Origin of the sequence: Salinivibrio sp. ML323 (genome assembly GCF_001995745.1) — a bacterium.
In the GTDB taxonomy this organism is placed as follows: domain Bacteria; phylum Pseudomonadota; class Gammaproteobacteria; order Enterobacterales; family Vibrionaceae; genus Salinivibrio; species Salinivibrio kushneri.
The window spans coordinates 1-56,621 of the sequence record NZ_MUES01000016.1; the positions used below are offsets into that span (position 1 = coordinate 1).

Annotated in this window: 45 protein-coding genes and 1 pseudogene; 28 read left to right on the forward strand and 18 right to left on the reverse strand. The window is 48.1% G+C overall.

From position 1 onward, the window contains the following. Positions 1-11: 11 nt before the first annotated feature. Entirely contained in the window at positions 12-167 is a 156-nt protein-coding gene (locus tag BZG13_RS15645; protein ID WP_443216357.1) for an alpha amylase C-terminal domain-containing protein, read from the forward strand. Positions 168-296: 129 nt separating this feature from the next. Here the strand turns inward: BZG13_RS15645 and malK are convergent, their stop codons facing one another. After that, the gene (malK, locus tag BZG13_RS10245) at positions 297-1,436 is read right to left on the reverse strand and encodes a maltose/maltodextrin ABC transporter ATP-binding protein MalK (RefSeq protein ID WP_077486547.1); all 1,140 of its coding nucleotides are present in this window, start codon (positions 1,434-1,436) and stop codon (positions 297-299) included. Positions 1,437-1,936: 500 nt separating this feature from the next. On the opposite strand from malK, the gene malE reads away from it, so the two are divergent. The 3 genes from malE (at position 1,937) to malG (ending at position 5,658) form a co-directional block, all read left to right on the forward strand. Continuing rightward, a complete protein-coding gene (gene malE / locus BZG13_RS10255; RefSeq protein WP_069362930.1) occupies positions 1,937-3,118 on the forward strand; it encodes a maltose/maltodextrin ABC transporter substrate-binding protein MalE in 1,182 nt (393 codons plus the stop codon). A gap of 63 nt (positions 3,119-3,181) precedes the next feature. Continuing rightward, positions 3,182-4,756 carry a maltose ABC transporter permease MalF gene (gene malF, locus BZG13_RS10260; protein WP_069362931.1) on the forward strand — a complete coding sequence of 525 codons (1,575 nt, stop codon included), beginning with the start codon at positions 3,182-3,184 and terminating at the stop codon, positions 4,754-4,756. 11 nt (positions 4,757-4,767) lie between these two features. Further along, positions 4,768-5,658 carry a maltose ABC transporter permease MalG gene (gene malG, locus BZG13_RS10265; protein ID WP_069362932.1) on the forward strand — a complete coding sequence of 297 codons (891 nt, stop codon included), beginning with the start codon at positions 4,768-4,770 and terminating at the stop codon, positions 5,656-5,658. 83 nt (positions 5,659-5,741) lie between these two features. Here the strand turns inward: malG and BZG13_RS10270 are convergent, their stop codons facing one another. Then, a complete protein-coding gene (locus tag BZG13_RS10270; protein ID WP_158074882.1) occupies positions 5,742-7,706 on the reverse strand; it encodes a glycogen debranching protein in 1,965 nt (654 codons plus the stop codon). Positions 7,707-8,202: 496 nt separating this feature from the next. On the opposite strand from BZG13_RS10270, the gene BZG13_RS10275 reads away from it, so the two are divergent. The 3 genes from BZG13_RS10275 (at position 8,203) to BZG13_RS10285 (ending at position 15,564) form a co-directional block, all read left to right on the forward strand. Continuing rightward, positions 8,203-9,534 carry a carbohydrate porin gene (locus BZG13_RS10275; protein ID WP_338013145.1) on the forward strand — a complete coding sequence of 444 codons (1,332 nt, stop codon included), beginning with the start codon at positions 8,203-8,205 and terminating at the stop codon, positions 9,532-9,534. 63 nt (positions 9,535-9,597) lie between these two features. Further along, complete coding sequence (locus tag BZG13_RS10280; RefSeq protein ID WP_077486551.1) at positions 9,598-10,425, forward strand: MalM family protein; 828 nt, start codon at positions 9,598-9,600, stop codon at positions 10,423-10,425. A 369-nt stretch (positions 10,426-10,794) separates the two neighbouring features. Then, positions 10,795-15,564 carry an alpha-1,6-glucosidase domain-containing protein gene (locus tag BZG13_RS10285; protein ID WP_158074883.1) on the forward strand — a complete coding sequence of 1,590 codons (4,770 nt, stop codon included), beginning with the start codon at positions 10,795-10,797 and terminating at the stop codon, positions 15,562-15,564. A 274-nt stretch (positions 15,565-15,838) separates the two neighbouring features. On the opposite strand, the gene BZG13_RS10290 is transcribed toward BZG13_RS10285, so the two are convergent. The 3 genes from BZG13_RS10290 to BZG13_RS10300 all read right to left on the reverse strand — a co-directional run bounded on the left by BZG13_RS10290 (position 15,839) and on the right by BZG13_RS10300 (position 20,537). Then, positions 15,839-17,926 (reverse strand): methyl-accepting chemotaxis protein, encoded by a 2,088-nt coding sequence (locus tag BZG13_RS10290; protein ID WP_077486553.1) that lies wholly within the window; start codon positions 17,924-17,926, stop codon positions 15,839-15,841. A gap of 469 nt (positions 17,927-18,395) precedes the next feature. After that, positions 18,396-18,959 (reverse strand): PhnA domain-containing protein, encoded by a 564-nt coding sequence (locus tag BZG13_RS10295; protein WP_069362937.1) that lies wholly within the window; start codon positions 18,957-18,959, stop codon positions 18,396-18,398. A gap of 186 nt (positions 18,960-19,145) precedes the next feature. After that, positions 19,146-20,537 carry an L-cystine transporter gene (locus BZG13_RS10300; protein WP_077486554.1) on the reverse strand — a complete coding sequence of 464 codons (1,392 nt, stop codon included), beginning with the start codon at positions 20,535-20,537 and terminating at the stop codon, positions 19,146-19,148. A 406-nt stretch (positions 20,538-20,943) separates the two neighbouring features. Between BZG13_RS10300 and BZG13_RS10305 the strand changes: the two genes are divergently transcribed. Beyond that, the gene (locus BZG13_RS10305) at positions 20,944-21,576 is read left to right on the forward strand and encodes a TetR/AcrR family transcriptional regulator (RefSeq protein ID WP_077458870.1); all 633 of its coding nucleotides are present in this window, start codon (positions 20,944-20,946) and stop codon (positions 21,574-21,576) included. Positions 21,577-21,660: 84 nt separating this feature from the next. After that, positions 21,661-22,566, forward strand: coding sequence for an alpha/beta hydrolase (locus BZG13_RS10310; protein WP_077486579.1), 906 nt, complete (start codon positions 21,661-21,663; stop codon positions 22,564-22,566). A gap of 25 nt (positions 22,567-22,591) precedes the next feature. Here the strand turns inward: BZG13_RS10310 and BZG13_RS10315 are convergent, their stop codons facing one another. Both BZG13_RS10315 and BZG13_RS10320 read right to left on the reverse strand, forming a co-directional pair. Then, the gene (locus BZG13_RS10315; protein ID WP_077486555.1) at positions 22,592-23,944 is read right to left on the reverse strand and encodes a TldD/PmbA family protein; all 1,353 of its coding nucleotides are present in this window, start codon (positions 23,942-23,944) and stop codon (positions 22,592-22,594) included. After that, positions 23,941-25,329 carry a TldD/PmbA family protein gene (locus BZG13_RS10320; RefSeq protein ID WP_069362941.1) on the reverse strand — a complete coding sequence of 463 codons (1,389 nt, stop codon included), beginning with the start codon at positions 25,327-25,329 and terminating at the stop codon, positions 23,941-23,943. The genes BZG13_RS10315 and BZG13_RS10320 overlap by 4 nt, the downstream gene beginning before the upstream one ends. 212 nt (positions 25,330-25,541) lie before the next feature. Here BZG13_RS10320 and BZG13_RS10325 point away from each other — a divergent pair, with 212 nt between their 5' ends. After that, positions 25,542-26,516, forward strand: coding sequence for a CobW family GTP-binding protein (locus tag BZG13_RS10325; protein WP_077486556.1), 975 nt, complete (start codon positions 25,542-25,544; stop codon positions 26,514-26,516). Between the two features lie 95 nt (positions 26,517-26,611). On the opposite strand, the gene BZG13_RS10330 is transcribed toward BZG13_RS10325, so the two are convergent. Next, on the reverse strand, positions 26,612-27,760 hold the full coding sequence (locus tag BZG13_RS10330) for a fatty acid desaturase (protein WP_077486557.1): 1,149 nt from the start codon (positions 27,758-27,760) through the stop codon (positions 26,612-26,614). A gap of 292 nt (positions 27,761-28,052) precedes the next feature. Here BZG13_RS10330 and BZG13_RS10335 point away from each other — a divergent pair, with 292 nt between their 5' ends. The 3 genes from BZG13_RS10335 (at position 28,053) to BZG13_RS10345 (ending at position 31,216) form a co-directional block, all read left to right on the forward strand. After that, positions 28,053-29,612, forward strand: coding sequence for a hypothetical protein (locus BZG13_RS10335; protein WP_077458875.1), 1,560 nt, complete (start codon positions 28,053-28,055; stop codon positions 29,610-29,612). 130 nt (positions 29,613-29,742) lie between these two features. Beyond that, positions 29,743-30,744, forward strand: a complete 1,002-nt coding sequence (locus BZG13_RS10340; RefSeq protein WP_077486558.1) for a response regulator — start codon at positions 29,743-29,745, stop codon at positions 30,742-30,744. 4 nt (positions 30,745-30,748) lie between these two features. Then, positions 30,749-31,216, forward strand: a complete 468-nt coding sequence (locus tag BZG13_RS10345) for a PAS domain-containing protein (protein ID WP_069362946.1) — start codon at positions 30,749-30,751, stop codon at positions 31,214-31,216. Between the two features lie 28 nt (positions 31,217-31,244). Here the strand turns inward: BZG13_RS10345 and BZG13_RS10350 are convergent, their stop codons facing one another. Then, positions 31,245-32,795 (reverse strand): sensor domain-containing diguanylate cyclase, encoded by a 1,551-nt coding sequence (locus BZG13_RS10350; RefSeq protein WP_158074884.1) that lies wholly within the window; start codon positions 32,793-32,795, stop codon positions 31,245-31,247. Between the two features lie 158 nt (positions 32,796-32,953). Next, positions 32,954-33,757 carry a M48 family metallopeptidase gene (locus BZG13_RS10355; protein ID WP_241824797.1) on the reverse strand — a complete coding sequence of 268 codons (804 nt, stop codon included), beginning with the start codon at positions 33,755-33,757 and terminating at the stop codon, positions 32,954-32,956. Between the two features lie 190 nt (positions 33,758-33,947). Here BZG13_RS10355 and BZG13_RS10360 point away from each other — a divergent pair, with 190 nt between their 5' ends. Together BZG13_RS10360 and BZG13_RS10365 are read left to right on the forward strand one after the other, a co-directional pair. Further along, positions 33,948-34,400 carry a hotdog fold thioesterase gene (locus tag BZG13_RS10360; protein ID WP_077486580.1) on the forward strand — a complete coding sequence of 151 codons (453 nt, stop codon included), beginning with the start codon at positions 33,948-33,950 and terminating at the stop codon, positions 34,398-34,400. Continuing rightward, a complete protein-coding gene (locus tag BZG13_RS10365; RefSeq protein ID WP_069362948.1) occupies positions 34,400-34,624 on the forward strand; it encodes a DUF3389 family protein in 225 nt (74 codons plus the stop codon). The genes BZG13_RS10360 and BZG13_RS10365 overlap by 1 nt, the downstream gene beginning before the upstream one ends. A 70-nt stretch (positions 34,625-34,694) precedes the next feature. Here the strand turns inward: BZG13_RS10365 and BZG13_RS10370 are convergent, their stop codons facing one another. The 4 genes from BZG13_RS10370 to BZG13_RS10380 form a co-directional block, all read right to left on the reverse strand. Then, on the reverse strand, positions 34,695-35,522 hold the full coding sequence (locus tag BZG13_RS10370; RefSeq protein ID WP_077486562.1) for a DUF2797 domain-containing protein: 828 nt from the start codon (positions 35,520-35,522) through the stop codon (positions 34,695-34,697). Between the two features lie 100 nt (positions 35,523-35,622). Then, positions 35,623-35,940 carry a hypothetical protein gene (locus tag BZG13_RS10375; protein WP_077486563.1) on the reverse strand — a complete coding sequence of 106 codons (318 nt, stop codon included), beginning with the start codon at positions 35,938-35,940 and terminating at the stop codon, positions 35,623-35,625. 92 nt (positions 35,941-36,032) lie between these two features. After that, the gene (locus tag BZG13_RS15295) at positions 36,033-36,176 is read right to left on the reverse strand and encodes a hypothetical protein (RefSeq protein ID WP_155522534.1); all 144 of its coding nucleotides are present in this window, start codon (positions 36,174-36,176) and stop codon (positions 36,033-36,035) included. Between the two features lie 114 nt (positions 36,177-36,290). Further along, complete coding sequence (locus BZG13_RS10380; protein WP_158074885.1) at positions 36,291-37,142, reverse strand: endonuclease/exonuclease/phosphatase family protein; 852 nt, start codon at positions 37,140-37,142, stop codon at positions 36,291-36,293. Between the two features lie 351 nt (positions 37,143-37,493). On the opposite strand from BZG13_RS10380, the gene nrdD reads away from it, so the two are divergent. The 4 genes from nrdD to BZG13_RS10400 all read left to right on the forward strand — a co-directional run bounded on the left by nrdD (position 37,494) and on the right by BZG13_RS10400 (position 43,562). Next, the gene (gene nrdD, locus BZG13_RS10385) at positions 37,494-39,635 is read left to right on the forward strand and encodes an anaerobic ribonucleoside-triphosphate reductase (RefSeq protein WP_077486565.1); all 2,142 of its coding nucleotides are present in this window, start codon (positions 37,494-37,496) and stop codon (positions 39,633-39,635) included. 9 nt (positions 39,636-39,644) lie between these two features. After that, a complete protein-coding gene (gene nrdG, locus BZG13_RS10390) occupies positions 39,645-40,127 on the forward strand; it encodes an anaerobic ribonucleoside-triphosphate reductase-activating protein (protein WP_077486566.1) in 483 nt (160 codons plus the stop codon). Between the two features lie 89 nt (positions 40,128-40,216). Next, a complete protein-coding gene (locus tag BZG13_RS10395; protein ID WP_077486567.1) occupies positions 40,217-41,401 on the forward strand; it encodes an amino acid aminotransferase in 1,185 nt (394 codons plus the stop codon). 169 nt (positions 41,402-41,570) lie between these two features. After that, positions 41,571-43,562: a methyl-accepting chemotaxis protein gene (locus BZG13_RS10400; RefSeq protein WP_077486568.1), complete on the forward strand. Its 1,992-nt coding sequence runs from the start codon at positions 41,571-41,573 to the stop codon at positions 43,560-43,562. 110 nt (positions 43,563-43,672) lie between these two features. Here the strand turns inward: BZG13_RS10400 and BZG13_RS10405 are convergent, their stop codons facing one another. The 3 genes from BZG13_RS10405 to ylqF all read right to left on the reverse strand — a co-directional run bounded on the left by BZG13_RS10405 (position 43,673) and on the right by ylqF (position 45,237). Then, a complete protein-coding gene (locus BZG13_RS10405; RefSeq protein ID WP_077486569.1) occupies positions 43,673-43,948 on the reverse strand; it encodes a type II toxin-antitoxin system RelE/ParE family toxin in 276 nt (91 codons plus the stop codon). Beyond that, positions 43,948-44,208, reverse strand: coding sequence for a CopG family ribbon-helix-helix protein (locus tag BZG13_RS10410; protein WP_077486570.1), 261 nt, complete (start codon positions 44,206-44,208; stop codon positions 43,948-43,950). Before BZG13_RS10410 ends, BZG13_RS10405 begins: the two co-directional genes overlap by 1 nt. Positions 44,209-44,292: 84 nt before the next feature. Further along, positions 44,293-45,237, reverse strand: coding sequence for a ribosome biogenesis GTPase YlqF (ylqF, locus tag BZG13_RS10415; protein WP_077486581.1), 945 nt, complete (start codon positions 45,235-45,237; stop codon positions 44,293-44,295). Positions 45,238-45,554: 317 nt separating this feature from the next. Between ylqF and BZG13_RS10420 the strand changes: the two genes are divergently transcribed. Genes BZG13_RS10420 through BZG13_RS10435 form a run of 4 tightly spaced genes read left to right on the forward strand, consistent with a single transcriptional unit; the run spans position 45,555 to position 51,061 of the window. After that, complete coding sequence (locus BZG13_RS10420; protein ID WP_077486571.1) at positions 45,555-46,832, forward strand: hypothetical protein; 1,278 nt, start codon at positions 45,555-45,557, stop codon at positions 46,830-46,832. Then, a complete protein-coding gene (locus BZG13_RS10425; protein ID WP_077486572.1) occupies positions 46,822-47,397 on the forward strand; it encodes a condensin complex protein MksE in 576 nt (191 codons plus the stop codon). Before BZG13_RS10420 ends, BZG13_RS10425 begins: the two co-directional genes overlap by 11 nt. After that, positions 47,391-50,183: a hypothetical protein gene (locus tag BZG13_RS10430; protein WP_077486573.1), complete on the forward strand. Its 2,793-nt coding sequence runs from the start codon at positions 47,391-47,393 to the stop codon at positions 50,181-50,183. The genes BZG13_RS10425 and BZG13_RS10430 overlap by 7 nt, the downstream gene beginning before the upstream one ends. 11 nt (positions 50,184-50,194) lie before the next feature. Beyond that, positions 50,195-51,061: a DUF7281 domain-containing protein gene (locus tag BZG13_RS10435; RefSeq protein WP_241824798.1), complete on the forward strand. Its 867-nt coding sequence runs from the start codon at positions 50,195-50,197 to the stop codon at positions 51,059-51,061. Between the two features lie 99 nt (positions 51,062-51,160). Here BZG13_RS10435 and BZG13_RS15490 read toward each other — a convergent pair. Further along, positions 51,161-51,358, reverse strand: a pseudogene (locus tag BZG13_RS15490) (DDE-type integrase/transposase/recombinase); the annotation flags it as partial. Between the two features lie 369 nt (positions 51,359-51,727). Between BZG13_RS15490 and BZG13_RS10445 the strand changes: the two are divergent. The 5 genes from BZG13_RS10445 (at position 51,728) to BZG13_RS15300 (ending at position 56,335) form a co-directional block, all read left to right on the forward strand. Then, a complete protein-coding gene (locus tag BZG13_RS10445; protein ID WP_158074886.1) occupies positions 51,728-52,735 on the forward strand; it encodes an OmpA family protein in 1,008 nt (335 codons plus the stop codon). 13 nt (positions 52,736-52,748) lie between these two features. Beyond that, positions 52,749-54,071: a hypothetical protein gene (locus BZG13_RS10450; RefSeq protein WP_077486577.1), complete on the forward strand. Its 1,323-nt coding sequence runs from the start codon at positions 52,749-52,751 to the stop codon at positions 54,069-54,071. Further along, the gene (locus BZG13_RS10455) at positions 54,068-55,234 is read left to right on the forward strand and encodes a hypothetical protein (protein WP_077486578.1); all 1,167 of its coding nucleotides are present in this window, start codon (positions 54,068-54,070) and stop codon (positions 55,232-55,234) included. Before BZG13_RS10450 ends, BZG13_RS10455 begins: the two co-directional genes overlap by 4 nt. Positions 55,235-55,575: 341 nt before the next feature. Beyond that, the gene (locus tag BZG13_RS15260) at positions 55,576-55,890 is read left to right on the forward strand and encodes a hypothetical protein (protein ID WP_077608517.1); all 315 of its coding nucleotides are present in this window, start codon (positions 55,576-55,578) and stop codon (positions 55,888-55,890) included. Between the two features lie 283 nt (positions 55,891-56,173). Further along, positions 56,174-56,335 (forward strand): hypothetical protein, encoded by a 162-nt coding sequence (locus BZG13_RS15300; RefSeq protein WP_158074887.1) that lies wholly within the window; start codon positions 56,174-56,176, stop codon positions 56,333-56,335. The last annotated feature ends 286 nt before the right edge of the window (positions 56,336-56,621 follow it).

The window sequence follows — 56,621 nt, forward strand, 5'->3', positions numbered from 1 at the left end:
GTGATTACCAATTGGTATTAAATTCGGATGATGAGGCGTTTTGGGGCAGCGGGTACCCCGTTTACGTAGCGCTTAGCACTGATAAAAGCGCGGCGCACGACCAGCCCCAATCGCTGACACTGAATCTCCCCCCATTAGCCACTGTGTTTTATCGCTGGCAAGGGTGAAAGCAATGACGCCCTTTGGGCGACAAAGTGAAGATTGCGCCAAGTTAATCCTTGGCGTTTTTTCTGTCTGAGCCGATACAGTAAAAAGGCCGCGAATGCGGCCTAGTCGTTGTCTCTTACAAGGTGATATTAGGCGGCATCTTCTTCATCAACGAAGGTGACGCCATTTTCACGATGCAGGCGCTTGCACGCTCGACCGTCACTGTGGAACAGATGGCAGCGGTGAGCGGGAATACCAATGGCGTATTTGTCGCCGGGTTCAATCTCAACGGTATCGAGCTGGCGATAGATCACGTCTGCGTCTGCGCTTTCAAGGTTGAGATAAATTTGCGTCTCGTTGCCCAGCTTCTCAACAATGGTCGCTTCCCCTTCAATTTGCGCATCACCGTCTTTGGCGGCCACCAAATGCTCAGGACGAATGCCGAGAGACATACGATCGCCGCGCGTGACGGTTTTACCATCGACTGGCATCCAGAAACTGGCCCCCTCACTTAGCTGCACTTTGACACGGTTTGGCTCGACATCTTCAATAAAGACACTCATGAAGTTCATTTTGGGCGAGCCGATAAAAGAGGCGACAAAGCGGTTTTGTGGGTAATGGTATAGCTCGAGCGGCTTCCCGACCTGTGCGACTCGGCCTTCATCCAACACCACAATTTTGTCTGCCATGGTCATGGCTTCAATCTGATCGTGGGTGACATAAATCATGGTACAGCCAAGCTGACGTTGTAACTTGGTGATTTGCGCGCGCATCTGCACCCGTAACCCAGCATCAAGGTTGGAAAGTGGCTCATCGAGCAAGAAGACACGAGGCTGAGACACCAGGGTGCGTCCAATCGCAACACGTTGACGTTGTCCGCCAGACAACGACTTAGGTTGTCTGTCGAGTAAGTGACCGAGTTGTAAGATCTCCGCCGCTTGATGCACGCGCTTATCGACTTCCGCTTTGTTCGTTTTTGCTAGTTTCAAGCCAAACGACATGTTGTCGTAGAGGTTTAGGTGGGGATATAACGCGTAAGATTGGAATACCATCCCGACGCCACGCTTAGATGGCTCAATATCATTTACTCGCTGATCATCAATGTAAAGGTCGCCCGACGTAATATCTTCCAACCCGGCAACGCAGCGTAATAGGGTGGATTTGCCGCAGCCAGATGGACCGACAAAGACAACAAATTCGCCATCTTTTATCTCTAGGTCAACGTTTTTTGAAATCATTACATCGTCGTCATACGCTTTACAAACGTTTTTAAACGTGACACTTGCCATGTCGCTCGCCCTCAATCGCTTTTCATTAATTCGGCTMAATACGCATTATAGGTGGCTGTGCTATTCAATATCGGCCATTTTCGAGCGTTATCGTTTTTGTTGAACGCTGTTTGGTCACTGACTAAGCACATTGGATAAATTCCACCCGATGCTTTTTTGATGTCAGGCAGTGTCGCGTATCTTTGCAAATGGCGCATCCTCCCGTGGACAATTATTACGGGGGGAGTAGGCGGGGAGGAGGATAATCTCCTCCCCAAATTGATTTGAGGGTGTACATCACAAAAATATGAGCTAATTAGTTGAACTTGATCACGTTCGGTTTATTTTTGTGAACCGCATCATTAGCGACGAGCGATATGGATCACGAATTCGCTCGCATAGAGGCAGGGCGTAGAGGCCAGGATGATGAGGAATGCGCGGGAATTACCCATGATAGACCGTGAAATACAGCTCATCCTCCATGGAATCGTGCTACACCTCAGTAGAAGAAGGATAGAAAGATGAAAAAATCACTTAGCGCTGTTGCTCTCGGTACCCTGATTGCACTGGGTTCATTTGGCGCCAATGCCAATATCGAAGAAGGCCAACTGACGATTTGGATTAACGGAGACAAAGGTTATAACGGCCTTGCCGAAGTGGGTGATCGCTTTGAACAAGACACGGGGATCCCTGTCACCGTCGTTCACCCTGATGGTCTGCAAGACAAGTTCCCTCAGACTGCTTCAACGGGCGATGGTCCAGACATTGTATTTTGGGCGCACGATCGCTTTGGTGGCTATGCAGAATCAGGCTTGCTGGCAGAGATTCGTCCATCTGAGCGTCTTAAAGACGGCATGGTCGACTTTGCTTGGGATGCGGTGAAATACAAAGGTAAATACGTCGGTTATCCGGTGGCCGTGGAATCGCTTTCGCTTATCTACAACAAAGATTTGGTGCCTAACCCACCAGAAACGTGGCAAGACGTGGTTGAGATGGATGCCAAGCTCAAAGAGCAGGGCAAGTCAGCCATCATGTGGAACCTGAAAGAACCGTACTTCACATGGCCACTGATGGCAGCTGATGGCGGTTATGCATTTAAGCAAACGGCAAACGGCTATGATGTGAAAGACGCGGGTATCAATAACCAAGGTGTACATGACGCGCTACATTTCATGAAGCAGATGGTCAAAGATGGCGTGATTTCATCAGATATGGACTACTCGGTTTCTGAGTCTTCTTTTAACCAAGGTGATACAGCGATGACCATCAACGGCCCATGGTCGTGGGGCAATATCGAAAAGTCGGGTATCAACTATGGTGTCACCACCTTGCCAACCTTCCAAGGTGAAGCCTCTAAACCCTTTGTTGGCGTGTTAAGTGCCGGTATTAGCACCGCGTCGCCAAACAAAGCGCTGGCGGTCGAGTTTTTGGAAAACTATCTGTTGACTAATGACGGCCTATCAACGGTGAATGCTGATAAACCTCTGGGTGCGGTGGCGTTGAATAGTTATCAGGCGGAACTTGCCAAAGATCCGCGTATTGCGGCAACCATGGAAAACGCCAAACATGGCGAAGTGATGCCAAACATTCCACAAATGAATGGGTTCTGGGCAGCGGCCAAAAACGCCATTATTAATGTGGTCGATGGCCGTCAAAGCGTCGAGGAAGCACTCGACGATGCGGAAACGCAAATGGTCAAATAAGCTCTATCTGCAGGGGGGCTTGCCTCCCTGCATTTTTTAAAAACTATGTGAGTAGCGTTCCTTATGCAGTCAGTCCAAGGTTCCCAAGCTATGACAACGTCAGGCTCTTCTTTGCCCAGTAGCACAAAAGCGTTCATAAAATGGGCGTTACTGGCTACTGTGGCCATTATCAATGGCTATGCCACCGTCTTGATGTATTCGCGTGGTGAAACCGCCTTTGCCCTGTTAACTGTGGTATTAACCGCATTAGCGCTGTACATTTTTGGCAGTAAAAAAACATACGCCCATCGCTATATCTATCCAGGTATCGCGGGGATGATCCTTTTCATTATTTTTCCGTTGGTTTATACCGTTGGGCTGTCATTCACCAACTATAGCGCCAAAAATCAACTCTCTTTCGAGCGTGCCCAGTCCGTATTATTAGAGCGAACCTTTCAAAGTGGCGACAGTTATCCTTTCTCGTTATATCAAACGGATCAAGGCGTTCGCATTGTGGTGGAGGGCGAGAATACACGCTATGCCACCAAGCCATTTGAATTTGCAACCTTGGCTAATGACAGCTTGTCACTTAGCCCGATTGACAGTGTTGAGGGACAAAAAGCGTCACTACGCGATGTGATTCAAAACCGCGACGCGCTTGGGGAGTTAGACCTAGCATTGTCTGGTGACAAAACCATTCGTATGAGTGGTTTGCGCAAGTTCGCCGCCATTCAATCGCTTTATAGCTTGCAGGACGATGGCCGCACGCTGATCAACAATAAAACGGGTGAGACGCTCAAACCTAACGATGAGGTAGGTTACTACCAACCGGTTAATGCCTCCGGTGAATTTGTGGGCGATACTGTTTCACCCGGTTATGTGGTGCAAATTGGCACGGATAACTTTGAGCGCGTATGGACGGATGATGGGATTAAAGAGCCGTTTATTGGCATCTTTATCTGGACGATTGTCTTTTCCGTACTCACCGTGGTATTCACCCTGTTTATTGGCTTGATATTGGCGAGTTTAGTGCAATGGGAAGAGCTGAAAGGTAAGTCGATCTACCGTTTGTTATTGATCCTTCCTTACGCGGTACCCGCCTTTATTTCAATTTTGATTTTCCGAGGCTTGTTTAACCAGAGTTTTGGCGAAATCAATATGGTCTTGGAAGCGCTGTTTGGCATTAGCCCGAATTGGTTCTCCGACCCATTTTTGGCGAGAAGCATGGTGCTCACCGTTAATACCTGGCTGGGTTTCCCTTATATGATGATCCTCTGCATGGGCTTGCTTAAAGCGATTCCTGATGATCTCTACGAGGCATCCGCGATTGACGGCGCGAATTTCATTCAGAACTTCACCCGTATTACGCTGCCGATGATGATTAAACCACTGACTCCTCTGCTGATTGCGGCCTTTGCCTTTAACTTCAATAACTTTGTGATGATTATGTTGTTAACAGAGGGTGGACCAAACCGTATAGGCACCACGGAGCCGGCCGGTTATACCGATTTGCTGGTTAGCTATACCTATCGCATCGCCTTTGAAGGCAGTGGTGGTCAAGACTTCGGCTTGGCAAGTGCCATCGCCACACTGATCTTCTTGATAGTCGGCGCACTGGCGTTAATCAACCTTCGTATGACGCAGAAAAACGAGCACTGAGGAACCTAAATATGGCAATGGTACAAGGTAAATCCTTAAAATATCGCGTCTGGGCAACCCATATTGGCTTGTGCTTGTTCTTGGCGCTGATTTTATTCCCGCTGTTAATGATTATTGCGATTTCATTCCGCGAAGGGAACTTCGCCACTGGGAGCTTGATCCCGGACAACCCATCACTGGAGCACTGGAAATTAGCACTGGGCTTCCCGGTGACTAACTCGGATGGCACGGTCACGCCACCGCCATTTCCCGTCTTATTGTGGTTATGGAACTCGGTGAAGGTTGCAGGCATTACTTCGTTATTTATTGTAGTGCTGTCTACCACCTCGGCATACGCCTTTGCCCGTATGCGGTTTAAAGGCAAGCAGACCATCTTGAACGCGATGATGATCTTCCAGATGTTCCCAGCGGTGTTGGCATTGGTGGCTATCTACGCCTTGTTTGATAAGTTGGGGCAGTACATCCCATTTTTAGGGCTCAACACCCACGGTGGCTTGATCTTTGCGTACTTAGGCGGGATTGCATTACACGTTTGGACCATTAAAGGTTACTTCGAGAGCATTGATGGTTCATTGGAAGAAGCCGCAGCATTGGATGGCGCCACCCCGTGGCAGGCGTTTAGGCTGGTGCTGCTTCCGCTCTCCGTGCCTATCTTGGCTGTGGTCTTTATTCTGTCGTTTATCATGGCGGTAGGTGAAGTGCCAGTTGCTTCGATTCTGTTGTCGGATGTTGATTCGTATACCTTGGCGGTCGGCATGCAGCAGTACTTGTATCCGCAAAACTATCTGTGGGGCGACTTTGCGGCGGCAGCCGTACTGTCAGCGGTACCGATTACCGGGGTTTTCTTACTCGCCCAACGTTGGTTAGTGGGTGGTTTGACCGCAGGGGGCGTGAAAGGATAAAGCCTTACGTCGTCAGGCGAAGCAAGAACCCTAAAGTAAAGGCAGCTAACATTAGCTGCCTTTTTGATGCGGGTAATATTGGGCTACAGCCAGTCACCGTCGATGCAGACCAAAAAGCTCTTTGCTGCCAAGCGTTGGCATGACGCTAGTGGAGCGACGGTTGTCTCACCGGTCGCGGTGTCACAGACAATGCGCCACTGATGATTTGGTGGAAGCCGTAGGTCGTGCGCGGTGTCGCTGCTGTTGATGGCTATAAGCATTGATTGACCCGCGTCAGGGTGATGCGCGCCGAGCGTGATCTGACAGCTGAGCGCTTGCAGCTTTGACCATTGATGATCGTGAATCGGATCGCCATTCGGGTGCCGCCACGTAATCTGATTGCAATGGCGCTGTGTGCCACTTAACGCATCGATAAAGCGTGGTACGATGGCATTGCGGCGTGCAATCATAGTGGCTAGCCAGTTTGACCAAGCGTGATCCTGCGTTCGCCAGTTTAACCAACTGATAGGGTTATCTTGGCAATAGGCATTGTTATTCCCTTGTTGCGAGTGGCCTAACACATCGGCCATTAGAATGTGTGGCGTCCCCAGCGAGAAGAGGATGCTTGCCATCATATTCCGTTTTTGCCGCCTCCTTACCTCAATAATGTCAGGATTGTTTGTCGGCCCCTCGACACCATAATTGGCGGAGCGATTGTCACCATGACCATCCCGGTTATTCTCGCCATTGGCATGGTTATGCCGCTTGGCATAACTGACCACATCCTGCAGGGTAAAACCATCATGGTAGGTTACATAGTTAATCGGTAAATGATCGGGCCAATGCGCTGCGCTGAAAACGTCGCGCGAACCCATCAATCGCGTGGCGAAATCTTGCAGTATGCCTGGATCGCCTCGCCATAAACTGCGCGTGGTATCGCGGATTTTATCGTTACATTCAGCCCAGTTAATCGGAAATTGTCCTAGCTGATACCCATCGGGGCCTATATCCCAGGGTTCCGCAATCAACTTGACCTTAGAAAGGATCGGATCCTGGGCAATGGCGAGGAAAAACGCATTTTGGGGGTTAAAGGTATCGCCATTTCGTCCCATGGTTGCGGCGAGATCAAATCGAAACCCATCCACGTGATAGTCGGTGACCCACATCCGTAAGGTGTCGAGCACCTGCTTCAGTGCGGCAGGGTGGCGTATATCAAGGGTATTACCACAGCCGGTATAATTGCGCAGTTGTTGGCCATCATGTAAGTACATGGCATGATCAAACGCTTTATAATGAAGAATCGGCCCACCTTCTCCGCCTTCCGCCGTGTGATTAAATACCACATCCAAAATGACTTCGATGTCGTGGCGGTGTAGTTCGCGTATTGCCGTCTTTAGCTCTTTAACCGCATTTTTCTCCGCGTAGCGTGGATCCGGTGCCATCCAAACATATGGGTTGTAGCCCCAGTAGTTGGTTTTTTGCTGGCTGAGTAAATGCGGCTCAGGTAAGCAAGACGTAATCGGAAGCAGTTGCAGGCAATTAATCTGATGTTGTTGATAAAACGCCAACATCGTTGGTGAGACTAAACCCAAATAACGTCCTTGCTGCACTGGGGCGACATCTGGATGCTGCTGAGTTAGCCCTTTAACATGGGTTTCGAAAATCACAGTGTCTCGTATGGCGCGCTGAGGCGATGACACGCCTTGCCAATCAAAAGACGCATGATCGACGACTTGGCAGCGCGCCAGCAATGTGCTTTGCGATGGTGAATAAGGAGGCTGATAGCGTAAGGGACCAGYCACCGCTTGCGCATACGGATCGGCCAAGTACCATGTTYGACCATCCTGTAAGACCTCAAAACTGTATTCTTGCCCCGCAACCACATCAGCGACATCTCGTGTCCAGTAGCCACGCTTGTATTCGCGCATGGCGAGCCGCTGAGGCTGGTGCCCTTGATGCCACAACAGTAAATGCACGCCGTCCTGATCGGGTGCATACAGCGTAAACCGACAGCCTGATGGGTGTAGTTGCGCCCCTAATACATAAGGGAGTGGGAAGCAAACCGACATAAATAACACCATTAAATGAGATGAATCGCTATTAGAGCGTTTACCTATAAATAATTCAATCTGACGTCACATTTATGATCATTGTCCCTCATGTAATAAAGTTTCACACCTTTAAGAATAAATCTATTAATAGTGATCGTGTCGACATTTTGTAGGCCTGTTTAGCGAAAAATAATTACCAATTACGCCCTCGTTCAGTGACCCAGCTCGACAAGTTTAGATAATCAGCTCTCACTCCTCCTTTCTCCTCCTCCCCCTGAAATCGCACGGTTGGATGACGCGAATATGACCGCTCAGGGATAGGATAATTCCAGGATAACGAAGAAAGCTAAGCCTTGGACACACTGTCTTTTTCCACTACCCACTGCCGGTGTGAAGAGACACGTAAAAAAGGCGCATTATGGAGTAAGGTATGAGAAAAGTAAGTTTAATTGCGGCGGCTGTCGCAGCTGCTGTCACTGCCACCTCAGCATTTGCTGTAGATTTTAATGGCTACATGCGAGCAGGGACTGGAATTAGTGCCTCCGGTAGCGGTGATTTGGCTATTAATAAACATGGTATTGGTCGCCTCGGTAACGAAAATGACAACTACTCTGAGTTTGGGTTTTCGGAAGAGCTAAAAACCGGTGAACAAACTTGGCGAGTTGAATCAATGATTGCGTCGGGCGCGCCTGGTGAAAGTGGCTGGGAAGATGGTGACTTCAATGTCGCTCAGTTTGCCGTAAAAGCAAAAGGCGTGTTGGCCGACAAAGATGCAACACTTTGGGCGGGTAAAACTTACTATCAACGTAAAGATATCCACATCACTGATTTCTACTTTTTGAATACATCAGGTACCGGTGGTGGTATTGAGAATCTATCTGTTGGTGATCAGAAATTGTCTTTAGCACTGATTCAAGATAACGGTTCCCAGAAACTGAAATCTGAGGGTCAGAAAGCTGTTCTTGACCAGAGTAATAGTTTCGAGTTTGATGGCACAACTCAGTCACTAGAAGATCATTTAGCTGATTGTGGTGACAATGATCCAGCCTGTATAGCGAATGTAAAGAATACTGCTAAAGCTGAGGATAATCCTTATACAGATGAGACTTATCCAATTACAACATCAGAAGATGTTAATGGCTATATTGCCGATATTCGCCTAGCCGATATCGATTTATGGTCAGATGCTAAGTTAGAACTGGCAGCAGCTTATAACTTTGGCGTTGAAAAAGCCGATCAAGATCTTAAAGGAGACGATGGTCTATTAGTCACCGGCATTGTCCACCAGGGCATGGATAATGGTTTCAACCAAACTATCCTCCAGTACGGTACCAATGGATATGGCGTTCAAGCGGCTAACTTCGGGGCTGGGACTTACTACGATCGTTCTGGCGCGCAAAACGAGGCGACAGGCTATCGTCTGATTAACTGGGGGGTCATGAACCTAGGTGAGTCTTGGGAAATGGGCCATCAATTCGCACTTCTCAAAGGCAATGATATCGGCGGTAAAGATAAAGATGGTAATTATACCGGTGAGAACCTCGATATTGACCAATTCTCTGTCGTCGTCCGTCCAATGTACAAATGGAATAATACCATGCGTACTGTGTTCGAAGCTGGCTATAATGCGGGTGAGAAAATCAATGATGACGGTAACGCGGTCGAAGACTTTGGTAATTCTAAATTGACCGTTGCGCAAGCATGGGCAATGGGTGACAGCTTCTGGGCACGTCCTGAAATCCGTGTATATGGCTCGTACATCTCTGACCTTGAAAACGATGACGCTTTTGGTTCAGGTGAAGATAGTGAGCTCGTAGCTGGCGTACAGGTTGAAGCTTGGTGGTAAGCCTTTTTTAAACTTTATTTTTTCATAGCCGACAATTGTCGGCTATTTTTTTAGGTGTTTTATATGAACAAAAAAGTGTTATTTATCTCTGGGTTATTACTGCTTAATGGGTGCTCGACGATCGTTGATAACCAATATCAGATTGCACCTAAGGGAGAGGCAGTGACGCAGATTGAGAAAGCGAAACAACTACCGCTAGAGATGGATAAAGAGATCAAAGTAGCGGTCACCACACAAACACAAGTCCTCGATATCCATAGCATTGATAGCCCTGGCGTTATTTTTGAATTACCGATGGTAAAGAATGGATTAGATATCAATATAGAGGCAGAAATAAACGATAGTGTTTTTGTTCCAAGTGCCAAAGTGATTAATCAATCTGGCGATATTCGCGCTAAACTCGACGACGATGAGCTGGTCTACCTAAAACCTCGCTTAGCCGATGGCAACCGCTTGCAAGGTAATATTAAAGTCCACCCACAAGTAGGTGACAGTGCGCTCTATTTGGTTATTTTTACTGATAAAGATAAACTTGATGAAACGGTGGCGGTCAGCCACCCAGCGAAATTGGACGCAGAGGGAAGAGGGAATTACTTTCCAGAGGTAGGCGATATTCAAGTGCCGCGCGCGTTGACTGGCACGTTTTCCATCGAAGCGGCAGCATTGGGCGCACGCACCAGCGATCAGTCTATCGTCCTGCCAGCACTCTCCGCCACTGAACGTCCGCAACAAGAAAGCGTGAATTTTTACCACCAGGCTATTCGAACCGCGATTGCAGACAACGATGTCGACAAAGCAATGGGATTACTGCGTGATGCGGAGCAATTGGGTATCACTGACGCTGACCAAGTCTTTCGTGACGCGATGAAAGCACAGTTAGAACGGCAGTAATCGAGCTTAGAAGGGGTTTTTTAATCTTACATAAGAATAATATGTTGATGATTATTATAGGTAATTTATAACGTGACCTGAAAGATAAAGACTTATTAATTCACTTAATCTTTTCTGCAGCATGGAGTGGTGATGAATACAAATTTCATTGTGCCTGAAAAAATAATAAAAGTCGTTTTTGCGCTTTTTATTTCTATTCTTATATCAGGTTGTAATAGTGAAGAAACGACTCAAACTGATAAGATAAATAAAGATACAAATATCGCTTCACCAACAATAGAGGGAAACGATATCAATGAGCAGAATAATAGCCAGGAATCACAAAATAAGGAGAAAAACGAGACTAATCTACCTAACAATCACACCGCTATGGTGCACTTGTTTGAATGGCGCTGGGAAGACGTCGCTCAAGAGTGTGCCTATTTAGGACAAAAGGGCTTTAGCGCTGTACAGGTATCGCCGCCTAATGAGCATATCATTGGCGGTACCTGGTGGACGCGTTATCAACCGGTTAGCTACCGTCTTAACTCACGTAGTGGGAATCGCGATCAGTTCATTGATATGGTCAATACGTGTAAAGAGCATGGCGTTGATATTTATGCTGATTTGGTCATTAACCATACCGCTGACATCACCGATGAGCTGCACTTCCCTGATTGGGGAGAGAATGGTACTGACGTTGGATTAATTGATAAGGATGGAAGGGCGATTGGTACGGCAGGTAGTCAGTTTGAGCGTCGTGAACATCTCCAAGGCATGCTTAGACCAGACAACCCGTTTTTTGATGGTGATAGTCGTTTTTCTGCAGAGCTTGGCCATTATCACCAGTACCATATGCCTAAAAATGCCGATCGTAACTGTACGATTGATGGTAAAGATTACCACAGCGGTGAGAATCCAGATGATGGGACTTGGCGCGTTCAGCATTGTGACCTAAGTGGTTTACCGGATTTAAATACCGCTGATCCGCATGTACAGCAAGTCATCGCCGCCTATATTGATGAGTTAATTGCGCTTGGAGTGAAAGGCTTTCGGGTTGATGCAGCAAAACATATCGCCGTTGATGATTTAAGCGCTATCTTGGACCGAGTCACACAGCGGGAACAGGCCTACTTTTTTTCTGAAGTGATCGACACGCGTAATGAAGAATCTGTGCGTTCACAGCAATACACGCCTATTGCCGCCGTTGAAGAGTTTCGTTATGGCCAACAAATCGCCCGGGTTTTTACCGAGGGCAATTTACATTGGTTAAAAACATTTGGCAGTGATTGGAAAGAAATATATACACCTAGCGATAAAGCTGTGGTATTTCTTGACAACCATGATAATCAGCGTGGGCATGGCGCTGGTGGCAGTATTCTCACTCACCAAAGCAATTCTGAATATGCCAATATTTATGACCTTGCGAATGTATTTATGCTGGCGTGGGATTATGGCTACCCTCGAGTAATGTCCAGTTATGCCTTTACTAACAGTGAGTTGGGGCCACCAGAGAAAGACGTTCACCAAGCTGATGGTCGCTTAGCCTGTTTTGCTGGTGAGCCTTGGGTGTGCGAGCACCGTTGGCGAGCGATTGCGAATATGGTGGCCTTTCGACAAGATGTCCGACAAGCACCGATCAGCCACTGGTATAATGGTGCGAAAAATCAAATTGCGTTTGCGCGTGAAGGGCGCGGTTTTGTTGCGATTAATCATAGCAAGCAGCCATTTTCGCTCAGTCAACTACAAACAAGCTTACCAGCAGGACAATACTGTAATGTGATTGAGGCGGAAATAGACGATTGTGCGGATCATCAAGTGACGGTTGATAAGAAAGGTCGAATTGATAATGTTACTGTGGGTCCACAAAAGGCCTTAGCTATTCACCTAGCAAGTCGAGTTAAGTCGACTGAAAGTGATGAGGACATAGCCGAGGAACAAGACAATAATGGCCAAGATAACCATGATCAAGCAGGCAGTGATCAGACTGGCAATGATCAAGGCTCTGACAAAGAGGACGATGCGGCTGAGGATGATCAGCAAACGCAACCGGACCAAACCGATGATGATCAAGAGGCCAGTGATCAAGAGCAATCGAGTGATGATGGCCAATCTAACACTGTGGTTAACCCACTAAGTGAGACTCTCGCTCGAGGTCATTGGGTCGATAAAGAGACACTAGTGTGGCACGGTATTGACACTCATTCTATTGATCAAGTCACCCTGTATTATTCAGACAATGCGACTTTGCGTATCGAGCAAGATAAATTGCAAGGGTACGATGGTAAAATAGAGTTAACTCCAGTGTCTTATGCGGGCACGGAATGTCAACCAGTTGAAGAAGACTGTCGCTTTGGTTATCTCGACGGCCCAGCTTATCAAATAACGTTACCTGAGGAACTCTCGCTACAATCGCTATTAAAAAGGCAACATTTGTTAGCCGGTTATAAAGATGGGCAATTGGTTCACTATGATCGGGTGCAACTCGCAGGCGTTTTAGATGCGTTGTACGCGAATCGAGACGATCAGAATAGCGCTTATCATCAAACTTTGGGCGTAAGTTATCACGGCAATGAGGTGGAGTTTGCTTTGTGGGCACCTCTGGCACAGCATGTTAGTTTGGAAATTCGCCCACAGTTAACCGAAAATAGCCGTGAAATAACGCTAAAAGAAGACAAAAGCACCGGAATTTGGTCAACGCGTTTACCAAAAGATGAAGCCAATAGACATTATTATCGTTACCATATTGAGCAAGTTCGCTTTGATACTCAGCACTTACAGCAAGTGGTAGTTAGTGACCCTTACTCGGTCAACGTGTCTGCTAATGGTGAGTTTAGCCAAGCACTAGACCTCGCCGACCCACAGCTATTCCCAGATGGTTGGGACTCAGTAAAACGTCCAGTCGTTGCCAACCCGACAGATCTCAGCATCTATGAAGCCCACGTGCGTGACTTTAGTGCGCGTGATCAATCAACGCTGGAGCTTTCTCCTGGTGGGCAAGATTACCGAGGTAAATACTTAGCCTTTACGTTGCAAAATAGCGAGCCTGTTCAGCATTTACAGAGCTTAGCTGATGCGGGATTGACTACCTTACATTTGTTACCGATTAACAACCTTGGGTCAATCAATGAAGATCCTAACCAGCGCATTGATGTCCGTCAGACCCTTGGTCAATTATGTCAACTGCTAGAGGCACAACCAGAACATAATAATGCTTTTGGTCAGCAGTTATGTGCGAGCGAACCAACCAACCAGCCACTACTCGATGTATTTGCAGGTTTTGAGCCGACTAGCTCTGATGCCAATAATCTGTGGCAACTTATGCGCGGGCTGGATAGCTATAACTGGGGTTATGATCCATTCCACTTTAATGTACCAGAAGGCAGCTATGCCAGTGATGCCAATGGACCAGCGCGTGTGATTGAAACACGGCAGATGATTCAAGCCATCCATAAGATGGGACTAACAGTGGCGTTGGACGTGGCTTATAACCACACGTATGCCGCTGGCCCTGATAGTCAGCACTCCGTGTTAGATAAAGTGGTGCCGAGTTATTACCATCGTCTCAATCCATCAACGGGGGCGATAGAAAACTCAACCTGTTGCGATAACACCGCCACAGAGTGGGCAATGATGGAAAAACTGATGGTCGATTCGATCAAGGTGTGGTCCGAGTATTATCACATTGATGCGTTCCGTTTTGATCTGATGGGTCATATACCACTAAAAGCGGGATTACGCGCACGTGAAGCAGTACAAGCTATTTATCCTGAGACTTATTTTTACGGCGAAGGGTGGAATTTTGGTGAAGTAAAAAATGATGCGCGTTTTAGACAAGCCACGCAGCTCAATAAGGCGGGCACGGGAATAGGGACGTTTAACGATCGCCTTCGTGAAGCAGTACGTGAAGGTGGTATCTTCGCTACACCTTGGGAAAATGGGCATGCGTTAAATGTGGTGCGTTATGGCTTGCTCGGCAATTTGCGCAGTAATCAGTTGCCGATTGATGGTGGTATTCGTGGTGAGGATTATCTCTGGAACGGCCAGATAACCGGTTACAGTTTAGAGCCTAATGAAACCGTCAACTATGTTTCTAAACACGATAACCCCACCTTATGGGATAATTTTGCTGAAACCCTACCTAATATGGATACGGCACAGCGTGTAAAAGTGCAGCAAATTGCGATGGCTTATCCGTTATTGGCCCAAGGGATCCCATTTATTCATATGGGACAAGACTTGTTACGCTCTAAATCGATGGATCGCGACAGCTATAACTCAGGTGACTGGTTTAACTACGTTGATTTTACGCAGAAAACCAATAACTGGAATGTTGGTCTACCGTCGTGTGAGAAAAACAGCGCAAGGTGTGGTAGCGCACACGATCGCTGGGACATGATTCTTGATAGAATAGAGCAAGATCCAAATGGCCCCAGCCCTCAAGATATTACTCAAACCCATGAATGGTTGAAAACTTTATTACAAGTGCGCAGCACAACGCCGTTATTGCGTTTAGCCACCGCTCAGCAAATTAATGATCAAGTACGTTTTCATAATGTCAGTGGTCAAAATGGCCTAGTGGTAATGCAAATCACCGCCAGCACAGTGCCAACGGAAAACCAACAGGATCAGCCCCATCAAGCGGTGGTGGTACTGATCAATAACAGTGCAGCAGGGCAAGATTTTGACCTAGCCAACACGCAAGGCCAGCCTTACCGGTTACATCCAGCGCTTGCCGCGAGTCAACACGCCTCAGCGCATGCAACCTTTACCAATGGCACCTTTAGCATACCGGCGTTTAGCGCCAGTGTGTTTGTGGTTGAAAAAGGACAAGAAGTCACTGATTGCTCTCAATCGCTCTATCTACGTGGTTCAATGAATGATTGGTCAGTGGAAAATAGTGCTCAGTGTGTCGGCGTTGAGCATTATCGTACTATGCCGATCTCTGTCGCCGCTGGTGACAGCCATGAGTTCAAATTTGCTAATGATGATTGGTCTCATGAAGTTAATGCTTGGATTTATCAACCGCATCCGCAATCTTTACCTTTAGCTAAGACGAGTGATGGTAACTTCAGTGTTCACTTTGCCGAAGCTGGCGACTATGTATGGTGGTTAGATAGATCACAAGAAACACCCGTTGTTGGTGTTTTTAAGCAATAGGTCTCTGAGCAAAATACAGCATCGCGAATAGATACAAAAGCTAGCTTTATGACGAAGCTAGCTTTTTATTTATTTTTAGCAAGGACAAGACACCGAACTATGGCCAAACCTGGTGTACAGCTACCAAAGCTGTGTCCTGCTGGCTTCCCTCCGTTTCGCGAACACCATCAGAAATAAGGCTGTAGCTAAGATAACGAAATGATCGAGTTACTATGTTTGAAAAAAAGGGCACCAGTAATGGGTGCCCTTTTTGCGATCAAGAGAGTGCGCCGGATTAGACTTTGAACGTCTCGACCAGCTGACGGATGGTGGTGGCTTCTTGGTTCAGCGTCTGGTTTGCGCCCTGCGCTTGCTCACTGAGTGACAAGGTTTGTTCAATACGTTGTGAAAGGGCTTGGATATTTTCGGCCACCTGCTGAGAGACGGCACTTTGCTCCWCCGCCGCGCCTGCGGTTTGATAATTGATATCGCCTAGCTGCTGCACCAAATCAACAATCTCGGTTAAGGTCTCCTGCACGGAAACACTTGCTTGATAACCCTCCGCCGCACCACGTTCACCTTGTTGGATGACGGCTTCAATATCGGTCAGTAGTTGGTTGAAGGTCTCAAGCGTCGAGACGATTTGGTCGACAGATTTTTGTGAATGCTGGGCCAAGGCGCGCACCTCGTCAGCGACCACCGCAAATCCTCTACCAGCTTCACCGGCGCGTGCCGACTCAATCGCGGCATTGAGCGCTAATAAATTGGTTTGATCTGAAATGCCGCGAATGTCGTCGAGCAATGTGGCAATGTCGGTACCGCTGGTTTTGACTTCGCTAACAAAACTGTTGGCTTTTTGCAGATCCGTATTGGCGGTTTGGTTGCGTGCCACATTATTAGCAACATTCTCCATGCACTGATTCAGCGATGAGACGACTGCGGCGTTTTTCTCTTTGGAGGCTTCAGAGTTGGTTGCCACATCTTTTGAGGTCGCGGTCAGTTGCTCCATTGCCGTCGCGGCTTGGTGTAATGTCTCGGTATTATCAGACAGGGCTTGGTGGGCATCGGTGATGGCGTTATTGGCGGTCGTTGATGTGTCGGACAAACGTCCACCCGCTTGTTGAATTTGTCCCACCATTGATTGCAGCGCATCCAGCATCTGATTGACTGAGTGTTTAATCCGATCAATCTCGGTTTGACCGTTAACCGACAAGCGTTGAGTTAAGTCACCACCACCTTGGGCTATCGCTTGGATAGAGTGTTCTACGCTGGTCAATGGTGCTAATTGGCGTTTGATAACGACTTGAATGATCCCAAAAGCGAGAATAAGGACGAGGCCACTCACCCAATAAATGGTGTTTTGAATATCGCTTTCGGCGTTAGTCATCATCTGATTCAGTTGTGTGACGGGTGCCATCGCGGCTTGTTTGGGGGTCACAATCATCACTGACCACGTCTGAGACATATTGCCAAACTCGATCGGTTGCGACACATAAAAGTGCGAATCGGTTTGTTTGAATTGGTTTGTTGCGTTCTGGCTTAGAAGGTTAGAAAGTGGTTGGTAAGCAGGAGAGGAAAGTCCCGAGACCGCAGCGCCATGTTGAATGTGTTGATCGGTACTAGCCACAATCCGACCATCTTGACTGATAACAAATAGTTCCCCGTCATTATCGGCGCGTTTGGCTAAGAGTGATTGGATTTGCGAGGTTTTGAGCGTACTTCCCACCATAGCAACCGTTTTATCAAAGCGAAAAACGGGAGTTGTCACATCGAACACCGTTTGCGTCTTACCATTAATCTGAGTCGTTCTTGGATCAGTAATACAATCTTTTTGGGTGCTCACTGGGCATTGATACCAAGGATTGGTTTCAGAGAAATTTTGTGCAGCGGTAAGGCGCATTTCCCCGTTTTCATCCACTGACACCGACGGCACATAGCGGCCATCCGCTGCACTGGTTGGATCGCCGTAGTAAAAAGCATCGGCGCCTAAGACGTTTTTTTGCCACTCGGTATAGATGTTGTGCCATTCAGGTTGGCGTTTCAAAATCGAATACATGATCCGAGGAATATCATCTCGGTCGAGGATCCGGGCTGATTTATTCTTTTCCGCTTCTGACGTATATATCTGAGCAATAGTTCGCACCGTATCGAGCGGAGAAGCGATGTAGGCATGAATCTCTTCACTGAGTGCTGTTGCCCGGTTCTGCATTTTTATCACTTGATCACGCTTTACGTTTTCAGTGACCTGGGATGACATAGCCGACTGGCTGCTATTCAGCGTTGATAAAGAAACCGCACTCACTGCCCCAAGACCGATCAGAACGATGGACGAGGCAGCCAAACTTATCCGTTGACTTATAGAAAGGTTACGCAACTTTTTCATAATCACTATCCGCACAAAGAAAACCGCACAAAGAAATATTCTGAGTCGTCGAGTGGCGAGACAATGGCGTCGTGCGAAATGTGATGGCACAACGGGTAGCGCGCCGACGGAGACGATAATTGACACTAGTGTTACTTAAATAAGAAAAGGGCACATCCTCCTTATTTAACGGCATGAGGGAGGAATGCAATTTCTCGCTGACTTGCGAATGTCCTATGATCTGTCTCATATTTTTATGGGAACAGCGGAGAGCAAATAAGGCTGAGATCTCAATTCTTATTACTGAAGCGGGGACTATAAAGCCGTAGTTCACATTTCTTCTATGTGTTGTTTGGGGCGTAGGTAAAAGGCGTAGGTTTAAAAATAGCGATGAGGAAGGCGTGACGTTTTACAGTGTAAACTGTGCGGAGGCGTGATTAACGCGGCGCCGCTAGGACGCCGCGTTGGAGTATCAAGACAGTCCACCCTTTTATTTACGGCGGCAGAACTCCGCAATCACAAACAGGGTTTGGCCGTTGACTTTGCCCTGCACATGGGTCGGATCGTCGGTCAAGTTAATGCCGCGGATCACCGTGCCTTGTTTGATCACTTGGCTTGAGCCTTTAACGGGCAAATCTTTAATCACGGTCACGTCGTCGCCTTTTTGCAGTGCGACACCGTTAGCGTCCAGCACTTTGACTTCTTCGATATCTTGCCCCGTTTCTGCCCACTTACGGACATCGTCTTCCATGTACATCATGTCGAGATTATCTTGAGCCCAGCTTTCACTAGAAAGACGAGAAAGTTGACGATAGGCAACGACTTGAACCGCCGGCTCTTGGCTCCACATGCTCTCGCTTAGACAACGCCAGTGGTTCACATCGATATTGTCTGGATGTTGAAGCTGATCGTGACACGTGCCACAAACCAATACGCAACTGTTTGCTGTGGTGTCGGGCGAGTAAGGGACGTCATACACAGATAAGTTGTCCTGGCTGGCGCATAGTTCACATTGGCCGCCACTGCGCGCCTGAAGCGTTTGTTCAATACTCATGTTTTATCTCACAACGGGCAGGAATGTCCCTGCATTAACAATGAGGCAGAGTGTAATCGCTGACATAAATTCTTACAAGTTGTAAGGGATTAGGTCATCGCATGACGTTGCTTTATGTAGGCTCAGTACGAACACAAAAATGCCACGCATGGGCGTGGCATGGGTAACGTTTATTGTTTTCAATAATTAGGCATTTGCCGTGTCTTGCTTTACCACTTCATGGTGATCGAAGATGGTCTTATCTTGGCCACCGGTCAATCGAGAGGTGAGGGTACCGGCCGTCATTGAGCCGCTCACGTTCACAGCGGTACGACCCATATCGATTAATGGTTCGATAGAAATCAACAGACCCGCTAGCGCGACTGGCATATCTAGTGCCGAGAGTACAATCAGTGCCGCAAAGGTCGCGCCGCCGCCCACACCGGCAATCCCGAATGAACTGACAGTGACAATCGCAACCAAGGTGGCGATAAAGCCCGGATCGAGTGGGTTGATACCAATGGTGGGCGCAATCATCACCGCCAGCATGGCAGGATACAGACCGGCACAGCCATTTTGACCCATGGTGGCACCAAATGAGGCAGAGAAATTGGCGCTGGCCGGATCGTTACCCAAGTTCTTCATTTGTGAATCGATATTGAGCGGAATCGTGGCCGCGCTTGAGCGAGACGTAAAGGCGAATGTCAGCACCGGGAGCACTTTTTTCAGATATTGAATTGGGCTCATACCAACAAGGCCAATCAATACCAGATGCATCACTAGAATGGCACCTAAGCCCACATAGGAGGCGGCGACAAAATTGGCCAGCTCAAGAATTTCACTGACGTTTGAGCCAGCCACCACTTTGCTCATCAAAGCCAAAATACCGTAGGGTGTGAGGCCGATGATCATACGTACGAGCGTGCGCACTAACTCCTGAGCCACATCCATAAAGCGTTCAAAACGCTCGCCAAGTTCAGGCTGAGTGCGTGAAAGCGCCACTCCGGCTATACCCACTAGCGCAGAGAAAATCACTACAGCGATGGTTGAAGTCGGACGGCTGCCGGCCAAATCTGCAAATGGGTTTTGCGGGAAGAAAGAGATAACCATATCAGCCAGTGACAGGTTTTCAACGGTACCCAGGCGTTCTTCAAGTGCAGCCCCGCGTGCCATTTCTTGCGCACCTTGCACGATATCTTGCGCAGACAATCCAAATAGACTGCTGACGAACACGCCAATGAGCGCGGAAGCAGCGGTGGTAGCAAGTAAAATGCCGATGTTTAAGCTAGAGATTTCGCCTAAAGAGCCTGAGTCTTTCACTTTCAAAATCGCGCCAATAATCGACACGGTAATCAACGGCATGATGATCATTTTGAGTAGGCTGACATAACCGGAGCCGACGATATTGATGTAGTTGATGGTTTCGCGCGTGATAGCGCCGTCAGCACCGTATAACGCTTGCAGCGCAGCACCGAACGCAACCCCCATGCCGAGGCCGGTAAACACGCGTGTGGATAAGGATTTTTGTTGCTTGTGCAATTTGACAAGCACCGCCAGCAGCAGCGCAAAAGCAATCAGGTTTAAAAGGATAACTGTCATAATCGGCGTTCCAACCTAGAGAATTATAATGATTTGAATGCCTAACCCCGTTTAAACGTATTAAAGAGTTAGTGATTGGTTGGCATCATATGCCGGAAGGTGCATGCAATGAAGACCTATGTCACATTATTACTAGATAAAAAAAGCACTTGTTAAAACTAAAAAGAATATGGAATGTGGTTTCAGCAATTTTTGTCGATAAATTGCGCAACCTCATGAAAATGCGCTTTCTTACACACCTTACGGTGGTGGAGAAGGCAAACAGATCCACATATCGACTGGATAAAAACGAACGTTCGTACTATTAATGGATAGACGGTTGCGGTAAGGTAATAAACGTTGACTGCCAAGGTGCCCTGGCGTAGTCATTTGGTTTTTAGCAATCCGTTTTTGAAGGTTTAATGAGATGGGCGTATCTAGTGAACCGACGTACTCGCTCTCGAAACGTGAGCAAACCAGGTTGCGTATTCTCGAAGCCGCGTTTGAGTCAGCCAGCGTGTATGGATTGGAAAGCTTGACGATTGGTAGCTTGGCGCGCGACGTAAAAATGTCAAAAAGCGGGCTATTTGCCCATTTCAACTCGCGTGAAAACTTACAAATCGCGGTGGTGCATTTTGCTGGTGATCGCTTTGTCGAGCGGGTGATTAGCCCGAGTCGCGAAGCTGACCATGCGAGTATTGAGGCCAAATTGCAACATTTGCTGCGTAATTGGATGGGTTGGCATCAGCACTTTCAGGGTCAGTGCTTATTTTTAGATGCGTGGCATGAGCAGCGTGCGAGCAATGATCCCATCCATCAGGCGTTGCAGCGCGTCACCCGTCAATGGCTTGACTACCTGGCCGCACAGTTTGAAAAGGGCAAGCAAGCCGGCGAATTTCGCGCCGACCTTGATACCTGGCAAGCTGTCTATCAGTTGTATGGGCACTATTTGAGTAGCCAGTTATTTCTGCGTTTGTCACTCGAATCGCCGGAAGGGACACGCTTTTGGCATGGTGTCGAGCAGTTGCTCGCGCAAAGCCGCCGCGAATGTTCCCGATAAGAATGAACATTGTGTCGGTATCGAACCAACGATATTTTTCAGTATAAAAACGAACACTCGTTCGATTTTAAGGATTCAATGACCATGAGTAAAAAAGTGTATTTTTCAACGCCGGGCCGCTTTAGCGCCAAACGTTCTCTCGTGGGGGCGGTGAGCCGGTGTCATCACCGCTTGGCACCTCGCCATGCTAAAAAAGTCGCACGAAAACTCTTTCTCACCCCAACACGCAGTCCTATGGTGAACGCAGAGCCTGAAGGCGTGGTGCGCTCTCGAGTGCAAAGCCAAGAAGGAGAGCTACAAATGTATAGCCTTGGCGCTGGGCCAACCTGGTTGCTGACGCATGGTTGGTCGGGATCCGCCAGTCAGTTCTTTCCACTCATGGCACATATCGCGTCACTAGGCTTTCGTACGGTCGCATTTGATCATCCAGCACACGGTCAAAGTGGCGGGGAAGAAAGCCACATTCCCGGCTTTGTGCAGGCGATCAATGATGTATTAGATCAAGTCGATAATGTGTCTGGGGTGATTGCGCATAGTATGGGCGCTGCCGCGGTGTTGGAAAGCGAGCACCCTCAGGTGGATGATTTACCGCTCTTTTTGGTCGCCCCCGTGCTGAATTATCGTGAAAATTTATATGCCTCGGTCCGTAAATCGGGGTATTCACTGAAGCTGTTTGATGAAATTGTCCAAGAAGTGGGTGAGCAGCACGGTTATCCAATCGAGACCATTGAGCCGCTAGAAAAATTGTCGCGCCGCCGCCATCCGGTGGTGATTGCCCACGACAAAAATGATCGTTTTGCCTCCTTTGCCGTCACCGAAAAAGCCACTGACTACCCGCATGTGACTGTGCTAGCCACCGAAGGGTTAGGGCATGGGCGTATTCTGACTAGTGACGTCGCCATGCAGGCATTTACCGACTTAGCGGCGAAGATGAACCCCGCGGTACAAAGTGTTGAAGCACAAACTGAGAATAAAAAGGCATCGGCCTAAGCCGATACCTTTGCAGGGTTCGCCATTACTCGCCGGCGATGGATAAGCGGGCAAAGCGGATGCGTGGCGCGAAGAAGGCGCCATCATAGTTGGGTAACACGGTATTACCGATAGCATCTATCTCATTGAGCATGGTATAGAAGTTACCAGCCACTGTGATCCCGCGAACCGGACGAACGCGTTTTCCCTCTCGGCAAACAAACCCACTTGCACCGAAAGAGAAATCGCCACTGATGGCATTCGCGCCTGAATGCACACCTTGTAGTGACACCAACTCAAGGTATTCACCGGCATGCACGTCTGCATCACTGTGTTGACCTGCGGCAATCACATCATGACGAGACGTAACATCCAAACCGCCTTTGGGGCTGCGGCCTGCGTTAGCCGTATGGGGAACACCAAAATGCTGCGCCGTGGCACTGTTGTGTAAAAAGCCGACTAAGACGCCGTTTTCAATCAAAGGCGTATCGGCGGTGGCAAAGCCTTCGCTATCAAACGCTTTAATACGCATCCCGCCATCAAGCCTTGCCACATCGGTGATAGTGAGCGCCGTATCCGCAACGGGCTTGCCGACTTTTTCACGCCACGGGTTGGTTCCGCGCTTGGCGGCATCGCCGGAGAAACAGCTGCCAAAGGCGCCCAGCAATTCGCTGAGACAGTCATGCTCAAAAATCACCGGATACGAACCCGTTTTCACTGGGCCACCCTCGAGCAAGGCGTCAGCGGTTTGGTAGGCCAGTTGGGTCGCATGGGCGAGATCTAGATCAGCAAAGCGGCGTGATACTGACGCGCCCAGATGCATCGCTTGCTTACCGTCGTGATTGAGCAGTGCTGCGGTGTAGCAACTAAAGCTACGCTCACTGTGATAGCAGCGCGTGCCTAGAGTATTGGCAAGCAACTGAAATTGGGTTTGCTCACTGTACCCATTGTAGGGCGCCCCCGTTGCGCGGGGTTGACTGATTACATCTTGCTCAAGGGCAAGCGCTAACGCGATCTTGTCTTCAATCGGGGTGCTATCTGCTTGCAGTAAGCTAGGATCTTGCTGATCAATGTGCTGCCCCTCAGCGCGAATTTGCTGATCGGAATCGGCTTTGGTAAAGCTTGCGTTAGTCAGTGCGGCGTTCACCATGCTGGCCAAACTGTCGCTATCTAGCGATTCTGAGTAGCTGGTGGCAACTTGATCCCCTTTGATGACACGTACGCCAATCACTTGACCGGCGGTGACTTTGTGCTCAGAGAGATCGCCTTGGTCGGCTTTGAGTGACAAGCTTTCGCTGGCATTGGCAATCACGTCTGCTTGCGCACCTTGCTGTTTCACCAAGCTGAGGACCTGATCGACGGCATCGCTTAGGGTTGCTTTAATGGTTGGCTCACTCATGCGTTACCGCCTCCTACTAGGATGTTATCGACTTTCAATGCAGGTTGGCCCACGGTGGTGGGGACGGCGCCGCTTACCGAACCACACATGCCGGCGGCAAGAGCAAGATCTTTGCCGACCATGCTGATTTCTTTAAGCACCTTAGGCCCCGTACTGATTAAGGTGGCAGATTTGAGTGGCGCGGTGATTTGGCCATCTTCTACCAAATAGGCTTCTTGCACCGCAAAGTTAAACTCGCCGGTGCCGGGCTGTACTGAGCCACCCCCCATTTTCTTGGCATAGATGCCACGCTCCATCGAGCCAATCATGGCGTCTAAGCTGTCGTTACCGGGCTCAATAAAGGTGTTTCGCATCCGCGAGGTCGGTGCGAATTTATAAGACTCACGTCGGCCAGAGCCGGTGCGCGCATAACCGGTTTTCAGGCTACCCATATGATCGACCATAAACGAGGTGAGCTTACCGTCTTTGATCAACTGGGTATGCTGGGTTTCCATGCCTTCATCATCGATGTTGATTGAGCCCCACGCATTCGCCAAGGTGCCATCGTCCACCGCACTCACCACGGGGCTGGCAATCATTTCGCCCATTTGGTCATGGAAGACGGAGGCCTGTTTCGCCACCGAGGTGGTTTCTAACAAGTGGCCACAGGCTTCGTGGAAAATTACGCCACCAAAACCGTTGCCAATCACCACCGGCATTTCGCCTGATGGACAGGCTTGGGCACCAAGCTTAACCAGCGCCTGTCGTGCGACACGCTCGCCCATCTCAACCGGATCGATATCCTGGTGGAATTCCCAGCCTGTCAGCGCACCGGGAGCATCAAAGCCCGTTGACTGCTCCTCACCGTTCGTGGCGACCGCTGTAGCGGCAATACGGGTGTAGTGGCGGGTATCTGTGACATGCAGGCCATGAGAGTTAAAAATTTCGACCTGTTGCTCACGTTGGCCGACACGACCAATAATTTGGGCAATTTTATCGCTCTCGGCACGAATGCGCGTATCTACTTGGCGTAAGAACGCCACTTTATCGGCCACATGTTGATCAGACGATAACGGCTCAGACACGGGGTGCTTGTCATTTAAATGGGATAAATTGAGCGGCCCAGCGGTGGCAATTTGATCGCGCTTGTCGCGCGCGCACAGCAAGCTGGTGACTTTTTTCAATTGTTCTTCATCGCGGCTGTTGGTATAGCCATAAAGCACTTTATGACCGAAGAACAACCGGATACCAATACCAAAATCAATCCCTGAGCTCACTTTATCCACCTCACCAGACAACAGCTCCACGTTGCCTGAGTGATGGCGTTCGACAAAGAGTTCGGCGAAATCCGCGCCTAAAAACAGAGCATGGTCAATCACCGACTTTGCCGTTGATGGATTCAGCATACTTCCTCCTAAGAAGTGTGTTAGCGAACCTCTTATTCTACCAAGCTTTTATTGGTAATGATCACCACTTGCAGTGAGTGCATGATATTTCATCATTTTTTGTGCCATTCACTGAGCTACACATGGATACGTTCCATGTGCGTGACCAAAAGGCGACGCGTGTGGCGCAATCCGTTACACTACGCCGATACAAGTAACGAGCGGATAGAATCATGAGTCAGATCGCAGCCAACATTATCACTGGGTTTCTTGGCGTGGGGAAAACCACGGCGATTCGTCATTTACTGGCGAATAAACCCGAACATGAACGTTGGGCTATCTTGGTGAACGAATTTGGTGAGGTGGGTGTCGATGGCGCTATCCTCTCTGAACAAGGCGCGCTGGTAAAGGAAGTGCCGGGCGGATGCATGTGTTGTGTGGCTGGCTTACCCATGACGGTGGGGCTAAATACCTTGCTCGCCGAGCAGCCGGATCGGATTTTGATTGAGCCGACGGGACTGGGTCATCCTAAAGACATTATCGGTAAGCTGACTCAGCCGCCTTTCGATACCACCTTGTCGCTGAGCGCGACCATTACTTTGGTGGATCCGCGCTGTATTGATGATGTGCGCTATCGTGAAAATCAAAACTTTCATGATCAAATCGCGCTCGCGGATGTGGYGGTGGCCAACAAGCTTGACCAGTGTAGTGAGGCGCAAATCGCCACCTTTTATGATTATGTCGCCGCGTTTGATGGCGAGAAAAGCTTGGTCACCGGCGTTGAACAGGGCGTGCTCGAGACCGCGTGGCTTGCGTTACCGCGTCACGCTCGTCAAGCGCACTATCATCACCACCACAATGATGCCGAGCCCATGACCACGTTAGCACTGGGTCCGGACGATACCTATACCCGCAAAGAGAACCAAGGGCAGGGCTATGTCAGCTGCGGCTGGTTGTTTGCCGCGCACTGTTGCTTTCCGTTTGATGCTTTATACGGGCTATTGAGCAACATCAACGCCCAACGGATTAAAGCAGTGGTCAATACAGACGAGGGTTTTTACGCGTTTAACGTCGCCAATCAGGTGGTTACTGTGACACCTATGTCGATTAAACACGCCGAGTCGCGCATCGAAGTGATCGATACCGACGCCTTACCGTGGGATGAGCTGGAGTCGATCCTGCTTTCTTTTCTGACCCCGTCCCACTAAAGGGCATAAACAGAGCTTGCCAGAGATGCGTCCGTGCCCGCAAAAAAAAACCGGCCCAAGTGGCCGGTTTGGTGTGTGTCGCGTGCTCGTCGCGTCTAGCTAGCATATTTGGCGGTAAGCACCTGCCAGCTGCGTTTTTGTTGCTGAAAACGCACCTTTAAATCTTGGTATTGCTGGGTTAGCTCGGCGTTTTCGACTTTTTCGCGCAGCTTGTCACGCTCGAGCGCTAACAGCTGTTTTTTCAGTGTGTAGTAGTCCGCCATTTTGGCGACCAAGGCATCGTACTCTTGTTGTAAGATTTGCAAGCGATGCGCGGCATTAGGCTTATTGCTTAGCTTTTGCGTTGCCCGCTGAAGCTGCATTGTCGCACGCGCTTTTTCAATTTTCTCTTCGGGGGTCACGCGCAGCTTTTCCGCGAGACCCAGCCAAGACGCGGTTTTGATCAGCCATTTGGTAGGATCAAACTGCCACCAGCGAATGCCGTTACGGTAGTCATTCTCAAAAATATGGTGAAAATTGTGGTAGCCCTCGCCAAAGGTCATTAAGGCAAGCACGCCATTATCCCGCGCGGTATTTTTATCGGTATAAGGCTGGCTGCCCCACACATGCGCCAGTGAGTTAATGAAAAAGGTGGTGTGGTGGCTTAGCACCAATCGAGTAAAGCCGACCAGTAAAATCGCGCCCCAAACATCGCCATGGAGCAAACCAAACGCGATAGGGAAGCCAAAGTTGGTGGCTAGTGTTAGCGCAAGGTAGTGCTTGTGTTGCCACATCACGATCTTGTCTTTTTGCAGATCGCGGCAGTTGCTGTAATCGCCGTAACGGTTGGGGTGGTATTCACGCAGCATCCAGCCAAGGTGTGAGAACCAAAAGCCGCGTTTAGCGGAATAGGGGTCAACATCGTTGTCGTCGACATGGCGATGGTGAATGCGGTGATCCGACGACCAATGAAGCGCACTGTTTTGCAGTGCAAAGGCCCCACCAATGGCGAAGATAAAGCGCAGCACCGGATGGGCTTGATAGGTTTTGTGGGCCCACAACCGGTGATAGCCGGCGGTGATCGACAGGCCACAAAAGCTAAACGCAACAATCAGCGCGGTAATTTGCACCCAATCAAAGCCGTGATGCCACGCCCACAATGGTGTTCCAATCACTGCAATCAAAAACGTGAGGGTAAACACGCTAATGTTTAACCAGATTAAGCGTGGTTTCTGAGGGGGAGAGGTTGAAGCCTTAGTATCCATAACTCGTTATATTCATTTAAGCGTACACTTGTACGCTAGAATAGATGCGTGCGATCGCTTGGTCAAGCATCCACCGTCGCCTTTGTGGGCAAAAGTGTTTCAGGGTTTGTCCCGGCTTGCCAAGTCAATGGAAGCGCTCTACTTTTTAACATCACCCAAAGGGGTCATGTCTTTAATGGCCGAAATGGCCGACGCTTCGAACGGTATAGTTTTCCGCGCTGATGTCGATACCATAATAGATGCCTGAGCACGTATTGATATCTGTGAACGATTAACACAAGGTTAGGAAACGATGATGTCCTATCCGGCTATTCCGCATTTTGTCAAAGCGATGGGCCACCGCGTGGTGAGCTACATCCTGAATGTGACAGAAGCGGAAGGCCGCTTAATTTTGATGCAAAAACTGGGCTTGAGCCGGATTCAGCGCGACACACTCAATCAATATATTGAGCTTTGTCGCCACTTACGTGTGTCTGCGGTGGAGCAAGGAGAAAGTGAACAATCCTTCTTCTATCGGTTGCCGCACGTGATGCAAAATGGCCGCCACGTCTTTAATGTCTGGCGCGCGCAGCAAGGTGGTGAGCTGGCGACGCGAATCAATAGTTCAGACCCTTTAACCAGTGCGTTTTGCCAACTGGCGGGCGAACTTTATCCTTTATTTTTGATTAAAGCGGGACAGCGGCCGCACCTTTTTTACCGAGGGGCTGGTTATCTCACCGCGGCGATTGAGCAGTTTCCGGTCAGTAAGCAGGTTCAAAAACGTATGGCCGCTGACCCTGCTCTGTCTCGCTTATTCACAACGTCGGGGAAAGAGCCGCAGCAAACCTGCGGCGACTACAAAGATGCCAGTGGCCACCGCGGCGTGGTTAGTTTGGCCAGTTTACCCGTGTCGATTCTGGTTAATAGCTATGACTTGATGCGCATTCGCGGGGTTGTTAGCCCTGATACGTTCGTGGAAACCGTGCAAGAAATGCTGGAGATGGCACGTAGCTTAGCTGATGGCGAAGTTGCTCATATTCCGATGTTTGTGGGCTTTCGCAATGCGGCACTCACCAATTTGGCTGAATTGGATACGAAATGGGGCAGTGTGCGCCGCTATACCCCTGGGATTGCGGAATATGTTCTACAGGCGGCGCGTCTAATGGCCAAACGTCGCGATAACGGGTTCATGCTCGAGTCGGGTTATGCGTTTGCGATTAACTTTGGTGATTTTTTAGAGGACGATGATTGGCCAGAAGAGGTACTCGATGCCGAGACGGAACAACAAACCACTGAGCTGAATATTGTTTTGTGTATGGCGCTTTGCTATCTCGGGGAGCATAAGGCTTTTGTTGCTCCCGAATGGGTGTGGCGTATCGATCCTTTCTCGCTTGATAATCGGCGCCAAGACTTTGGTTCGGTAGCAGAAACGGACGACCCGGTGGCGATCAGTGAGACAGACTTAGTTGATATTGAGCGCTGGAGTATGCTGGTGGATGACACCGACTCGCGTGGTATTCGCTTGGCTATGTCTCGTCTTTATAATGCGGCGAAAAAGCCAGATACACAGGACGCATTGGTGGATGTGATTATTGCGCTGAGAAATATTTTTGCCGCGAGTGAAGATATCACCCCGATAAAAAAGGCCTTGAGCCATATCCTTGCGCCAGAGAGAGACATTACTATGGTCGATAGGTTTGCCGAGGATTGGCAAGCGTTAATCACGGGTGAATTTGACGACTCGCCTGAGATCATCAGCGAAAAAGTGTACCAATGCGTTCAGCTTTGTTTGACATGTTTGCATTATTTTTACTTGCATGCCCCTAACCTGATCAGTCGCTCAGATCGCCTTACTCATTTATGCCAAAGATAAAAGTAGCCTCCTGATATCAAAAGAATCATCGCATTTTGACTGGTTTGCCCTCATTCCTCGCTATCTTGGTTTATGCTTACAGTGTTAACCCAGCCACACTCTCAGCAAAGAAGTCGGAAAGGAGAGGCTTTTGACCACACAAATACTGATCACTGACGATTCTGCGCTTGCGCGCAAGCAGCTAGCGCGAACACTCCCCGATCACTTGAACGCCGATGTACATTTTGCCGAAAATGGTAACGTGGCGTTGGACGTTTTAAGTAGTCAGCCGATCGACATCATGTTTCTTGATTTGACGATGCCGGAACTTGATGGATTCCAAACGCTCGAAGCAATGCAAGAAGCCGGGATGACGGTGCCTGTCGTGGTGGTCTCAGGCGACATTCAGCCGCTTGCTCAGCAGCAAGTGCTGGAGCGGGGCGCGAAAGACTTTGTTAAAAAGCCCATCAGTCGTGAGCGCGTCGCAGCATTAATCAAAGCGTATTTATCCACTGCCTCTGCGTCAGAGACCAAGCGTTCACATGCGCCAACAGAAAAACTCAGTCGCCGAGATATTTACATGGAAGTGGTGAATATCGCCATGGGGCAGGCAGCAGATAAACTTGCCCGACATTGTGGGGTGTTCGTCCACGTGCCGCTGCCACAGGTGAACGTGTTTGAAGTGACTGAGCTGACCATGACGATCCGGCACTTGGCACAATCAAATACTATGAACGGTGTGTGTCAGGGCTTTAGTGGGGAAGGGATCGCTGGCGAAGCCCTGATGCTGATCAGTGATTCCAGTATTACCGAGATGGTGAAATTGCTGGACTATCCCGAGGATGGGTCGGTCGACAACGAGCTCGAATTGCTGGTAGATATTAGCAATATTCTGATTAGTGCTTTTTTAAAGGGCTTAGGCGATCAAGGCGCACTCGAATTTTCGCAAAGCTATCCGGCGCTCTTGGGTCAGCACGCTGAAGTGGATCAGTTGATAGCGGCGATGAAAGGGTCTTGGAAACGCACAGTAACCATTGAGGTGAGCTATCAGATAGACGGAACAGATATAAAATGCGATTTGTTACTATTGCTACTGGATGAGTCTTTGCCGCTGCTCGATGCGAAGTTGGCCTACCTAATGGATGAGGAGTAATGTGATGAGCACAGAAGATTTTGACCAATTCCATTGGATGCTCGACATGGTACAGCACATCGACATGGGATTGATTGTGTTAGACAGAGACTTCCACATCCAAATGTGGAACGGCTTTATGGTCCACCATAGCGGTAAACACGCCAAAGACGTGCAAAATCGCTCGTTATTCGAGGTGTTTCCGGAAATTAATGAGCCTTGGTTTCGAGCCAAGTCGCAACCCGTGTTCGATCTCCGTTGTCGCAGTTTTATTGTCTGGCAGCAACGCCCGTATTTGTTCCGTTGTCGTCATGTTCGCCCGATCACCGGTCAGCTCCCCTTTATGTATCAAAACGTCACCATGCACCCAATGGCGAATACACGGGGTGAGGTCAATCACATGTTTATCTCCATCCAGGATGTGACCAATGAGGCGTTGGCGAGCCAAACGCCGCGTGCCACAGCACCATCACAACAAGCCGCGCAAAAATAAGCATCTCAAAATAGCCAACCGTGAGTGTCTAGAGTGATTGTTTCCCGCGGTTGTTGCTCGTGGTTGCATGATTATCAGGGTCACAGACGGCATAAGTGCCGCCTTTTAGCGATTTCTTCGCATAATACATGGCGGCGTCGGAGCAGTTAAGAAGTTGCTCAACCGACTCGCCGTGTTCCGGGTAGCACGCTATACCAATACTGGCTGATAGATGCGCCTGTTGCTGCTCATCCACCTTGAACGGCTGATTGAGGCAGGCGATGATTTTCTTGGCGACGCGAGCGGCATCTTTTGAATGGCTGGTGTACTCTAAAATCACCGCGAACTCGTCGCCGCCCAGGCGAGCGAGGGTGTCCGAATGACGGATACTTTGTCCCATCCGTTCGGTGGTTTCAATGAGCACACTGTCACCGGCATCATGGCCATGGGTATCGTTTATTTTCTTAAAGCCATCGAGATCGATAAACAGTAGGGCAAAATGTGCGCCCTGTTGGCGTGCTTGCGCCAGCACAATATCCGCGCGCTGCTTAAACGCAACGCGGTTGAGGGCACCTGTCAGGGTGTCGGTATGCGCCATATGCTCAAACTGCAGATAAAGACGCTTGGTTTCGTTGATATCTTGGTGCGTGCCCGCCATGCGAATCGGGTTGTGGTCGCGATCCCACTCCATGATTTTGCCTTTTGCCAAAATCCAGACCCAAAAACCCTCTTTATGTAGCATACGAAATTCGCACTCATAAAAAGGGTTAGTGTCGCTGAAGGCGGCATCAAGCTCGTTAGACGCGCGCGCGAAGTCGTCGCTATGACAAAGCTTTTCCCAGGTTTCAAAGGATGCGGGCATTAGCTCGTGCTGTTGATAACCCAAAATTTTTGCCCAGCGCTCGTTGATGACCAGTTCTCCGCTAGGGATATGCCACTCCCACGTGCCCACATGGGTGCCGCGGATTATTTCATCTAAGCGTTTACGCTCCAATTGCCGCTCATACTCGGTGCGTCGTGATTTAGTGAGCACAAACCACATTGTCGCAAGCCCTGCGCCGAGTACAACGATAATCAAGGATGTAAAAATCAGTTGGTCATTTTTTTGCTTGGCAATTTGCTCGGTCTGTTGTGCCACCATTTGCTCGAGTCGATTTTGATAGTGCCACAATGACTCTTGGGTGGCACGATAATCGCTGATATCGGTGATAATTGAAAAAAGGGTTGGTTCATCGTGGTAGACAATAGGTATCGACGACACCCTCACTGTTTTGGTTGTGCCGTCCGATAGCGTATGACTAAAAATGAAATAGTTTCGATCCTCTAATGCCGCCAGCTTACGTTCTTCAGCGACCGCTTCGGGGGACAGCGCATTAATGCTGGCGATATTCATTTGGCTCAGCGTCTGCTGTGAATACCCGTAAAACTCGCTGGCGGCTGGATTAGCCGCTTTTATCTTACCCGTATCAGGATCAAGGAGCAGCATGACTAATGCATGCTTCTCAAACAGCTGCTCAAAAAGATCGTTTGTCTCTTGTGCCGTTGCGAAGGCAAACGGCACCTGCAACATCAAAAAAAACAAGATGAAAAGCGGCTTCATCACGCGTATCGTCACTCGTCCTCTAATAAAACTTAATCGTAACATATAGGTTAATTTTTTGTGTGACGACGACGGGCTGTTCTCACGCTATGACGCGCAGCCCGCGTTTGTATGCAGGCTTTGTGATGATGTTCACTTTGTTAAGGAAATGTTTGTTTTTATTGCGTTGATGGCGGTCGCTGACAGTTTGCAGTTAAGCGATGAGGGATATTGGGCAATTGGCTGACGCCCGTTTGTAACGCGTTAATACGGGTATCAGGTGATGGGTGAGTTGAGAGCAACTCCGGAGTTGCGCCCTTGGATGCTTTTGCCATATTTTGCCACAGGGCAACGCTCGCACTTGAATCGAACCCTGCTTGGTGCATTAATTGCAGGCCAATTTTATCTGACTCTGATTCTTGAGCGCGGTTATAGGGCAGCAAAATACCGACTTGCACGCCAAGCCCTAAACCTGCCATTGCCATGGCGGCGTGAGGGCTATCTGATAGAGACATACCAGTAACCGTTAGCCCCAGTGCGGCAAGTTGAGAGCGAGAAAGACGTTCATTACTGTGGTCGGCTAAAACATGACCAATTTCATGACCGATCACCGCGGCTAATTGATCCGAGGTTTGTGCCACATCGAGCAGTCCGGTGTAAACGCCGATTTTGCCGCCGGGAAGGGCAAAGGCGTTAACTTGATCGCTGTCGAATACCACTACTTCCCATTCCGAGAAGTTGGTTTGCGGTGGTACGACTTTTAAGATGGCGTTGGTGACGCATTGCACGTAGGCGTTGATGGCTTGGTCGTCACTGATAGGTTGCGACTTTTTCATCTCCTCAAACGAGCGTTGTCCGAGGTTCGCCATGTCATCACCGGAAAAGAGCAACAGCTGGTTTCGTCCTGTTGGTGAGTGAGAGCAAGATGAAAGCACGACCATCAGGCATAGCGATAACATGACGGTTTTGGCAGTGCGTAGCATGGTCATTTCCTGTATCGTTTTGCGCCACAGTCGCAGTGATTATTAGCAAAGCTATCAGAGTGCTAATGTACTGGCTTCTTGGCTTAACGTCTACTGATGCGCGCAGGCTGCGTTGGGCGCAGCTTGGTAGTCCGCGTTTCGCGCAGCGTTTTCGTTTCCATCGGGATAAACAGCAATGGGTGAAAGTATTGTGAGTATTTGGAAAAAAGACATGTCGTTAGCGGGGTTAAATGCCTCTTCAGCCAATACATTGGTCGCGCATTTGGGTATTGAATACACTGCATTTGACGATAACAGCTTAACGGGCACCATGCCGGTGGCCCCGCACACGCATCAGCCGCTGGGTATGCTCCATGGCGGGGCGTCTGTCGTGCTCGCGGAAACATTGGGCTCCTTGGCGGCGAACATGTGTGTGCCGGAAGGAAAGTACTGCGTCGGGTTGGATATCAATGCGAATCATCTGCGTGCGATGCGAGAAGGCACGGTGACTGGCGTAGCAACCCCTGTGCATCTCGGCGCAACCACGCAGGTGTGGAATATCACCATCCAGGATGAACGAGGCCGAGATGTGTGCGTGAGCCGGCTTACGATGGCGGTGCTTAGCGATAAACGCGCCGATAAGCCTTTGGAGGAACGCGCCTAATGGTGGTTGATATCGAGCAAGGTAAGTTGATCGTGACCGCCCATGAGGTGGTGATCAAATTGCCCGCAATGAAATTGAGCATGCAGGTGCAATCCGACTCGCTACAGATTATCGCCGACGCCAATGTGCTGGTGGCCGATGCCGGTGATGTCCGTTGGTCACTGCCGTTAAGCGCACAACATATTGCGTTAATTTCAGATATGACGGGCATCCAACCTCAGTAGTCGCCTCACCAACACCGTGCCAGTGGTCACGACCACTGGCACGGTTTGTTTGATGCTAATTGATGCGCCGTTAGCTGAGCGAGGCGGTCACTTCGTAGCTGGTAAACTTGCGCACGTTGATCACGCCCGTATCAAATATCAGATACTGACCTTTAATGCCTTGCAACACTCCACCTACTTCCGGATTTTTATCAAAATTGTGTGAGTTTATCTTGGAAGGGTGTTCAGTGACAGGGTAACTAAAGCTTAGGGCATCCAGCTCGGCGGGCAGCACGGCATCGCTACCATATTGCAGGCGAATATCAGCGAGATCTGACTCAATGGCTTGGGTCAGACGCGTTGCTTCGGCATGGAGATCAAGCTGAGCATTATCGCCTTTTAAAAGAGCACGCCAATTGGTTTTATCCGCCACATGTTGCGCAAGCGCGACTTCAACTAGCCCGGAAATCTGGCGTGTTTTCACCCGAAATAGAGGGAGCGCTTGCGTGGCACCTTGATCATGCCAACGTGTGGGCATTTGGTTGGCGCGGGTAATACCCACCTTCAATCCCGAGGTGTTGGCAAGATAGACAATATGATCGGTCATACAAAATTGCTCGCCCCACTCGGGCTCGCGACAGGTACCTTGTGCATAGTGACAGGTTTCCGGTTTCATAATACACATGTCGCAGCGGGCGAGTTTTTTCATGCAGGGGTAGCAGTGGCCTTGCGAATAGCTTTTCTTGGTTTTTCGCCCACAGGCATCGCAAAAGATATTGCCAGTGTGGGTCAGGGTTAGTGTTTGTCCAAGGAGAGGGTTGAGATGCAGCTCTTCGTCACCGACACGCAGAAAGTACTGTACCTCTGCGCCGGCTTCTGTGCGCATCTTATCTAAGGTTCCAATCACGACATTGCTCATTCTAGTTTTATTAAGAGCGGCAAGTGTAGCAAATGGCAGAGAGCGGAGTAAGGCAGAGAGGAAAACAGGCAAGCGACAACCTGCCTGTCTCGAAAACGGATTAGCCGAGGCGAGCTTCTAGGCTTTTTTGCGTGTCTGTGGTGTGCTCACGATAAAGCGTCACCGAGACCACTAAGAGATCTTTCTTGGTATCTTCGCTAACCTGATCGATCACGAAATAATCCGCTTCTTCTTTTTCCACCCCGCGTTCGGCCAGGCGTAAGACATCTTCTTGAATATTGCCTTGTATCTCTACGTTGGCCGTTTCCTCAAAGTCGCCAAAATCGAGTGTGGATTTGGCGATAAGTTCAGGTGCGGCAGAGGCGTGGAATGATAAAAAAGAAAGAAAAAAGAGCGCGATAGGAAGACGTTTTTTCATAGTGCATCAGGCATGTGGGTGAATGTACTAACAACCTACTACGGCGCGAGAGTGTGGTTGTCAGCGTGATGTTAGAAACGCAACATCGATGCCTATCGTGTGGCGTCCTCGATGTCGTCGCTAAATACGTCGTTGTCACTGCGCGCATCTTGGCCGTGAAGCACGCCAATATCACCGAGATAATCGGCTAATAAATCGTCATCGGTCGGGATGACTTGATGTTGTAAGCTATCCATTTTTTCTCCTTGGGTGACTTCAACAGTCCATATGAAGGGAGGCTAACGACCCTTTATGTCATCACCATGACAATGCGCTAGCCTCTCGCAATCTTTTCGGGAGGTCAATCGCTTTTAGCGCTCATTGGCTTTAAACGYTGCCACCACCGGGCAGTGATCGCTAAGTCGATAGTTCATCACCTTGTGATAGGCAAAATGATGCTGAAAGCTGTATTGCCACCGAGAAGCCAGTGATTCAGACACCAAAATATGATCGACCAAACGGCTATACATCACTTGATTCCACGTTTGGGTGCGCCAGTTGTAGCGTCTCGCTTTGCACCGTGCACGCACGCTTTGGGTGACATTAACAATATCGGGTGGGGCGGAGGTATTTTCAAGGAGGGCTTGGCGAAATTGTTGCCAATAGGGATCCTGTTTATCACTGATATAGCGATTGAAGTCGCCAGCAATGAGAATGTTTTTATCTCTATGTTCAAGCACCCAATCGGCTAACACACTGAATTGCTTGCGCAGTTTCTCGCAGCTCCGTGAGGCTTGGGTTTGTTTGAAACACCCAGATTTCAGGTGTATTGAGAGGATATGTATTGGCTCTTGATTAGGCGGCGTAACCACTAAATAGGTGCCATACCGCAGCGATGGGACGCCAAAAAAACCCGGCAGCGCGATTTGACGCAGATCGTTAGGATCCTCCACCTTCCAACCTTTGCGCACGGCAATTCCGGTGAGCTGCTGGCTTTGGGAGCGTGCTTTAAGTTCTGCATAGCGGTCGGAAAAATAGACAGTATAATCCTCCGCGGGAACGACACGTGCCAGCGCCTCAGGACTATCAACCTCCTGAAAAGCCAACACATCGGGAGCGAGTTGAACAAAGATCGACGACAGCTGTTGATAGTCATCTTGATGACGGATGCCTGCCCGCTGATCGTCCTTTAAGGTCAGCCACTCAAAATTCCATGTTGCCACTGTCAGCCCATAGCTAGGGGCTGAAAATATTCCGACAAGGACGAGCAGGCCTAAAACTCGAAGTACGATGGTGGATACCTCATTATTACGCGTTTCTCTGTGATCCTACTGGAAATGTTGGGCATGCACTGGCGCATTGTAGCACTTTGCGGAGAACCTTTGATTTTAACTGATAACTATCATAACGAAGATCAGTGAGATTGCGGCACAGATAGGCATTTAGTTCGCCTGACGAAGGTTATTCGAGACTTCGATGATCTGTGTCAACACAATGAATCCCCTAATTGCTATCTAATGCCACATCTTGTGTTTTTATTTTATTTTATATCCTATATATGGTGTGGAGGGCATATGCCAGCGGTAATTAAACGCGATGGAACGCGCGTCCCATTTGATGCAGTTCGAATCGTCCAGGCGGTGACTTGTGCACGCGAGTCAGCGCAGTCGATGCGTGATGCTGAGCAATGTCAACTGAGAGACGATGAGATCCGACGGTTAGCCGATACGATTGCGACACAGTTTGCTGGCGATGCCGAAGTGGATATCGATCATATTCAATATGCCGTTGAAGATGTGCTGATGGCTGGGCCGCACAAAGCGGTGGCGCGCGCCTATATTGAGTACCGTCATGATAGAGATATCGCCCGTGAGCGCCGTGGCCGTTTGAATCATGAAGTACAAGGGCTGGTAGGCCAAACTAACACTGAATTGCTGCACGAAAACGCCAACAAAGACAGTAAAGTGATCCCGACGCAACGCGACTTGCTTGCGGGAATTGTGGCCAAACACTACGCCAAACAACATATGCTGCCCAGTGCCGTAGTAAGAGCCCATGAGTCAGGTGAAATTCACTATCATGATTTGGACTATTCGCCTTTCTTCCCGATGTTCAACTGCATGCTCATTGACTTGGCTGGCATGCTGCAAAAAGGCTTTAAGATGGGCAATGCGGAAATTGCACCGCCCAAATCCATCGCCACCGCCACCGCGGTGACCGCCCAAATCATCGCGCAAGTCGCCAGCCATATATACGGTGGCACCACCATTAACCGCATTGATGAAGTGCTGGCACCCTATGTGGAAGCCAGTTATCAAAAGCACTTACTGGTCGCGCGTGAGTGGGCAATTAAGGAGCCTGAAGCGTACGCACGTGCGCGCGCCGACAAAGAGTGTTTTGATGCCTTTCAATCGTTGGAGTATGAGGTTAACACCTTACATACCGCCAATGGACAGACTCCCTTTGTGACGTTTGGCTTGGGGCTCGGTGAATCCTGGGCGGCGCGTGCGGTGCAACGTGCGATTTTAGCCAATCGCATTGCGGGTCTGGGGGAAAATCGCAAAACAGCGGTATTCCCGAAACTCGTGTTCTGTATCCGAGAGGGCTTAAACCGTCGAGCCGATGATCCCAATTACGATATCAAGCAATTGGCGCTCGAGTGTGCGTCTAAGCGCATGTATCCCGATATTCTTAACTATGACCAAGTGGTATCCGTCACCGGATCCTTTAAAACCCCAATGGGGTGTCGCAGCTTTTTAAGTGCTTATGAACAAGACGGTGCACTGGTGCATGAAGGCCGAAACAATTTAGGGGTTGTGAGTGTCAACCTGCCGCGTTTGGCCATTGAAGCGGAAGGAGATGAGGAAGAGTTCTATGCCCGCCTTGATGCGACACTAAACCTTGCGCGCCAAGCACTCGATACCCGGATTGCTCGCTTTAAAGGCGTGAAAGCGCGGGTGGCACCGATTTTATATATGGAAGGTGCATGTGGTATCCGTTTGAACCCAGACGATGATGTCAGCGAGATTTTTAAACACGGACGTGCGTCCATTTCGCTCGGTTACATTGGCCTGCACGAGACCATCAATGCGCTGTACGGTAGCGCGCCGCACATCTACGACAGCGTGGTGAAACAAAAGAAAGCCAAGGCGATTGTGGCTTATCTTCACGATGCCACTGAGCGTTGGAAAGCCGAAACAGGCTATGGGTTTAGTTTGTACAGCACCCCAAGTGAAAACTTGTGCAGTCGTTTTTGTCAGCTCGATACCCAGGCGTTTGGCGTGATTGAGGGCGTGACAGATAAAGGCTATTACACCAACAGTTTCCATTTGGATGTGGAAAAGCAGGTGACGCCTTACGATAAAATCGATTTTGAGATGGATTACCCACGCTTAGCCAATGGCGGCTTTATTTGCTACGGGGAATACCCCAACATTCAACACAACTTAGAAGCGTTAGAGAACGTTTGGGACTACAGCTACGATCGCGTGCCTTATTATGGGACCAACACGCCGATTGATGAGTGCTACGAGTGCGGGTTTACCGGTGAATTTGATTGTACGAGCAAAGGCTTTACCTGTCCTGCGTGTGGCAATCACGATCCGGCACGTGTGTCAGTGACACGACGTGTGTGCGGCTATTTAGGCAGCCCTGATACGCGACCTTTTAATCCGGGCAAACAACAAGAAGTGATTCGCCGTGTGAAACACATGTAGGGGGAAGACGTGAATTATCACCAATACCTTCCGGTTGATGTGGTTAACGGGCCTGGCACACGTTGTACCTTGTTTGTGTCGGGGTGCGAACATCAATGTCGTGGTTGTTACAACAAAGCCACCTGGCCGCTGAACAGCGGCCATCCTTTCACTGACCTGATGCAAGAGCAGATTGTTCAAGACTTACTCGATTCACGGATCCCGCGCCGAGGATTATCATTAAGTGGCGGTGATCCGCTTCATCCTGCCAATATCGACAGTGTAAAAGAATTGTTACAAGAGGTGGTCAGCCGCGCACCGAGCAAAGACATTTGGCTGTGGACAGGCTATACATTGGCAGAATTGTCATCAAAACAGCGAGATGTTGTCGATCTGGTTGATGTATTAGTTGACGGCAAGTTTATCCAAGATGAGGCGGATCCTCATTTGGTGTGGCGGGGAAGTGCCAATCAATGCGTACACTTTCTGTCCGAGCGAGCCCGAAAAGGGTAAGAGAATCATGGTTAAGAGGTTGCCAATTTCCCCGCATGGGGTAGGGTATAGCGTATCTTGAGCATCCAAGCTTAAAAGGACGTAATACTATGTTAGATCTGCTCTCGCCTGCTCAGCAGGATCCGATTCTCTCCTTATCATTGGCGTATCGTGACGATCCGCGCGAGCATAAAATGGACTTGGGCATTGGCGTTTATCGTGACAGTCACGGTCAAACGCCGATCATGCAAGCGGTTAAAGCGGCGCAACAATCACTGGCACAAAGCCAACAAACCAAAGCCTATGTTGGGCTGGCAGGTAATGAAAATTTCAACCAAGCCATGGTTGATCTTCTGCTCAAAGGGACAGATGCCTATGATCGCTGCGCTGCGGTACAAACACCAGGCGCAAGTGGTGCGCTGCGTATGCTGGCCGATTTGATGAACTTGGCTAAGCCGGTGACCACGGTATGGCTGACTGATCCTAGCTATGTGAATCACAAACCTGTCATGGAAGCGGCGGGCCTGACGGTAAAATTCTATCCCTATTTTAATCGCGACACCAAAATGGTGGATACCGATGCCATGCTTAACGCCTTGTCACAGGCCGGTGCGGACGATGTGGTCTTGCTACACGGTTGCTGCCATAACCCCACGGGGGCTGATATCAGCTTGAAAGAATGGGAAGCGATTACCGAGCTTGCAAACCGTAATGGCTTTACACCGTTTGTGGATATTGCCTACCAGGGCTTTGGCGATGGAGTAGAGGAAGATGCGCGTGGTTTGCGTACTCTCGCCGATAACGTTGAGGAAATGTTGATTGCCACCTCGTGCTCTAAGAGCTTTGGCTTGTATCGTGAGCGCACCGGCGCGGCGATTGTGGTGGGTAAATCTGCCCAAGAAGCGCAGAATGCGAAAGGGCGCATCATGCAACTGGCGCGCAGCACCTATACCATGCCACCGGATCACGGTGCCGCAATTGTCGAAACCATTTTGACGGATGATGCGCTTACGCAGCAATGGCGCAATGAAATTAAAGCCATGAACACCCGCATTAATGCCTTACGAGAAGGCCTGACGTCAGCCCTTCGCGATCGCACCGGTGACGGTTATTTTGATTTTATCCAACACCATCGTGGTATGTTTTCCGTACTTGGTTTGACTGGTGAGCAGATCCATCAGTTGCGCGACAAACACGGCGTGTATGCAGTCGGTGATAGCCGGATTAATGTTGCCGGCCTAGCAGAACGTCACATTGATAGGCTGGCCGATGCGCTGGTGGATGTTACTCGTTAGGTCATTGGTCAGGTAGAAGTATTCTCATAGGCTCGTCATACTTTGGTAAGACGGGCTTTTTTTATAACTGTGCACACATAATGTGATGTTCCCCCATGCTTTTTTTACAACATTAGAGTTTGGTGTCTTATACTCGTGTCCCGAAGCTGGAGACAAATAGGGAATGTTCATGCAGACTACTCGATCACCGTTTGCCACCATACAAGGCCGATACAGTATCGGATTGATCGTATTTATACTGATTGCGACGATCCTGACGATATTTAGCATTCAGACATGGATTGCTCCAACGCTAAAAAAAGAGGGAGAAGAAAGGCTTAAGCTGAGCCTGAWTGAAGTTGGGCGTGATATTACCTTTGCACTGCGTGAGGTCAAAGCGCAGCAACGGGCTATTACGCAACTAATCCCAACGTTAACCAGCGCCCAAATCGATACCCAGTTACCGCACCTGATTGATCAGTACGGCAACCCTTTGGTATTCGGGGGCGGTATATGGCCGCTGCCTAACAAACGTCTCGCAGGCGTTGAGCGCGCCTCCACCTTTTATCATCGTGATGAAAGTGGGCAACTGGTTGAGAATACCTACTGGAATAGTGACGAGGCCCCGAATTATTACACCCAACCTTGGCACCGTGCGGGCCAAAATGCCCCTCAGGGAGAATGTGTTTGGGCCAATGCGTACAAAGATGGAGCGAGTGCGCAGCCTCGTACTAACTGCGCCATGGGAATTTATCAACAAGGTGACTTATACGGTGTGGCCACCATTGATGTCACGCTTGGCTTTTTTAATCAATTGGTCGCCGAGAAGCAAAAGGCATTAGATGCCAAGATTGCTATTGTGGAATCTGATGGAAAGATCCTTAGCCAAAGCCGCGGGGGCTTCACGCGTGATGATGTACTTAAATCGGTGTCAGGTTTTAACACGCCTTTTGCCAAAGCCATTGAGACGGCCTTGAATCAACAAACGCAACGTGTGACTTTTCAAGGTAAAAGCCAAGAGCAAACCTTATTGTTGTCGCCAGTCCCTGGTACGCCCTGGACGCTCGTCGTTGCTAAACCAACCTCGGCACTCACGGCGCTGAGCGATAAAATGCTTACTACCCTTGCTTGGATCCAGTTACCCTTGATTGGCCTATTGCTCGTGATCATGCTCATTGCCTTTAAGCGACTTCATAGCCGCTTTGAGACGTTTAAGCACAACGTGGATAGTTTATCTTCAGGCGATGCGGATCTCACACTACGCTTGCCAATTAAAGGGAATGATGAGCTTGATAATATTTCTCACTCAGTGAATGATTTCATCGCGTACTTGCAAGATTTAGTACAGAAAGTGATGAGCGCAAATCAAACCTGCTCCAACTATGTTGAGCAAATTGCTCATGACGCAAGCCAAACACTATCGACGTTAGAGGCTCATTTGCGAGAAACCGAAGGCGTGGCTACCGCGATTAATCAGCTGAGTGCCTCTGCCTCTGATGTGGCGGAAAACGTTAATCAAAGCCATGATGTCACGCGTCAGATGCAATCAGAAGCCCAGCAAGCGCGTGAAGAGACGCAGGCATCGACACGCAGTGTCTTAGCCCTCGTCGATAACGTGGAAACCAGTGAGCAAAAAGTCGCGCAAATGCGAGAGCATACTAAAGCAATTGAATCCATTCTCGGCGTGATTGGTGATATTGCAGAACAGACTAACTTACTGGCCTTGAATGCGGCGATTGAAGCGGCTCGGGCGGGTGAGCAAGGGCGTGGTTTTGCGGTCGTTGCGGATGAGGTAAGAAACCTCGCCTCGCGGACACAACAGAGCACGGGTGAAGTTGATAAGATGTTGGCACAGGTCAGTGAGGCCGTGACACAGGCTAGTCAATCCATGCAAAATACTCGAGAGCAGTGCGTCTCATCCTCAGAGCGGAGCCAACAGGTTGAACAGCGGATCGACACCATGACCCAATCGGTGACGCAGGTTGACGAACTCAGTACGCAAATCGCCACGGCGGCCACCGAGCAAAGCCAAGTCACCGAGGATATCAGCCAAACCATGACGTCTATCCGTGATATCGTTGCCAAACTGCATCAACACGGACAAACCACCGAGCAACGAGCACATGATTTACAAGCGGCAAATACGGCGCTGCAACAATTAGTGGGGCAATTTAAAGTCTAGCTGCATCCTTGCCAAAGGGGCCGAATACCCCTTTGGCATGAGACTGGTTGTCATGTCACTGGCTGTATTAACGCTTGTWTTTGAGGTAACGCTTACGACGGGCCTCTTTTTTAGCGTTTCTCTCGAGTATGCCAGATACGAAGCACATACATAGTATATTCTTGTATTTCATATCGCATCTCATAGCTGCCAACCAAGAGCCTGCGAACTTCCCTGGGCTCAAAAGCATCAAGTCGCTCCCCCAGTCTTGGCTGATCTGACAATATGTTAGGCGCACTGGTCAATGAACGAATTATCTTTGCCGCAGCAGTGGCATCTGCGGGCGCAAGGAAGTCATAAAGTCGGTTTAAATCGGAAAGGGCTTTACTGGTCCACTTTATTTCCATTACCCTGGTAGGTCCTTAGGAGACTCACTCCCTAAGCTTTCCGCCCAGGCCTGAACAGACTGATGATCAGTAACCCGATCATTGTCAACATCAGCCAACGCATCCAGTGTCAGTTTGTGACGCTCTTCTTCCATGACGACCCAATCCGTCAGAGCCTGTTTCACAACCCAAGCTTTAGAGCGCTCTAGACGTTGCGCTAATTCGTCAACTTTATCAGCTAGCTGTAAAGGTACATGTGCAGTGACAACCTTAGTATTCATGATGTACTCCTAATCACTGTGATTCAAAGTTAATCATAGTCAATCTTGTTGTACTTCACAATACGCGCCCCGTGTTGTTCGAAGTTAACGCTTATTTTTGAGGTAACGCTTACGACGAGCCTCTTTTTTAGCGGCTTTTTCTTCCTCTCGACGGGCGTTGTCTTCTTCAACCTGCACCAGCTCGGTTTCAATCATATCCGGTTTTTCTAAAGTGAGGCCACCTAGCGCACCGGTGCGTAAATCATGCAACAGCACTTCTGAGGCTTTGTGCAAGTCAACCCGCCCTCCCGCGCGCAGACAACCGCGCTTGGCACCAATCGCTTCCATCAACTCAATGTCTGTGTCGGGTAATACATCAAGCTGATAGCGTTCTTGTAGCCGCTCGGGGTAGGCACTCGCCAAGTACTCCACGGTATAAAAAGCCACTTCGTCGTAGTCCATTGCTGTATCTTTCACAGCGCCGGTTGCTGCGAGACGAAAACCGCTATGTGGATTCTCAACCTTTGGCCATAAAATTCCCGGTGTATCAGAGAGCACCACGCCGTTTTGCAAGTTAATCCGTTGCTGCTGGCGCGTCACGGCGGGCTGGTTGCCTGTTTTTGCAATCACTCGGCCGGCAAGGCTGTTAATGATGGTGGACTTGCCTACGTTAGGGATCCCCATGATCATTGAGCGAATATTTTTACCCATGGCTTCGCGATGAGGGGCCAGTGCGCGGCACCGCTCCATGATTCGATTGACTTCACTTTGCTGCTGCGTGGTGATCGCCATTGCTGAAACGCCTTGCTCTTGCTCCAAGTGGGCCATCCAAAAATCTGTCATGGCCGGATCGGCAAGATCGCGTTTGTTCAGTACTTTGATCACTGGCTTGTCGCCACGTAGTGCGCGGATCAGAGGGTTTTCGCTACTAAAGGGGATGCGTGCGTCGAGCACTTCGATGATCACATCGATCTTAGGGACGACTTCTTCGATTTCTTTGCGAGCCTTGTGCATATGGCCCGGAAACCACTGGATCTTGTTGTTAACCATGTTTGTACAACCTTGCTGATGCGAATGCGCCAACGTCATACAAGTCAGTGGCGCGACAATGGCGCGCATCATACCACTTAACGGTATCGATGAGAAAAGCTGGGGTGTTCTGGATTATCGATGACAACGCGCGGTATCGAAATAGCCACTCTCACCTAATAGACTACGTGCGCAATTTAGATCCTAGTCTAGTTATTCGACATGTTTATGCGTTTAGTGTTTACCTACTGCTATTRAGCAGACATCATAAAAATAGTTAAACCTCCAGATAGTCTCGGCGGAATGAAAGTCGACAAGTCGTTGAATAAGGGAGTGAAATGGTCGCACCTAAAAGTCTCATTTTTCAGTTACATCAACATTGGGAGGTTGTTGAGCAGCTAACGCGGCTTTCGCGAGAGTTTCCAGCGTTTGAGCTGAGAGTACTTGAGCAGGTGATTAATCAATTCAAAAATAAGCAAACAGACAGTAATACTGTACTCACTAGCCTTGTTAATGCAGATATATTGCAACCTATTAACCGAAGTAGTGACTATCAGCTAAATACATTAGTCGTGGATTTTGTGAGAGGCTTGACGCAAGAGCATGAGCTTGGCTTATCAGCGGTACTTAGAGCGCGAGTCGACGCGATTAGAGACGCCACCAGCCAGGTTTTAGAAGGGCTAGATGGGTCGGACAATGATTTGCTGCGTGCCGGCGCGAACAGACTCTCAGAGCTTGTCAGAAAGATCACCCAACAGCTAATTCAAGACAAACAAGCAATTTTTGAAATAGCAGAATTAGCGAAATCAGCGGATACCAGTATGCCAATAGAACGTCGTTACCGTGAAGTCCTAGAAGTGTACGATCAATACGTTGAGCCGATGAACGAAATGATGGACAGCGGCCTTGGTGGTAGCTTCTACCCGTTATTAGAAAAAGCAGAAGAAGCACTGGATGATGCGGTCGATCGACTCTCGATACGTGGCGCTTTGTATCAACAAAGGCTGGCGATGCGCCAGATAGCTTATCAAGTGAAAGAGCTTCGTTATCAAGGACGCGTCATTGCTCAACAATGTGCTGATACTTTGCTGCCATTACGTGAGGAAGCAAGACAGCATAACCAGCTTTCAGCGGTGATTAGTAAGCAGCTCAGTCAAGTTCGTAAAAAGGGATTAGCGCGAGGGCTCAACGCCAAGGGGCTACCTTTGTGGACAAGTAGCCGTGTCACCAAAATTCAATTGGGCAATGAGGTGCGTGAATTAATGGCTGAATTCATGAATTTTGAGCCTATTGCTGTTGTTTTCCCTGATGAAGAAGATGGACCGATGAGTTCAACGGTCAGCTGGGTGGATGAAGCGCGGTTGAGAGAAAAGCTGAGCGATTCGTTGCCGATTGACAATCTTATGATATGGCTGAGGGAACACTATCCGCATTTACCGGACGCAGCGTTATTAAGACTTTACCATGAACTTGTGCAAGAGCCTCAATGGGAAAGCACGTTAGGGCCACACTCGAATACTACAGCGTTAAACACCGTCGCCGTTACTTATTACCCTCATAAAATCACGACATTAACTGATCCAACTCCTGCAAAGGGTATAGATCATGCAAAATAGTAAAATCGATTTAAATGAACTGGCACATTTGACCGAGTTATTTCACCTTTTTAGCTCTGGACGACACCTTAACCGCTCGGCGGATGCCGCGCTATGGCATGAGCTTGAATTGCAAGCAGAACAGTATCAGTATCTATTTGCAAACCTAGGTTTTGAGTTGCGCATTGATGGACGCGGCTTTGCTTGGTTTCATGATGAAGAAGGTAATCAGAACATCAATAAACAATCGCGTCATTTAGCGTTATTGCTAATGGTGCTATTTGATCATCAAGCGGATAGCGGTCGCTCCCTTGGCCAGTTTTACCAATGGACAATTGATAACACCTTACTCGATGACATTTACGGAAAGCATCAAGGACTTTTGGATGCAGAAGAGCTAGACCGAGATGCACTCGCAAAGATACTCGACAACGCTGTGCGAAAAGGTTTTGCCGTTCAAGAGAACAATCACTGGCGTTTGTTGCCGTCGGTATATCGCTACCTTGATCACTTCCAAGCAATTACAGAGCACGCATCTGAGAGTGATATAGCGGCTACGGCTTATGAGGAAGATGAATCATGTTAAGTTATGGCTTTCAACGTGTAGCGTTAATCGGCAGTGCGGGATACCAGCGCGCTGAACTTCCTCTCGATGATTCTGTGTCATTAATCGCACCCAATAACCATGGCAAAACAAGCCTTATCAATGCGCTTCAATTTCTGCTTATCATCGATCAGAGAAAAATGGATTTTGGCTCGCACACGCGAGATCAAACGCGTCGCTTTTACTTCCCAAATAATAGCGCCTACATCTTACTAGAAGTAATTCTACCGCAAACGGGCACAGTAGTGTTTGGGTGTGTCGGTAAAGGGGTGGGCCATGACTATGAGTACTTTGCCTACAAGGGAGAGTTGAATTTAGACGATTATCGTTTAGATGATGGTAATATCGTCAGCCAACCAAAGCTTGTCAGTCACTTAGCAAAAAAGAAATACAGCGTCTCTCGATATAACGAGAGGGACTTCCGTCACTTGATTTATGGCGGTGCAAAAAGTAAGAAGACGAGCGATATTGATTTTACCGTATTCAAGCTTGAGCACATTAGCGATGCCCGTTCCTTTCAGCAGGTACTCACCAAGACGCTGCGACTCGACAAACTAAATTCTAGTGATGTGAAAGAATATTTGTTAACGATATTTAGTCGAGAGTTACCCAACGCCAGCATTGATTTTAAGCAGGAATGGGAAAAAGCGTTTCAAGACATTAATCTAGAGCGCGAGCAGTACCTAGCCGCTTTCAATAATCGAGAGACGATTCAACAACTCGAGCAAAAGTTTGAGCGAACCTTATCTTTACGAGGAAAGATCACCGTATGCCAACCGAAAGTGGATGAGTTGCTAAAAGACTGGCATGGTCACGTTCAAACGACGAGGGAACGGCTAGTTAAGCAAAAGGCTAAGCTTGAACAAGCCTCGCGCGAACTTCGAGACTATGATATCGCTCTAGCTGGAGAACGCCAGGACTTAGCCAATAAACTGGCAGAGCTAGATCGTACGGAGCAGCATTATCAAGAGCTTAAAGCGCGTTTTGCCCTGATTCCGGATCAAGGATTCCTAGAGAGCCAGTTACGATCCGCCGAGAAAGAGTATGAAGCGCAGGCCACATTATGTGTTCAGTCCCAGCGCTCCTCTTCCGAGATGCTTCGAAAACAATTGCAAGAAAAAGAACAGCAGCGCCAGCGGCTGCAGTATCAACAGCGAACCCTAAATGACAATTTATACCTTCACCTTTCTAAGACGCTCAATACACAAGAGTTAGATAATCTAAACAAAGTGCTCAGCCAACAAGTTCTGCAACTGCCACCCTCACAGTACTCGCTTAATGCTGAGCAGTTGCGAAGCGTTTTTAATCGCGAGTCCTCACAGCAATGCTTGCTCCCCGGCTTAACATTGTCGCTTCATGAGCTATTGCCTCAGCATGTGCAAAAAACAGAGTCAGAGGTTTTGGAGGAAATTGGTAGCGTTAATGAGCAAATAAACGAGCTCAAAGAACTACTTCAAGCAAGTAGAGAGCAAGAGGCGGCTGAGAGGAAAAAGGCCGAATTAAATAGTGCCGTTAGGCAGTGTGAACAAGAGCTAAAAGAATTCCAACAGTTACAAGAGTTAACACACAATCAAGCACAGCGAATCGAGCAAAGACAGGCTGTTGAGAAACAGCGAGTAGCGATTAACGATGCGCTTAACAACTCAGGAAAAAAGCAAGCCGATCTTTCAAGGCAATTAAGTGAGGTAGCGGATAAGCTTAATAAGCTGGCTTCAGACGAGAGCAGTGTTGAAAAACTAAAAAAACAAAGAATAGATGACCAAGCGCTATTTAGCGTACTTTCTGACCAGCCACATTCGCCCTGGATAGCGGGGGATTATTGGTCTTTGGCGTCACTTCCGGATCGTCTTCAGGACTACATTGAAGATTGCAAAGCCCTTGATCAGCTATCAAAAGAATTGCGCCAAATGAAAAATGAATTGGGTCAAAAAGGGCTGACTAAGTTTCAGATGGCGCAAACACAAGATGAAGAATTAGAGGGTATTATTCAATTCAATCATTGTTTGGACGATGAGAAAAAAGCACTGGAAAGGCGGGCACGATCGGCCGTCGTCAACGTCACTGCCAGTTTAAGAGAGCTGCGCAGTGGTTTATATGCATTGCAAAGTAAGATGAAGGAATTCAACCGCCTGATCAGCCAAAGGCAGCTGTCAGATCTTAAAATTTTCAAAATTGAGCCAGTCGAACAAAGTCTGCTTGTTGATGCGATGAATGTGCTGATCCAACAAGCAGAGCAAACTGAAAGTGGTCAAAGTTTTGAGCTATTTGATCAGGGCAGTATCCTCGATGATGCTGATTTAGAGCGCGCGAAGAGCCTGCTGATTGATGAGGGCAATGCTCGCCAAGGTTTAAGAGTGGCAGACTTATTCCGGCTTGAATTTGTCGTTGCCAAGCACGGCCAGCAGCAAGAGTCATTTGAAGAAATTGATAGTGCCGCCTCTAACGGAACCGTATTGATGGCGAAGCTTGTGACGGGCTTGGCGATGTTGTACCTCATGCAAGATAAACGCCACCAAATGAAAGCAGTCTGTTATTTGGATGAAGCGTCAGCTTTGGATACCCAGAACCAAACGAGCTTGATAGAGATTGCGGATCAATTCGGCTTTGCCTTGATATTTGCCTCACCAGCCCCCTTAACCACCGCGCGTTATTGTGTGCCAATTCACCAAGCCAATGGCAAAAATCATATTAGTCGTAATAGCTGGCAGATTTTCGAACCACTAGAGAGTCAAGAGCTGCCCCAATCATATGCAGAGCCATCGCTATGAGCCAGGCGTTGGTGAAAGCACTCTCGCGACTCGTTGAGGTTTACCCTGATTCCGTTGCCGGGAGTAGAATGACACCGTCTCAAAAGAAGCAGCTTGAAGCGTTCAATCACAAAACGCGGTGTGTGCAAATTACGCCTAAAGGCCGTGGTGTTGTTTATCGAATTCAAGACATGGATGTAGCCGCCGTTGAACTTGAACGATTAGCCCCCGAACAACATGTATCTTCCAGTGTACCACAACGAACGGTAAACATAGCCTCGACACGCAGCAGCAAACAAGGATACACAGCTCTCGATGTCAGTTACGTGCTGGCTAAAACGGTTGCGAACCCTTTGTGGGAGGTTTCCGGAGTACCAACCGAGCACTTAAATGCAGCCACAGAAGCGTTTGGTGTATTCTCGCTTGAGGTGGGCGGAGAGCGAAATAGCCATCTTCACACAGAACATTCCATTTGGCTGGTGGAGAACCAAGCGCTATTTGACAGACTAGATTGGTTGCCCAATAACGACCCTACTACCGTTATTTGGTACCGCGGGCAGCTCCACAACAAACTGATTGATTGGTTATCGGTGCCTGAAAGGGCACCGATAGTCTACTTTTTTGCTGACTATGATGGAGTTGGGCTGAATAACTACCGCCGCCTCAAAGAGAAGCTTACAGAAAGAGCAGAGTTTTGGATGATGCCGAATTGGAAGGCGTTTTTGTTACGTTATGGACAAAACCAGCTTTGGGTTGACACCGCCCGGGACTTTGTCTCTTTCGAGCGCAACAGCCAAAAGCTTTTAGCACAGTCATCAGAGTTACGAGAGTTGGTGACGGAAATGCAGAAGCATGGCTTAGCTTTGGAGCAAGAGGTGATTTGGTTGAATGAACAGTAGATGTGATATCATAAGCTTGCGAACTACTATAACCCAGTAAATCGTATGTTATTCATTCAAGTGTCAATGGCATAGTTATTTTATTGAATATGCATGCGCTATCTGTTTAGGGCCTCTACGGCTCTCATATACCACTTTCAATGCGTTACTGATTAACGTGCTGGCCGGTCACAACGATATCGCCCAGCCAACGGTTTTTCGTGCAAATAAATCAATGACGACAGCCAGATAAGTCCATCGGTTGCCGGTTCAGATGTATGTGACGTCACCACACCAAACGTGATTTGTTGCTTCAACGTGCTGTTGCCAGTGACGAAAGCTGCAGATGCTTTGATAATCGTGTAATTTTGTTCGAGAGCAAGCACGGCGGCTTCACGTTTAAATTCCGCGCTGAAATTACATTGTGTGCGTTTGGTCATGGTTTCATCTGTCACGCTATGAGGAGTACCTTACCTCCCCCCTAATCAGGCGGCCAAATTCACTACGCTACTACAATCGCGACTTAAAAAGGTACATACTTAGTTCCAGTAAAAGCTTGCTTATTATGGTAACTATTAAGTAGTATATATCGGATTTGGAGCTGCAAAAGCCATCAGTCTTTTTATCTCGATGGTCGTATGGTCCGAAAAGTATGATTGGATAGTGTCGTCAGGTAGGGACGTTGCAATGAAAAGACAGTTTCTTCTCACAGTTTCTTTGGTATTTTTACTCTCCGCTTGCCAATCCGTAAAGCTACTTTCTCGACAATCCCCTATAGATGAGACAAATCAAGGTTCCGCTCAAAGAGAGAGTATCGAGGCTTATGGAACTGCTCAGGAAGAGTTAATGCCCAAGCCGGTAAAGTTTGAACTTCAATCGACCATTACAGACAGTCAACTGAGTTCTATAAGTGAAAAGTATGACACTATAGATATCCAGGAATTCAAGCTCAAAGAGCACCTGCTACATAGAGTTGAGTTTCAAAGTTCCGTTTTATTTGGACTTGACAAAAGCAACCTTGAAATGGTCGACATCAGTGAGATATCTCAATTTGCAACCACCTACTCATCTGGGGAACCCAGTTATTACCTGCTTATTGTGGGCCATACAGACAGCACTGGGAGTCGTACATATAACCAAGCATTGAGTACTAAGAGAGCTTTAAAAATTGCAGAGTTATTACATACAAGCGGCGTTTCAGAAAGCCAAATAAAGCTTATACCCGCAGGCGAAATTTATCCCGCTCATACCAACACCAGTCAACATGGTAGACAATTGAACCGAAGAGTAGAGCTATTGGTTGCTAAGTCTAGAGAGCTTGTGAAGTCTTTTATCAGGCAGAGAGACTGTACTGACATTGATCCAGCCTGCACCAGAGCATTGCTCCCGATAATGGACGTTTATGACTCGGACAAAGGTTTAGTTCTGGATACTAAGAACTCAGACAGTGTCGTGACGCAAACTCCTGAGATAAATGAGCTTGCGGTACTCGCTAAGTCTCTGAGCAATGATATATTAAAAACTGATAAACGTTATGAAACCAAGAGCGAGCGTGAAAGGATTGAAGTGTCAGCGCCGTCAGTCAGAGAGCCTCTTGAGGTTCCAACTTTAGTCCGTCCCGTCCTTGATTTTGTGACTGAAACCAGAAAACCCCTCAAGCTACCTAAGAAATACCATCTAAAAGCAAATCAATAGAGAACTTGTTATTATGGAAGATATCCGAAAAGACTTTGACAACCTCATTAGTGATACCCCCATTGATGACGCAAACCGCTCTTTCTCTAGCGAGCACATCACAAATGTAGTGTTGGAAGAAGTGGAAGAAGGAAAATCGGGACACCTGAATACAACCAAAGACTTTTTAACAATCCGTATCAAGGATTTGACAGTGCGCTCTATAAAAGAACGAATGGGTCGATGGGTTTCTCGTAGAAATGACGTAATCATCCGAGCAAAAAAAGAGATCAATAAATCCAACGCATCTGACGTTTCCCAGAAGGAACGTGATTTGGTCGAACAAGCAGAAGAAGCCAAAAGCAAAGCCCAGGAAGAGTACATGGCAAATAACCATTACTCTGACCTTAAATATAATTACGATCAGTGTAAGACATTGTATGAGGGTATGAGAGCAGAGATGGGTGGCAAACCTCCCGTCAAACCTCGCTTGTGGCTTTACCTCATATCAATTGCGCTCGTTGGCTGTGTTGAATGGTTTATTAACTTCTCAACATTCAACATTAAGTACCCTCCAGGTGTCGCAGCGGGTGCAACCATATTAATAGCTCTTGCAATTGCTGTTGCAAGTCACTTCCATGGTGCATTAATCAAACAGCGATTAGCGCTATTTGCTCCTCACCGAAAGAAAAGTGACAAAAACCAAGTTGTATACACTCAGTTGATTTTTTCATTACTACTAGTCATTGCGCTTTGTGTCGTTACATACAACCGTTACGACGTACTTGAAGAATCATTAGTGCGAAATGGCGCAGGCAGTTTACCCGGCCTCGCAGGGATGGAGGAAACTACTACCAGTGTTTGGTCCGAACTGACACCTTTTATATTGATGAACATCCTTGTTTGGTTGGTAGGGGTTGCAATTAGTTACTTCATTCACGATTCGAGACCCGACTATCAAGAAGCACTTGGAAATTATAACAAAGCTAAAGTAAAGTTCTTTGCAGTTGATAAAGGGTTAAAAGAAGAGCTCAACCGCATTGACTCTGAGTTCGATGATAGGATTCAGAAGCTAAAGAATGCTCACAGCTCGGATACAAACAATAGTAAGGATATACACGCTTATATCGAACGTCTCCTTGCTAAAGAGGAGTCACTAATACAACAGGCCACCGTAACTATTAATGAAATTATTGAGCACCATCAATCGGCTTTGGTCAGTTCCTTTAGAAACCAAGGCATGCCAAACGTTCAAATCGGCCCTAGACAATTATCCTTGGAAGAGTATTTAAATACCGATCTATCATTACAAGCTGCTGATGTCCGTAAAATGTTGTCATTGGAGAATTATTCATGAAGAAACTCATTGCTATAGGATTAGCTACAGTATCATTGACAAGTAATGCTAGTGGCTTGCTAAGAACGACTGACCTGAAGAGCTACTGTGATCAGGAAGGAGTGGACAGACAAACCATTCTCTATTTAGACCAGTCCATCATCGCGAAGGAAGATCCTAACTGGTATAAAGATATACTTAACAAGACTAAATTTCTTCCTGGTGAACGAGTTAAAGTTGTCACCATCAAAGATGGAGGCTCCAATGTAGAACTTGCATGGGATACCTGCTATCCGGCTTATACAAAAGCGGTTTATAAAAAAAAGAAGAGTGATGATGGTCTAGGTAGCATGTTTGTCGGAGGTATTGATGACAAGCTAGAGAATGATCAAAAAGAATTTTCGAAACTTCTTCCTCAAGCTCTTGCCCATCCGCTCCAGGGGACCAAAAATAAGACTCCACCTCAGTATCAAGATGATTTTCCCGTCAAAAAGCTCGTTGAAGCTCTTTATTATGATTCCAATAGGTTAGATATTAAAAGTGGCATCCCTAGAGTAATCGTTTTTTCTGACATGGTCGAAAAATCAGATTTAATAAAGCCTGGTGATGCAGATCCCGAAGCCCTTGCRGAAAAGGCCGCTGAACGTTTTCCTGTGTTCTTTAATCACGCTGAATTCTATATTTATGGAGTGAACTATACCAACTCAGATACCAGTCTGAACGAGAGTATGGAGTCTTTTTGGACGACATACCTGCTTCATTCCGGTGCTAATGTCGCACACTATGGTACTCAGTTGGTGCTACCAAAAGATGACAACATAGTTTTTGAAGCGTCGAGCTATGACGGAAAGTTAACCCAGTCAGATGGCAAAAAACTGGCAACGTCTATGCGACTGGCTTACCTCCCAAATGGAGAGCTCAAATACAGCTGGCTCGTTATTGGTGATCAGTATATGACACTAAAAGGCAATGTAAGCTGCAGTGGCCAGAACTGTGAGTTAAACGCAAAAGTTGTTGACTCAACATTCAATGGATTCCAGAAAAGTGATGTCTTAAAGCTAAAAGGCAATTTGAAGATGATGTCAGGGCAGATTGGCGCTCCAGATGACTCAGTGATAGATCAAAAGGGCGATGCCTATCGCTATGATATAGAGTTTGATAGAGAGCCAAATCTAACCATGTAATATAATGTTAGCAGGGCAATAGTCCGTTCGGTCAGGAGCAATCCTGGCCGCTTACGGAAATCTGGTCAACTTCCTTGAAAATTACTTTAGTGCAAAATGCAAGATCTGAGCTCGAGAGAGGTATAATAAAGTTATTTGTGATCTTATCCTTGTTATTGGGTTGACTTCGATAATATCAGTGATATGATAAAAAATGTTTGACATTTAATGTGGCGATCAAGTAGTAAAAAATGTCGGCCAAAAGTCCCTGCTTTAATTTAAGGAAAACCTGATTCTGCATCTAGTATCTTATAGGTTTATAGATGTTGAAAAAATTAGTTCAATGTAAGGAGAAGAGGAAAATGAAAGGTACTATTTTAAAAGCATCTTCAGCGTTGTGTGTTTTAGCACTATCGGGATGTATGGCTACCGGTGGCGAAAGCTCATTATTAAGTAATGACTGGGAGTCAATGTCTTGTGATGAAATAAATTCAGCAATAACCTCATATAATGACGCGAATAGCACTGTAGATTCAATGACAAGCCTGGCCTCTGCAGTCGGTGTCGATACATCTGCAGTTGACTCTGCACAAGCCCAAGGAGATAACATCCTTGTTCGAGCTAAAAGAGTTGCTCGGCCTATTGCTGAACAAAAAGATTGTCAAATAGACTGGTAAACAAAAATATATAAATAAGCATCTAAGTAGCTCTCATACGCTGTCATATTATTAGATATAAGTTTTTTTCGATCAAACAATGCTCGACAACAGCCAAACTATTAATTTGATTTAATCGCTAGAGAGAATAAGATACTGAATTAGCACATCTTGTCGTTTGATCTTTGCTTTTTGGCGAAATCTTTTGATTAGATAACAAGGTGTGCATTCCCCCCCTAGGTGTCAGAGTATTCGTTCGAATATAAATCGCCCTAAAATACAACAATGTAGGGCTAATAAGGACATGACGCCGAAATATTTCGAAGAAAGAAAAGCCGCCATTTTCAAGAAACAGTTGCCGCCGAATAATAAAAATGTTTCGGAAATTGCAGCCGAAGAATACATCAGCAAGGCAGCGTTGTACAACCAAGATTCCGCAGCTATTTTATTTCGCCGAAGATGCTGATGCGTTCGTGACAATTGCGCAATCATGCTGACTTTGAGGCACTAGCAGAGAAGTATTTGATTTTTGATGACGAGTCACATTTAACCTCCTGATAGTAGAGAGAGATAGGTTAGTCAATGATTGCTATCAGAAACCAGTTTGTATAGCCAGCATTGAATGATATAGTTGCTCGATACGTGAAGGGGCTCACGTAATTTATTAGATAATTAGGTGCAGAAACTCGGATAACGTATATTTTTATATATAAAATTAACTAGAGCGAACACATGAGTTAGCGGGCTTTTAA

Coding starts and splice junctions, on each gene's coding strand:
- BZG13_RS10275 (WP_338013145.1), top strand. CDS start 8,203: ATGCGAGCAGGGACTGGAATTAGTGCCTCCGGTAGCGGTGATTTGGCT.
- BZG13_RS10350 (WP_158074884.1), bottom strand. CDS start 32,795: ATGAAGCCGCTTTTCATCTTGTTTTTTTTGATGTTGCAGGTGCCGTTT.
- malF (WP_069362931.1), top strand. CDS start 3,182: ATGCAGTCAGTCCAAGGTTCCCAAGCTATGACAACGTCAGGCTCTTCT.
- BZG13_RS10330 (WP_077486557.1), bottom strand. CDS start 27,760: ATGGATACTAAGGCTTCAACCTCTCCCCCTCAGAAACCACGCTTAATC.
- BZG13_RS10395 (WP_077486567.1), top strand. CDS start 40,217: ATGTTAGATCTGCTCTCGCCTGCTCAGCAGGATCCGATTCTCTCCTTA.
- BZG13_RS10300 (WP_077486554.1), bottom strand. CDS start 20,537: ATGACAGTTATCCTTTTAAACCTGATTGCTTTTGCGCTGCTGCTGGCG.
- BZG13_RS10450 (WP_077486577.1), top strand. CDS start 52,749: ATGGAAGATATCCGAAAAGACTTTGACAACCTCATTAGTGATACCCCC.
- BZG13_RS10430 (WP_077486573.1), top strand. CDS start 47,391: ATGTTAAGTTATGGCTTTCAACGTGTAGCGTTAATCGGCAGTGCGGGA.
- malE (WP_069362930.1), top strand. CDS start 1,937: ATGAAAAAATCACTTAGCGCTGTTGCTCTCGGTACCCTGATTGCACTG.
- BZG13_RS10295 (WP_069362937.1), bottom strand. CDS start 18,959: ATGAGTATTGAACAAACGCTTCAGGCGCGCAGTGGCGGCCAATGTGAA.
- BZG13_RS10425 (WP_077486572.1), top strand. CDS start 46,822: ATGCAAAATAGTAAAATCGATTTAAATGAACTGGCACATTTGACCGAG.
- BZG13_RS15300 (WP_158074887.1), top strand. CDS start 56,174: ATGACGCCGAAATATTTCGAAGAAAGAAAAGCCGCCATTTTCAAGAAA.
- BZG13_RS10315 (WP_077486555.1), bottom strand. CDS start 23,944: ATGAGTGAGCCAACCATTAAAGCAACCCTAAGCGATGCCGTCGATCAG.
- BZG13_RS10445 (WP_158074886.1), top strand. CDS start 51,728: ATGAAAAGACAGTTTCTTCTCACAGTTTCTTTGGTATTTTTACTCTCC.
- ylqF (WP_077486581.1), bottom strand. CDS start 45,237: ATGGTTAACAACAAGATCCAGTGGTTTCCGGGCCATATGCACAAGGCT.
- nrdD (WP_077486565.1), top strand. CDS start 37,494: ATGCCAGCGGTAATTAAACGCGATGGAACGCGCGTCCCATTTGATGCA.
- BZG13_RS10410 (WP_077486570.1), bottom strand. CDS start 44,208: ATGAATACTAAGGTTGTCACTGCACATGTACCTTTACAGCTAGCTGAT.
- malK (WP_077486547.1), bottom strand. CDS start 1,436: ATGGCAAGTGTCACGTTTAAAAACGTTTGTAAAGCGTATGACGACGAT.
- BZG13_RS10285 (WP_158074883.1), top strand. CDS start 10,795: ATGGTGCACTTGTTTGAATGGCGCTGGGAAGACGTCGCTCAAGAGTGT.
- BZG13_RS10375 (WP_077486563.1), bottom strand. CDS start 35,940: ATGAAAAAACGTCTTCCTATCGCGCTCTTTTTTCTTTCTTTTTTATCA.
- BZG13_RS10335 (WP_077458875.1), top strand. CDS start 28,053: ATGATGTCCTATCCGGCTATTCCGCATTTTGTCAAAGCGATGGGCCAC.
- BZG13_RS10355 (WP_241824797.1), bottom strand. CDS start 33,757: ATGCTACGCACTGCCAAAACCGTCATGTTATCGCTATGCCTGATGGTC.
- BZG13_RS15295 (WP_155522534.1), bottom strand. CDS start 36,176: ATGGATAGCTTACAACATCAAGTCATCCCGACCGATGACGATTTATTA.
- BZG13_RS10310 (WP_077486579.1), top strand. CDS start 21,661: ATGAGTAAAAAAGTGTATTTTTCAACGCCGGGCCGCTTTAGCGCCAAA.
- malG (WP_069362932.1), top strand. CDS start 4,768: ATGGCAATGGTACAAGGTAAATCCTTAAAATATCGCGTCTGGGCAACC.
- BZG13_RS10320 (WP_069362941.1), bottom strand. CDS start 25,329: ATGCTGAATCCATCAACGGCAAAGTCGGTGATTGACCATGCTCTGTTT.
- BZG13_RS10405 (WP_077486569.1), bottom strand. CDS start 43,948: ATGGAAATAAAGTGGACCAGTAAAGCCCTTTCCGATTTAAACCGACTT.
- BZG13_RS10365 (WP_069362948.1), top strand. CDS start 34,400: ATGGTGGTTGATATCGAGCAAGGTAAGTTGATCGTGACCGCCCATGAG.
- BZG13_RS10420 (WP_077486571.1), top strand. CDS start 45,555: ATGGTCGCACCTAAAAGTCTCATTTTTCAGTTACATCAACATTGGGAG.
- BZG13_RS10305 (WP_077458870.1), top strand. CDS start 20,944: ATGGGCGTATCTAGTGAACCGACGTACTCGCTCTCGAAACGTGAGCAA.
- BZG13_RS10345 (WP_069362946.1), top strand. CDS start 30,749: ATGAGCACAGAAGATTTTGACCAATTCCATTGGATGCTCGACATGGTA.
- BZG13_RS10280 (WP_077486551.1), top strand. CDS start 9,598: ATGAACAAAAAAGTGTTATTTATCTCTGGGTTATTACTGCTTAATGGG.
- BZG13_RS15260 (WP_077608517.1), top strand. CDS start 55,576: ATGAAAGGTACTATTTTAAAAGCATCTTCAGCGTTGTGTGTTTTAGCA.
- BZG13_RS10370 (WP_077486562.1), bottom strand. CDS start 35,522: ATGAGCAATGTCGTGATTGGAACCTTAGATAAGATGCGCACAGAAGCC.